This window comes from Pleionea sp. CnH1-48, from assembly GCF_024124665.1.
GTDB lineage: Bacteria > Pseudomonadota > Gammaproteobacteria > Enterobacterales > Kangiellaceae > JAMXSB01.
In genome coordinates, this window is sequence record NZ_JAMXSB010000007.1 from 115343 (window position 1) to 173013 (window position 57671).

General features: G+C 43.0%; 53 protein-coding genes and 1 riboswitch (2 of these 54 running past the window's edge). Of the genes, 23 read left to right on the forward strand and 30 right to left on the reverse strand.

The annotated features are described in order from the left end of the window. The 3 genes in view from NH399_RS12490 to NH399_RS12500 are tightly spaced (at most 14 nt apart) and all read right to left on the reverse strand, a layout consistent with a single transcriptional unit that may run on beyond the window. Positions 1-77 carry the 5' end (the start) of a PDZ domain-containing protein gene (locus NH399_RS12490; RefSeq protein WP_253040566.1) on the reverse strand. 829 nt of this gene lie to the left of the window's left edge, so the window shows 77 of its 906 coding nt (coding positions 1-77); its start codon is at positions 75-77; its stop codon lies beyond the left edge, outside the window. A gap of 14 nt (positions 78-91) precedes the next feature. After that, positions 92-643: a hypothetical protein gene (locus NH399_RS12495; protein WP_253040850.1), complete on the reverse strand. Its 552-nt coding sequence runs from the start codon at positions 641-643 to the stop codon at positions 92-94. After that, positions 627-1214 carry an RNA polymerase sigma factor gene (locus NH399_RS12500; RefSeq protein WP_253040567.1) on the reverse strand — a complete coding sequence of 196 codons (588 nt, stop codon included), beginning with the start codon at positions 1212-1214 and terminating at the stop codon, positions 627-629. Before NH399_RS12500 ends, NH399_RS12495 begins: the two co-directional genes overlap by 17 nt. Before the next feature lie 393 nt (positions 1215-1607). Between NH399_RS12500 and NH399_RS12505 the strand changes: the two genes are divergently transcribed. Next, positions 1608-2465 (forward strand): carboxylate/amino acid/amine transporter, encoded by an 858-nt coding sequence (locus NH399_RS12505; protein WP_253040568.1) that lies wholly within the window; start codon positions 1608-1610, stop codon positions 2463-2465. On the opposite strand, the gene NH399_RS12510 is transcribed toward NH399_RS12505, so the two are convergent. Next, entirely contained in the window at positions 2462-2824 is a 363-nt protein-coding gene (locus NH399_RS12510) for an acyl-CoA thioesterase (protein WP_253040569.1), read from the reverse strand. The genes NH399_RS12505 and NH399_RS12510 overlap by 4 nt on opposite strands. Before the next feature lie 180 nt (positions 2825-3004). On the opposite strand from NH399_RS12510, the gene NH399_RS12515 reads away from it, so the two are divergent. Beyond that, the gene (locus NH399_RS12515) at positions 3005-4357 is read left to right on the forward strand and encodes an NAD(P)-binding domain-containing protein (protein ID WP_253040570.1); all 1353 of its coding nucleotides are present in this window, start codon (positions 3005-3007) and stop codon (positions 4355-4357) included. A gap of 38 nt (positions 4358-4395) precedes the next feature. Here NH399_RS12515 and sigZ read toward each other — a convergent pair whose 3' ends face one another. Continuing rightward, positions 4396-4938: an RNA polymerase sigma factor SigZ gene (gene sigZ, locus NH399_RS12520; protein ID WP_253040571.1), complete on the reverse strand. Its 543-nt coding sequence runs from the start codon at positions 4936-4938 to the stop codon at positions 4396-4398. 149 nt (positions 4939-5087) lie between these two features. Here sigZ and NH399_RS12525 point away from each other — a divergent pair, with 149 nt between their 5' ends. The 3 genes from NH399_RS12525 (at position 5088) to NH399_RS12535 (ending at position 8414) form a co-directional block, all read left to right on the forward strand. Beyond that, positions 5088-6326 (forward strand): MFS transporter, encoded by a 1239-nt coding sequence (locus tag NH399_RS12525; RefSeq protein WP_253040572.1) that lies wholly within the window; start codon positions 5088-5090, stop codon positions 6324-6326. A 20-nt stretch (positions 6327-6346) separates the two neighbouring features. After that, entirely contained in the window at positions 6347-7060 is a 714-nt protein-coding gene (gene arsH, locus NH399_RS12530) for an arsenical resistance protein ArsH (protein WP_253040573.1), read from the forward strand. Positions 7061-7319: 259 nt separating this feature from the next. After that, complete coding sequence (locus NH399_RS12535) at positions 7320-8414, forward strand: serine hydrolase (protein WP_253040574.1); 1095 nt, start codon at positions 7320-7322, stop codon at positions 8412-8414. 382 nt (positions 8415-8796) lie between these two features. On the opposite strand, the gene NH399_RS12540 is transcribed toward NH399_RS12535, so the two are convergent. Then, complete coding sequence (locus tag NH399_RS12540) at positions 8797-9369, reverse strand: helix-turn-helix domain-containing protein (protein ID WP_253040575.1); 573 nt, start codon at positions 9367-9369, stop codon at positions 8797-8799. Positions 9370-9861: 492 nt separating this feature from the next. Here NH399_RS12540 and NH399_RS12545 point away from each other — a divergent pair, with 492 nt between their 5' ends. Further along, positions 9862-11298 (forward strand): alpha/beta hydrolase-fold protein, encoded by a 1437-nt coding sequence (locus tag NH399_RS12545; protein ID WP_253040576.1) that lies wholly within the window; start codon positions 9862-9864, stop codon positions 11296-11298. A 212-nt stretch (positions 11299-11510) separates the two neighbouring features. Here the strand turns inward: NH399_RS12545 and NH399_RS12550 are convergent, their stop codons facing one another. Both NH399_RS12550 and NH399_RS12555 read right to left on the reverse strand, forming a co-directional pair. Beyond that, the gene (locus tag NH399_RS12550; protein ID WP_253040577.1) at positions 11511-12635 is read right to left on the reverse strand and encodes a ribonucleotide-diphosphate reductase subunit beta; all 1125 of its coding nucleotides are present in this window, start codon (positions 12633-12635) and stop codon (positions 11511-11513) included. 23 nt (positions 12636-12658) lie between these two features. Next, positions 12659-15475 carry a ribonucleoside-diphosphate reductase subunit alpha gene (locus NH399_RS12555; RefSeq protein WP_253040578.1) on the reverse strand — a complete coding sequence of 939 codons (2817 nt, stop codon included), beginning with the start codon at positions 15473-15475 and terminating at the stop codon, positions 12659-12661. A 134-nt stretch (positions 15476-15609) separates the two neighbouring features. Next, positions 15610-15858: riboswitch (cobalamin riboswitch) on the reverse strand. 135 nt (positions 15859-15993) lie between these two features. Here NH399_RS12555 and NH399_RS12560 point away from each other — a divergent pair. From NH399_RS12560 to NH399_RS12570, 3 genes are read left to right on the forward strand one after another with little or no spacing between them, the layout of a single operon-like run. Further along, positions 15994-17781, forward strand: a complete 1788-nt coding sequence (locus NH399_RS12560) for an ABC transporter ATP-binding protein/permease (protein WP_253040579.1) — start codon at positions 15994-15996, stop codon at positions 17779-17781. A gap of 34 nt (positions 17782-17815) precedes the next feature. Beyond that, positions 17816-18442: an ABC transporter ATP-binding protein gene (locus NH399_RS12565; protein WP_253040580.1), complete on the forward strand. Its 627-nt coding sequence runs from the start codon at positions 17816-17818 to the stop codon at positions 18440-18442. 7 nt (positions 18443-18449) lie between these two features. Further along, positions 18450-19526, forward strand: a complete 1077-nt coding sequence (locus tag NH399_RS12570; RefSeq protein ID WP_253040581.1) for a hypothetical protein — start codon at positions 18450-18452, stop codon at positions 19524-19526. A 112-nt stretch (positions 19527-19638) separates the two neighbouring features. Here the strand turns inward: NH399_RS12570 and NH399_RS12575 are convergent, their stop codons facing one another. Then, positions 19639-20913 (reverse strand): DUF4785 domain-containing protein, encoded by a 1275-nt coding sequence (locus tag NH399_RS12575; RefSeq protein WP_253040582.1) that lies wholly within the window; start codon positions 20911-20913, stop codon positions 19639-19641. A gap of 12 nt (positions 20914-20925) precedes the next feature. After that, positions 20926-21786, reverse strand: coding sequence for a hypothetical protein (locus NH399_RS12580; RefSeq protein ID WP_253040583.1), 861 nt, complete (start codon positions 21784-21786; stop codon positions 20926-20928). A gap of 486 nt (positions 21787-22272) precedes the next feature. On the opposite strand from NH399_RS12580, the gene NH399_RS12585 reads away from it, so the two are divergent. Continuing rightward, positions 22273-22698 (forward strand): hotdog fold thioesterase, encoded by a 426-nt coding sequence (locus tag NH399_RS12585; RefSeq protein ID WP_253040584.1) that lies wholly within the window; start codon positions 22273-22275, stop codon positions 22696-22698. Positions 22699-22742: 44 nt separating this feature from the next. Here NH399_RS12585 and NH399_RS12590 read toward each other — a convergent pair whose 3' ends face one another. From NH399_RS12590 to NH399_RS12600, 3 genes are all read right to left on the reverse strand, one after another. Further along, positions 22743-23594 (reverse strand): thymidylate synthase, encoded by an 852-nt coding sequence (locus tag NH399_RS12590; protein ID WP_253040585.1) that lies wholly within the window; start codon positions 23592-23594, stop codon positions 22743-22745. Between the two features lie 57 nt (positions 23595-23651). Then, positions 23652-24548, reverse strand: a complete 897-nt coding sequence (gene lgt, locus NH399_RS12595) for a prolipoprotein diacylglyceryl transferase (RefSeq protein ID WP_253040586.1) — start codon at positions 24546-24548, stop codon at positions 23652-23654. Between the two features lie 105 nt (positions 24549-24653). Then, the gene (locus NH399_RS12600; protein WP_253040587.1) at positions 24654-25445 is read right to left on the reverse strand and encodes a sulfite exporter TauE/SafE family protein; all 792 of its coding nucleotides are present in this window, start codon (positions 25443-25445) and stop codon (positions 24654-24656) included. 21 nt (positions 25446-25466) lie between these two features. On the opposite strand from NH399_RS12600, the gene NH399_RS12605 reads away from it, so the two are divergent. The 3 genes from NH399_RS12605 (at position 25467) to NH399_RS12615 (ending at position 29347) form a co-directional block, all read left to right on the forward strand. After that, positions 25467-26252: an NRDE family protein gene (locus NH399_RS12605; RefSeq protein ID WP_253040588.1), complete on the forward strand. Its 786-nt coding sequence runs from the start codon at positions 25467-25469 to the stop codon at positions 26250-26252. Continuing rightward, complete coding sequence (locus tag NH399_RS12610; RefSeq protein WP_253040589.1) at positions 26252-26848, forward strand: DUF938 domain-containing protein; 597 nt, start codon at positions 26252-26254, stop codon at positions 26846-26848. The genes NH399_RS12605 and NH399_RS12610 overlap by 1 nt, the downstream gene beginning before the upstream one ends. A gap of 117 nt (positions 26849-26965) precedes the next feature. Beyond that, positions 26966-29347: a tetratricopeptide repeat protein gene (locus NH399_RS12615; RefSeq protein ID WP_253040590.1), complete on the forward strand. Its 2382-nt coding sequence runs from the start codon at positions 26966-26968 to the stop codon at positions 29345-29347. 9 nt (positions 29348-29356) lie between these two features. Here the strand turns inward: NH399_RS12615 and NH399_RS12620 are convergent, their stop codons facing one another. From NH399_RS12620 to NH399_RS12635, 4 genes are all read right to left on the reverse strand, one after another. Beyond that, positions 29357-31357, reverse strand: coding sequence for a TonB-dependent siderophore receptor (locus NH399_RS12620; protein WP_253040591.1), 2001 nt, complete (start codon positions 31355-31357; stop codon positions 29357-29359). Between the two features lie 302 nt (positions 31358-31659). Further along, the gene (locus NH399_RS12625; RefSeq protein WP_253040592.1) at positions 31660-32109 is read right to left on the reverse strand and encodes a hypothetical protein; all 450 of its coding nucleotides are present in this window, start codon (positions 32107-32109) and stop codon (positions 31660-31662) included. Then, entirely contained in the window at positions 32106-33275 is a 1170-nt protein-coding gene (locus NH399_RS12630) for a sialidase family protein (RefSeq protein ID WP_253040593.1), read from the reverse strand. The genes NH399_RS12625 and NH399_RS12630 overlap by 4 nt, the downstream gene beginning before the upstream one ends. An 8-nt stretch (positions 33276-33283) precedes the next feature. Beyond that, positions 33284-35392 carry a TonB-dependent receptor gene (locus NH399_RS12635; RefSeq protein ID WP_253040594.1) on the reverse strand — a complete coding sequence of 703 codons (2109 nt, stop codon included), beginning with the start codon at positions 35390-35392 and terminating at the stop codon, positions 33284-33286. A 454-nt stretch (positions 35393-35846) separates the two neighbouring features. On the opposite strand from NH399_RS12635, the gene NH399_RS12640 reads away from it, so the two are divergent. Continuing rightward, complete coding sequence (locus NH399_RS12640) at positions 35847-37025, forward strand: Vps62-related protein (protein WP_253040595.1); 1179 nt, start codon at positions 35847-35849, stop codon at positions 37023-37025. A gap of 64 nt (positions 37026-37089) precedes the next feature. Here NH399_RS12640 and ptsP read toward each other — a convergent pair whose 3' ends face one another. Both ptsP and rppH read right to left on the reverse strand, forming a co-directional pair. After that, positions 37090-39360, reverse strand: coding sequence for a phosphoenolpyruvate--protein phosphotransferase (gene ptsP, locus NH399_RS12645; protein ID WP_253040596.1), 2271 nt, complete (start codon positions 39358-39360; stop codon positions 37090-37092). 3 nt (positions 39361-39363) lie between these two features. Further along, entirely contained in the window at positions 39364-39894 is a 531-nt protein-coding gene (gene rppH / locus NH399_RS12650) for an RNA pyrophosphohydrolase (RefSeq protein WP_253040597.1), read from the reverse strand. Between the two features lie 309 nt (positions 39895-40203). Between rppH and NH399_RS12655 the strand changes: the two genes are divergently transcribed. The 4 genes from NH399_RS12655 (at position 40204) to mutH (ending at position 42357) form a co-directional block, all read left to right on the forward strand. Then, entirely contained in the window at positions 40204-40593 is a 390-nt protein-coding gene (locus NH399_RS12655; RefSeq protein ID WP_253040598.1) for a hypothetical protein, read from the forward strand. 16 nt (positions 40594-40609) lie between these two features. Then, complete coding sequence (locus NH399_RS12660) at positions 40610-41014, forward strand: hypothetical protein (protein ID WP_253040599.1); 405 nt, start codon at positions 40610-40612, stop codon at positions 41012-41014. Continuing rightward, positions 41011-41619 carry a DUF1287 domain-containing protein gene (locus NH399_RS12665; protein WP_253040600.1) on the forward strand — a complete coding sequence of 203 codons (609 nt, stop codon included), beginning with the start codon at positions 41011-41013 and terminating at the stop codon, positions 41617-41619. The genes NH399_RS12660 and NH399_RS12665 overlap by 4 nt, the downstream gene beginning before the upstream one ends. A 63-nt stretch (positions 41620-41682) precedes the next feature. Continuing rightward, positions 41683-42357, forward strand: a complete 675-nt coding sequence (gene mutH / locus NH399_RS12670) for a DNA mismatch repair endonuclease MutH (protein ID WP_253040601.1) — start codon at positions 41683-41685, stop codon at positions 42355-42357. Here the strand turns inward: mutH and NH399_RS12675 are convergent. Then, positions 42348-43166: an ion transporter gene (locus NH399_RS12675; RefSeq protein WP_253040602.1), complete on the reverse strand. Its 819-nt coding sequence runs from the start codon at positions 43164-43166 to the stop codon at positions 42348-42350. The genes mutH and NH399_RS12675 overlap by 10 nt on opposite strands. Positions 43167-43255: 89 nt before the next feature. Beyond that, positions 43256-44587, reverse strand: a complete 1332-nt coding sequence (locus NH399_RS12680) for an MATE family efflux transporter (RefSeq protein WP_253040603.1) — start codon at positions 44585-44587, stop codon at positions 43256-43258. Between NH399_RS12680 and NH399_RS12685 the strand changes: the two genes are divergently transcribed. The 3 genes from NH399_RS12685 to NH399_RS12695 all read left to right on the forward strand — a co-directional run bounded on the left by NH399_RS12685 (position 44586) and on the right by NH399_RS12695 (position 46570). After that, a complete protein-coding gene (locus tag NH399_RS12685; protein ID WP_253040604.1) occupies positions 44586-44786 on the forward strand; it encodes a hypothetical protein in 201 nt (66 codons plus the stop codon). The genes NH399_RS12680 and NH399_RS12685 overlap by 2 nt on opposite strands. A gap of 207 nt (positions 44787-44993) precedes the next feature. Continuing rightward, positions 44994-45839 (forward strand): MotA/TolQ/ExbB proton channel family protein, encoded by an 846-nt coding sequence (locus tag NH399_RS12690; RefSeq protein WP_253040605.1) that lies wholly within the window; start codon positions 44994-44996, stop codon positions 45837-45839. Further along, on the forward strand, positions 45839-46570 hold the full coding sequence (locus tag NH399_RS12695; protein ID WP_253040606.1) for an OmpA family protein: 732 nt from the start codon (positions 45839-45841) through the stop codon (positions 46568-46570). The genes NH399_RS12690 and NH399_RS12695 overlap by 1 nt, the downstream gene beginning before the upstream one ends. A 16-nt stretch (positions 46571-46586) precedes the next feature. On the opposite strand, the gene NH399_RS12700 is transcribed toward NH399_RS12695, so the two are convergent. The 3 genes from NH399_RS12700 to NH399_RS12710 form a co-directional block, all read right to left on the reverse strand. Beyond that, entirely contained in the window at positions 46587-47237 is a 651-nt protein-coding gene (locus tag NH399_RS12700) for a hypothetical protein (RefSeq protein ID WP_253040607.1), read from the reverse strand. Positions 47238-47470: 233 nt separating this feature from the next. Further along, positions 47471-48091, reverse strand: coding sequence for a DUF502 domain-containing protein (locus NH399_RS12705; RefSeq protein ID WP_253040608.1), 621 nt, complete (start codon positions 48089-48091; stop codon positions 47471-47473). Positions 48092-48391: 300 nt separating this feature from the next. Continuing rightward, complete coding sequence (locus tag NH399_RS12710; protein WP_253040609.1) at positions 48392-48898, reverse strand: glycine cleavage system protein R; 507 nt, start codon at positions 48896-48898, stop codon at positions 48392-48394. A 260-nt stretch (positions 48899-49158) separates the two neighbouring features. Between NH399_RS12710 and NH399_RS12715 the strand changes: the two genes are divergently transcribed. Continuing rightward, positions 49159-50355 carry a class I SAM-dependent rRNA methyltransferase gene (locus tag NH399_RS12715; protein ID WP_253040610.1) on the forward strand — a complete coding sequence of 399 codons (1197 nt, stop codon included), beginning with the start codon at positions 49159-49161 and terminating at the stop codon, positions 50353-50355. Between the two features lie 73 nt (positions 50356-50428). Here NH399_RS12715 and NH399_RS12720 read toward each other — a convergent pair whose 3' ends face one another. The 5 genes from NH399_RS12720 to NH399_RS12740 all read right to left on the reverse strand — a co-directional run bounded on the left by NH399_RS12720 (position 50429) and on the right by NH399_RS12740 (position 53987). Continuing rightward, a complete protein-coding gene (locus NH399_RS12720) occupies positions 50429-51448 on the reverse strand; it encodes an NAD(P)H-dependent glycerol-3-phosphate dehydrogenase (protein ID WP_253040611.1) in 1020 nt (339 codons plus the stop codon). Positions 51449-51454: 6 nt separating this feature from the next. Further along, the gene (gene secB / locus NH399_RS12725; protein ID WP_253040612.1) at positions 51455-51955 is read right to left on the reverse strand and encodes a protein-export chaperone SecB; all 501 of its coding nucleotides are present in this window, start codon (positions 51953-51955) and stop codon (positions 51455-51457) included. 104 nt (positions 51956-52059) lie between these two features. Beyond that, a complete protein-coding gene (locus tag NH399_RS12730) occupies positions 52060-52482 on the reverse strand; it encodes a rhodanese-like domain-containing protein (RefSeq protein ID WP_253040613.1) in 423 nt (140 codons plus the stop codon). A gap of 123 nt (positions 52483-52605) precedes the next feature. After that, on the reverse strand, positions 52606-53058 hold the full coding sequence (locus tag NH399_RS12735; RefSeq protein WP_253040614.1) for an NfeD family protein: 453 nt from the start codon (positions 53056-53058) through the stop codon (positions 52606-52608). Between the two features lie 14 nt (positions 53059-53072). Continuing rightward, the gene (locus NH399_RS12740; protein ID WP_253040615.1) at positions 53073-53987 is read right to left on the reverse strand and encodes an SPFH domain-containing protein; all 915 of its coding nucleotides are present in this window, start codon (positions 53985-53987) and stop codon (positions 53073-53075) included. Positions 53988-54414: 427 nt separating this feature from the next. On the opposite strand from NH399_RS12740, the gene NH399_RS12745 reads away from it, so the two are divergent. Further along, positions 54415-55320, forward strand: a complete 906-nt coding sequence (locus tag NH399_RS12745; RefSeq protein ID WP_253040616.1) for an MBL fold metallo-hydrolase — start codon at positions 54415-54417, stop codon at positions 55318-55320. A gap of 149 nt (positions 55321-55469) precedes the next feature. On the opposite strand, the gene NH399_RS12750 is transcribed toward NH399_RS12745, so the two are convergent. Further along, positions 55470-57671 carry the 3' portion of an Ig-like domain-containing protein gene (locus NH399_RS12750; protein ID WP_253040617.1) on the reverse strand. Its footprint extends 516 nt past the window's final position, so only the last 2202 of its 2718 coding nucleotides appear in the window; the start codon falls outside the window, past its right edge — the gene reads right to left on this strand; its stop codon occupies positions 55470-55472.

Below are 57671 nucleotides of genomic sequence, written 5' to 3' on the forward strand. Positions count from 1 at the left end.
TCTTTTTCATTAACTTGAGAAAAGACAAGAGGTGACAACACACACAAACAGGCACCAATTATTGTTTTAATATTCATTTAATAAGTGCCTACTAGATACTTAATGATTTTTTTTCTAAGTGTTGGCTTAACATATTTTGTAGAATCAACTTTCTCTCTTTCCATAGCTCGGTTTTTACTTTATCAGATTTAGAGTCCAGATAAGCCTTTTGTATCTTAAGGTCAATTTCATCTAATTGAATCTGACTTAGCTTTACGCTCACCTTATATTCAAATTGCTCGCTACTTCTTAATCTTTCGATCAACGCATACATTTGTTGGTTTTCGCTTACCAGCGAATCCAGCTCAGAATGGCTATCTTTAAATTCGTTAATCACTAAGAAGGAAACCAAGGCTAAGATTGAAGCAGCTAGTGCAGAAGTTAAGTGTCGCCATACGCGCACTTCTTTTACACTGGATTGCATTTGATGCTCAACTTGCACATTGCGCCACACAGAGCGTTCCATTTTTAACTCTGGCAGTCGACTCAAGGACTTTCTCATAGACAAGAGATTGCCTTGCCGATAGCGGCATTCCTCACACGATTTAAGATGATCTAATTGCTCTGCGTCCGGCTCTAAAAGTTGCTCATCGCTTAAATGCATTAGACGGCTCTCTCTTTTGTTGTGATGCATACTTCCTGAGTTGAGCAAAAGCTCGACTCAAAGTCACCTTAGAAAAACTCTCAGACTTATCAAACATCCGAGCGATTTCTTTATGGTTAAACCCTTCAACCTCATGCAGCAGCAATACAGCTCTGGAATTCATTGGCAATTTAGCTAACAACTTATCCAGATCCTGACAGCTTTCTAGCCAGTTATTATTAAAAAGGTCACCATCTGACTCATAGAAGTACTCGTCTTCACCAACCAGGTGCAGACGTTGTGTACTGCGAATGCGGTTAATGGTTTCATTCGACACAATGCGACGAACCCAACCACCTAACTCCTCGTAGCCACGAAAATTACGGATCCCCGTCATTACTTTAATAAACACATCCTGAGTAATGTCTTGAGCAAGATCGTAATTATCCGATATGCGATAGGCCAAACTGAAACAGGCATTGGCGTAGGTGTCATAGATCACTTCCAGAGCACGCAAATCACCCTTACGAGCGCGATCAATTAAAGTATGAGCAACCTTTTCACCAAATCCCAAAACAGCTTTCCCAAACATTTCGTTTTATTGTAACTACCTGATGTAAGACACGCGAGCGCGCCAATGGGTTACATCAGAACCGAAGAGTTTTCTACACAGTTTTACACAGCTCACAAACTCGAGCGTCTATATCTTTGATCCTAATAAAGATTTTTTCAAGAGTTCTGGTTGATTAAAAACCAGAACTCTTGAAAATGTATAAAAAACATCCATACCCACATTGAAGCAGGCAGCCCCCCACTAGACAAGCTCACGAAAGTAACAAAGCATGACAAAAGACACTTCGTAGTCTCTATATTAGTACTTATTAACCTCAAAAAGATGATATATTCCAACCAGATAGCAAACACCCGCTAACTTGATACATAACATCCTGGTCACTTATATATTCTCTTTTTAGGTAATAAAAACATGCTGTATTTATGGATTGTCACTTTTTTATGGGCTTTTAGCTTTTCATTAATCGGCGTATATCTGGCAGGAGAAGTTGACGGCTATATTGCGGTGTTTATACGTATGGCTCTGGCATTAGTGCTGTTTTTGCCTTTTTTGCGCAAACCTCCCCATCAAGTAACAATGTTCAAGCTAATGATGATAGGAGCCGTTCAAATCGGCTTAATGTATCTCTTTTTCTATCATAGCTTCCTGTACCTGAGCGTTGCAGAGGTGCTGCTATTTACTATTTTGACACCGGTTTATGTATCGCTTTTCGATCGTTTAATTGCCCGCAACAAGGTAGGCTTATTCTGGCTAGTGCCCGCCGTGCTGGCAGTCATAGGCGCTGCAGTGATTCGCTATCAACCACTGACCTCAGACTTCGCCATAGGGCTGTTACTGGTTCAAGCAGCTAATATTTGCTTTGCCTTAGGCCAGGTATGCTATAAGCGCCTCTCTCTTCCAGCTCAGCAGCCTATCCACCAACACTTTGCCTATTTCTTTCTAGGTGCGACTTTAATTGCTCTGCCTTCAGCATTGTGGCTTGGAGATTGGCAAAAGCTCCCCACGACAACTCTCCAATGGTCAGTCTTGATATGGCTGGGACTTGGAGCTTCAGGACTGGGCTATGCTCTATGGAATGCAGGCGCCAAAAAGGTGAACACTGAGCAACTGGCTACCATGAATAATATGCTTATCCCAGCAGGTCTGCTGGTTAACTTCTTGATATGGGATAGAGAAGCCGACTGGGTACGTTTGTTAATTGGTGGCAGCATCATCGTGCTTTCGGTCATGCTGGCACAAAGCACCCTCTTTGCTCGTCAAAAAAACTAATCTTCCTGTGGTAAGGGTAATTTGTTGCCCTTTTCATCAAGATTAACAAAAGTGATAGAGGTTTCGAACAACACGCCCTTCCCTTGCGAATGACCTCTGGCACCATACACTGATACATCGTAGTTTAACGACGTAGTACCTTTCTTTTTCAAGTTCACCGAAAAACAAAGGATCTGCCCGCATTCAATGCGATGTCTGAATACGACATTCTCTAGCGCAATGGTCACCAACTGATGACCAGGGAACTGTGTATTTGCGGTGATATAAGCAAACTCATCGATCCACTTTAATAAATTGCCACCAAACAAATACCCCTGATGATTCATGTGCTCAGGTAGCACCAATTTAAAATGTTCCATGATGATTCCAGCTCAACTTAAGTAACTAGGTAACTTATTAATATGCTTAGTATTTTATCACTCTAATATATCAATGTATGCTAAATCGGCCTATTTTATTTCGTCTTTCTGCACTCACCCGCGTCTTTAATAACAGAACGTAATGAATCCTTGCTCAAGGCAGCATCTAAGGTGAAATGAATGACAGCAGTAAAAGACGTAATAGTGATCGGCGCGGGGCCAGTTGGGATCGCCGCTGCCGCCCATTTAATTCAACGAGGGTTAACACCTCTGATATTAGAGAAAGGAAACTCTGTCGGCAGTTCCATACTCGATTGGGGGCACGTGAGTGTATTTACGCCCTGGAAATATGTCTATGACTCCGTAGTTAAAACCATGCTAGAAAAACAGGGCTGGGTGACCGCTAATAACGATGAGCTGCCTACCGGAAAAGACATTGTCGAAAAATATCTGCAACCAGCAGCCAATCTTCCAGAATTAAAACAATCGATCTGGCTTAATAGCGAAGTCCTCGCTGTGACCAAAGAAAACTTAAGCAAGATGGGATCACAACAAAGAGATAATGCTCTCTTTGAGGTTCAGGTAAAAACTCCGAGTGGCATCCAACAGTTAAAGGCTTCGGCCGTCATTGACGCTTCTGGTTCCTGGAGCAGCCCAAACCCGATGGGCTTGAACGGGTTGCCAGTGTTCGGCGAAGTCGAAAACCAACAAAGTATCTCTTACGGTATTCCAGATCTGCTCGGCAAAGACAAAGCAACTTATGCCAACAAAAGAATTCTGGTTGTCGGCGGAGGGCATTCAGCTATCAATGTTGTGATTGATTTAATGAAACTTCAGCAACAACACTCTAAAACCACTATCAACTGGGGACTACGACGCAACAATATCGACAAGCTACTCGGTGGTGGCATTAATGATGAGTTACCAGCGCGCGGTGAGCTGGGAACGGCAGCGATAAAAGCCATTCAAAGTGGTCATCTTGATGTCTTGGCCCCGATGAAAGTTGAAGCGATAGAAAAAACGTCAACGAGTTTAAAAGTATTCTTATCTGTTGATGGGGTTGCGCAAGAGATTGAAGTTGATCGTATTATCGTTGCTGCTGGTTTTAGGCCCGAGCTCAACATGCTACGGGAACTCAGACTTGATTTGGATAACATCGTCGAAGCCCCGAGTGCTCTTGCTCCATTGATCGATCCTAACTTACACTCCTGTGGTTCGGTTAAACCCCATGGTGTAGATGTCTTATCCCATCCAGACAAAGGCTTTTATATTGTAGGAATGAAATCTTACGGACGTGCGCCAACGTTTTTAATGTTAACGGGATACGAGCAAGTACGCTCCATCGCTGCTGAGCTTGCAGGAGATCACAAAGGTGCTAGAGAACTCCAGCTATCTCTTCCACAAACGGGCGTCTGCAACACAGGAAATCGAGTAGGAAAAAGCTTAGATAAGTCTTCCGTAGAACAAAGAACAACAAGAACCTCTTGTTGTGGTACTTCAAAAACGAGTCAAGCTCAAAGTTGTTGTGGTTGATCGCTAACTTAATAAGCACTCAATGATATATTGAGTGCTTAGTCACACCTTTTACGTTGTTTCGCTCTTCTTTCGTAATCCATTAGATTGCCTTGAGCGTCATGACTAAAATGACAGCAGTCATCAAAGGCTTGTTTGAGCATACTGCGGCTTTTTTGCACTCTAGACTTTAATGTTGAATAACTAACACCAATCTCTTCGGCATATTCCTTTTGTGACAAGTGATTGATATCAATAGCCATCAACAGCTTGGCATTTTCTTCTGGCAATGAGTTAATAAAAGGAACGATACAATCCGAAAGCTCTGCTTTTATGTCTTCAATGTCTTCGTCAAATAAATTATCAACATCGCTTTCATATACAGGCTTATCTTTTCGATAAAAATCAATAAGTGTATTGCTGGCAATCTTAAACAGCCAAGGCTTTAAGCTTTTTTCTGAATCCAGTGTCTCGAGTTTAGAATAAGACTTAATTAAGATATCTTGAAAAATATCATCCACATCCGTTGGATTTGATACACGTCTGGCGATAAATGACTTTAAAGCGACACGATAATTGTTCCAAATATGTTCGATGCTCATATTACCCAACACTCCAAAACGACTTAAATAAGATACCTCAATTTACGGTTAATAAGAATTGTCTCATAAATAGCAAAAAAAATTTCGTCTTTTTTATTCCCTCTTCGTCTTAAATAGTAAAGCAGTTATTACCCAACCAAGGCTTATACATGTCATCAACACTAACCTCTCAGAACATGGCACAAGAATATCCTCAAAAGGTATCTGTGACGTTGCTTGGGATAGCACAAATTATTTCTTGGGGAACTCTTTATTATAGCTTTCCTCAGATCGCAGAAGCTGTACAAGAAGAATTTGGCTGGATAAAGTCCGATGTTTATGGTGCTCTGACTCTAGGCCTACTGCTGTCTGCCACTGCGGCCATCCCTACCGGAATGTTGATAGATAAAGGATATGGACGTAGGGTAATGACAATAGGATCAATTGCGGCAGGAGCCATTTTTATCTTAGGCTCAATGATCGAGTCACTTATTGGCTTCTATCTCGTATTTGCCAGCATTGGTTTGCTACAGGCAGCGACTCTTTATGACGCTGCCTTCGCCGTCGTAGCCAGAGCCGTTGATACATCCCAAACAAAAAAAACCATCACCACACTGACGCTGTGGGGTGGTTTCGCTTCCACGGTATTTATTCCCTTTATCGAGTTTCTGTTGACGACCTTAAACTGGCGAGAGGTACTTGTTGTTATCGGTCTTATCAATGTGTTCCTTTGTGCAGGAATCTATTCCAGATTACCTCAAAAAGCCGCTCAGTCTACTCAAACAGTATCGATGGCGAGTAAACCGAAATCCAGACAAGGTGTACGATGGGCCATACAGCAACCTATGTTTTGGGCGCTTTTTTTATGCTTTTTATTCTTCTATGGCACAACAACGGCCTTTAGCTTTCATCTTTATCCACTGCTTATCGAAAAAGGATTATCGATAGTCGAGGTTGTTGCCTTCTTAGCCATATTGGGCCCGTCTCAAGTCGCAGGAAGATTAATACTTTTTGCCTTTTCGCATCGTATTTCCATGGCAAAACTAGGCATATCAATAGCTGCACTACTACCCCTTGTATTTGCAAGCTTAGCTTACTTGCCTGGAAACTTCTGGGCCTTGGTTCCTCTGGCCATTTTGTTTGGCGCGATTAATGGCACTATGACCATCGTAAAAGGCACCGCAGTACCAGAGTTTCTCACACCGTCTTCTTATGGTGCGATCAATGCCGCCATGGGTGTTCCAGTCAAAGTGATAAAAGCATTGTCCCCTTCATTAGCCGCGATGCTTTGGGTAATGACCAATAGTTATGACAGCCTTCTGAACATACTGATGTTTTTAGGCGCTGGTTCTGCAATCTTTTTTTATTGGGCAAGCCGATTACATAGCTCGTCCACCAACAATATTTAAATGAGTTTAGGAGTAGAAACATGACTGATGTCCCTAATATTGTGCAAGATGTTGTAGATATACCGACAAATGAAAAGTTGGCAGTCACCGCACCATCAACTCACGCACCGAGAATTTTGTTGCTGTATGGCTCTTTAAGAAAAAATTCTTTTAGTCGTGCAGTCGTTGAAGAGAGCACTCGTATTTTGGAAATGCTGGGTGCCGAAGTGAAAGTATTTGACCCTCGAGGATTGCCTTTTCCAGATGATGCCGATGAATTGCATCCAAAAGTTCAGGAATTGCGTGAATTAGTGACCTGGTCCGAAGGTCAGGTTTGGAGTTCGCCAGAACGCCACGGCTCGATTACAGGGATCATGAAAACTCAAATTGACTGGATACCACTATCTATCGGCGCGGTTCGACCAACACAAGGGAAAACCCTGGCAATTATGCAGGTCGAAGGTGGTTCTCAGTCATTTAATACAGTCAATCAATTGCGCGTATTGGGCCGATGGATGCGTATGTTAACGATCCCTAATCAATCTTCTGTGGCAAAAGCTTGGTCAGAGTTTGATGAAAACCAACGCATGAAAGACTCGCCATTTTATGACCGCATTGTTGATGTACTCGAAGAGTTGGTGAAGTTCACTCTACTCACTCGGGATAGAAAAGACTATTTGGTGAGTAGATACTCAGAACGAAAATCAGATTTTAAAAGCTCTCAAAATGTCGGTAAGATCCAGGCAAAAATGTAGTTTAAATACCTATAGGTAAGTTCTACATAAGATTAAACATAAACTTTGAGTTACTGCTATCACACTTAAATAGGGTTCTGGTAGCAGTATCTTCGTCCCTATTATCGCTCATCATTTCTGCTTGGCTCATCCAACATTCCACTCAACGCGAACTTCACAAATTTACGACAGTTGTTTTGATAGTCTCTCATCCTAAAAATTACTCCCGATTGATTAAGCATTACAAGAACCCTATGAGAATTAACTTCACGGAGAGGCAATGAGCTACTTAATACGATCAACACTGCTTTTTTCACTGTTCATACTTTCAAGTATTCCTTTGACCGCAAAAGATGATCTTGCCAGTAAAAACACTAGTACCGACGAACTGCATAGATTCATACAACAGAGAGCCGATAATGACCAGTTTTCTGGAGCAGTTCTTTTAGCAAACAAAGAGGAGGTCTTGTATCAGTCGGCTTTTGGTTTAGCAAGCAAACGTTATTTAATACCTAATAATGTTCAAACTAAATTCAATCTAGCATCAATGAATAAAATGTTCACAGCAGTCGCAATAATGCAGCTTATTGAAAAAGGAAAACTCACTCTCACAAGTTCGTTAGTTGAGTTTATCGATGAAAGCTGGCTCCCTAAAGAAGTGTCTGAAAAAATAGAAATCCAGCACCTATTATCTCATACCTCTGGCCTTGGCAGTTATTTTAACAAGAGTTTTATTCACTCTGCCAGAGAGCGTTACCGCACTCTCAATGACTATAGAAATCTGGTTCAAAATGAAACACTGAGGTTCAAGCCTGGAACAGATTATCACTACAGTAACACAGGCATGTTAATGCTAGGTATCGTCATAGAGAAAATCAGCAACAAAGACTACGACACTTATATTAAAGAAAATATTTATGATCGCGCTGGAATGCTTAACACTGGCAGCTATGACATGGATCAGCCCGTACCTAATTTAGCCATGGGTTACCTACCTGCAAATAATCATACAGGATGGAAAAACAATCTGTTCATGCATGTCATTAAAGGTGGGCCTGCTGGCGGCGGTTTCTCTACCATAGAAGATCTGCATCGATTTGCTGTAGCACTCACTACTTATAAACTTTTAGGTAAAGAGGCAACCGAACAGCTGTATTCTGCAAAGCCCAAACTGAACTCAAAAAAATATGGCTATGGATTTCGAATAAAAAACAATGATGAAAACCGAATTGTAGGTCACGACGGAGCTTTTCCAGGAATTGACTCGAATTTGGATATTCATCTGGATAACGGATATATCTCGGTCGTACTTTCTAATTATGGCAGAACTTCCAAACCCATAATCGAAAAAATAAACGAGCTGATTTATCTCTGAGACTCAGAACACCACTGCTAATTTTACTGATTCACAAGGTAAGTGAATTTGCGTTACAGTCAATGCGGAAGCACGCAGTTTATAAATATAAGTGAGCACTTCCAACGCTGGATATAACGCAAATTCCGTGGCACGACACATAAACCCAGATTTTCTGATATTATAACCGTCAAGAAAAGACAAGCCAACAAATGCCAATATGCCAAGTATTCCCTGAAGTCATGTACCTTTGTGTACTCTGAGTTAACTCCAAAAGTAGAAAAAATCGACTTTCAGTTTTGGTGGTTATAATAGTTTGGTTTGAGGTTGTATCTATGTTTTCTACAATAAAGACTATCTTAGTCGCTTTTGTATTTTCTAAATTTGTAATCAGCTACAAACTTTAAGAGGGCCCATTCAAATAAGTTAACGGTGTTGTGGAAAACTGCTTCTTAAAATACTGAGTCATATGGCTTTGATGACTAAATCCCGTTTTTATGGCTATATCAGAAAGAGAGTAACTCTCAGACTTTAGAAGCCTTTTTACTTCTTCTAGTCTCAGGCGCAAGATAAATTGAGCAGGAGAAATCAAAAAAGTTTTTTTGAATTGTCGAGCAAAGTGAAAATCACTGAGGCCAATTTCTTTGGCAAGGCTTCCGACAGTGATCTTTTTATCTAAATGCTCATGAATAAAGGAGCGAATTTTTTTGCGCTGGAGTGGCGATAAGTAAGTGTCTATATTTCTGCGATCGATGCGAGTCTGGCTATATCTTTGAATCAGGTGATGAGATAACTTAATTCCTAATTCTTCATGATACATTTGAGGTTTGTTGGACTGAAGGCTGGAACGCATGATTTGTGCGAGCTTAGAATCATGAATATATGTTTCTTCGGAAAGGCCAAATCCTAGTAGGTCACGATCAAAATATAGAGAGGTTATTTCTTTTAAATACTCTGAATCTATATAAAAAAACACAAACTCAATAGAGTCGCTAATATTCCAGAGAGATTCATGCTGCTGAGGCATAAGGCAGATACTGTTAGCACCAGCATGTTTTTTTCTGTGATCACTACGAAAGCTTTTTTCTCCACCTCGGAGCGAAATGCTTACGGTATGTAACTGGTTGTCTATATACCGTACATTGCCTTGAGAATAACTAAGGTGATCAATATGTATGCCAGAAGTCAGGCGTCTTTGAGCCAACACTTTAACATTACTTCTGTGAAATGACACAATCTCCATAGTGAAAATGACTAATTAGTAAAAAACATAGAGCAGTAGTTAGATTCTATCATACCGACATATTATTGAAATTGAGGTAAATGCAGAAAATGTAACAAAAAATAAAGCAAGATTTCGATATATAAATAAATCACTCCTCATTAAGATCAATTTTTAATTTCCCAATAACGTAAATGACTAAGTTTGATCATTGCAACTAAAACTTGATTTTCGAAAGGAACAACTATGCATAGACTTCTTATTTTAAGCATAAAAATCTTATTTATAATTACTTTATCAGCTATACCGATTAAGAGATCTTTAGCTAAAGATTTCAGCATAGCCAAAAGAGTGACGATCAACTCGAAAATTCTAGATGAAAAAAGGTCCATCATTATTTCTTTACCTGAAGAATATGGAAATTCTGATGTTGATTACCCTGTACTTTACCTTCTGGATGGAGGAGCGAACTTAAAACATGTAGTTGGTAGTGCAGAGCTTTTAACCAACACAGGTTCTATCCCGCCAATGATTATAGTAGGTGTTGAAAGCGCTAACAGAACAAAAGACATGACTATATCAAGAGACGAAACTCAATCACCGGAAAGTGGAGAGGCTAAGTCTTTTATGAAGTTTATAGAAGAAGAGCTCTTTCCGTATATCGACAATAAATATCGAACGCACAGTTACCGAGTTCTTGAAGGGCACTCTTTTGGAGGGCTTTTTTCTGCTTATGCTATGATAAAAAAGCCTTCATTATTTAATGCATATATAATTATTAGTCCAGCACTTTGGTGGAATCAAAGAGAAATTTTTTCACATGTTCAGTCATATGCTAGAAGCTCCAGTTCATTGGAACATAATTTATATTTCGCTATCGGAGAACAAGACGGAATGGGAATGCGAAAAGAGCTAGAGTCTTTTGTAAAACTTTTACAAGAATCAAACCTTGCCAATAACCGTCTGAAGTATGAAGAATTTAAAGGCGAAGGACATATGTCTGCGACATTACTGTCAAACTACTATGGGCTGAAGTTCATTTTTTCAGATATTCAGTACCCCAGAAGTAAATGGGATAATTTCAGTTCAGATGAATTTCGCAAGCATGAATTGGACATCAAAAATAAGTATGGGAAAGTAGTAAAACAGTCGGGAGAAACTTATGCAGACTTAGGCTTTCACTTATTAGAAAACAAAAATTATGATGGTGCTACAACTGTGTTTCAAAGCTATGTCAAACACTATAGCGAACACGCACAGGGCTTTTCTTGGTTAGCCAATGCTTTAGAAATGTCAGGAAAAACTAGAGAAGCAATCGAGGCCTATAAAAAGGCATATGATATTGCACATAAAAGCAAAGTTGGTGATGGCAACGCTCAAGATTACCTTAAAAAAATCAGCTTATTAGAGAATCCCATTGTAGTAGATGACAGCCAACTTCAGTCATATGTTGGAATCTACAAATCGCCACAATTTTCATTTCAAATTATTAAAGAAGAAAGTCGACTTAAGGGAAAAATGGATGGTAGGCCTGATTTTTACTTATACCCAGAGTCATCGTCATTATTCTATTTGAAGGTTGCAGAGGCAAAGTTTGAGTTTGTTACGAACTCAGAAGGTAAGACCGAGGCGATAAACTTCTACGCAAACGGTAAAGTATTTGAAGTCAATAAAGTAGATTAACATGAATCTTTATGAAAATTATTTTTTGGTGGGGGGGGACACTCTTTTTTTATTACACTCTATCTTATTTATTTAACCCTTCTAGTTTGGTTATTGGGTTATTCCTTCGATAGTATATAACTCCAATAAAGTGTGATTTGCTTCACTTAAATCTCTCTTTATATGTCGCAAATCTCACTTTATATGTCGTTCATAAATTTACCAACAGTAGGCTACCATTGTAATGATGATCCCGTCTGATATTCCGTCACTCGCGTCTCGAAGAAATTTTTCTCTTTACGCATATTGGCTTGTTCATCTAGCCAGGGCAGCGTACTCTCGGCACCTTCAAAGGGCAGCTCAAACTTCAGCTGCTGCGCACGACGATTCGCAAGAAAACGAAATTGCTCTATATGATCGTTTGCGGAATAACCCAAAATAGGATCTTTCAAAATGTAATTTGCGTATCCCTGCTCCGCAGCCTCAGCTTGCTCCCACATTTCTTTTAATGCTTTTGGATCAAGTTTCACATTCTCTTCTTTCATTATTTGGCGAACCACGCGCAAGCCAAATGCACAGTGCATCACTTCATCGCGCATAATGTACTGCAACTGCTCTCCAGTCCCTTTCATTAACCCTCTTCGCTGGAGGGCAAAGATAGGACTGAATCCGTTATAGAACCAGCAGCCTTCAAAAATAGCCGAAAAGAAAATGTAAGACATAACAAACAGTTCCAGATCGTCACGGTTTCTGAGGTCGATATCTGAGCTCATCACCGCATTGAGACGTTCGTTGGCTATTTTAATTTTTCCATAAATAGCAGGAACGACACGGTAACGATTATAGATTTCACTTTGATCCAAACCAATGGTTTCGATGCAGTGTTGATAAGTCCAGGTATGCAGAGCTTCTTCATAAACCTGACGAGCCTGATAGATTTGCAATTCAGGAGCACTCATTTTTTCCATCACTGCCAGACCAATATTTCTCATGGCGAGAATATCGGACGTGGTCAGGTAAGCCAGCACGTTTTCATAAACGTGGCGCTCTTCAATAGTCAGTTTATGATTATAATCATGGACATCTTGCGACATATTAATATCGAGTGGTGTCCAGTGGTTTTTATTAGCGTTTAAGAAAAACTCCCAGGCCCATGGATATTTAAAAGGTGCTAGCTGGTTAACATCCGTTAGGCCATTAATGACTCGCTTATCTTCTGGACGTACTGGAGGCAAGTTCTCCAGCGACAACTCGTCTTCTGGCTGAGGTTGCTTAATTTTTTCTTCTTCCAAACATTCAGCGACTGAAGCGACTGGTGGAATGGCAACGGCTAATGGATCATCCCAATTAGGATTCATAATACTTTCTCCTGTTCTTATTGTTATTGGCAAGCTTCACATTCGGGATCGAGAATCGAACAAAACTTGGGAGCTTCATTTTCGGTGGCTGCAAATGCTTCTGTTTCTTTCTCTTCAGCATGATTGCTTTGGATGGAGATTTTCTCCTGCTGTGTTGCCCCTAATGAACGCAAGTAGTAAGTGGTTTTTAAGCCACGAGACCACGCTGTTTTATACAGATTATCGAGCTTTTTCCCTGAAGGCTCTGCCATATACAAATTCAAACTTTGTGCCTGGTCGATCCATTTTTGACGACGAGCACCGGCCTCAACCAACCAACGAGGATCAATCTCAAAAGCCGTTGCAAAGAGTTGCTTTACATCCTCTGGAATTCTTTCGATATTAGCGACCGAACCATCATAATACTTAAGATCATTAACCATGACAGAATCCCATAAGTTAAGCTCTTTTAACTTGGTTACAAGCCAAGGATTAATTACCAGAAACTCACCAGAAAGGTTCGATTTTACAAACAGATTTTGATACGTCGGTTCAATAGACTGTGATACACCAACAATGTTAGAGATAGTCGCCGTCGGCGCAATCGCGAGTACATTAGAATTACGCATACCATGTTGACTGATCAGATCACGAACGGGCTGCCAGTCTAGCTGTCGGGTAGTATCCAAAGTACTGTATTCCGTACCACGATGACGAACCATGTTTTCTAATGAGTCGATAGGCAAGATACCTTGATCCCACAGTGATCCCTGATAGGTTTCGTAAGTACCTCGCTCTTTTGCTAATAAAGCCGATGCCGTTAACGCATAGTAGCTGATCAACTCCATGGATTTATCGGCAAAGTGCACAGCTTCGGTGCTGGCATAAGGTAGCCCCAGTTTATATAAAGTGTCCTGGAAACCCATCATTCCCATACCAATGGGGCGATGTTGGAGGTTAGAGTTTTTAGCCTGTGGCACAGGATAAAAATTGATGTCGATAACATTGTCCAACATACGAACAGCAGTTTTGATGGTTTCTGCCAAATGCTCCCGATCGATTTCACCGTCTTTGATATGGTTAACCAGATTAACCGATCCCAGGTTACACACTGCGATTTCATCGTTGCTGGTATTTAATGTAATTTCGGTACATAAATTAGAAGAATGCACCACGCCTCGATGTTGTTGCGGTGAACGTAAATTACAAGGATCTTTAAATGTGATCCAAGGATGGCCTGTTTCAAATAACATGGACAACATTTTGCGCCAAAGAGCTGCTGCACTCACTGTTTTGAATAGCTTAATTTTGCCGTCTTCTGCCAGCGCTTCGTAATGTTCATAACGTTGCTCAAACTCAACGCCATAAAGATCGTGCAGATCGGGAACATCGCTCGGCGTGAATAACGTCCAGTCTTTATCTTCGAATACCCGCTTCATAAACAAGTCAGGAATCCAATTGGCCGTGTTCATATCGTGAGTACGGCGTCGATCGTCTCCGGTGTTTTTACGCAACTCCAAAAACTCTTCGATATCTAGATGCCAACATTCAAGATAAGCACAGACTGCACCTTTGCGTTTACCGCCTTGATTAACTGCAACAGCGGTATCGTTAACGACTTTAAGAAAAGGCACCACACCTTGAGACTGTCCATTTGTACCTTTGATATGAGAGCCCAGTGCACGCACAGGTGTCCAGTCGTTACCCAGACCACCAGCCCATTTAGATAACAGAGCATTATCTCCTAGAGAGCCATAAATACCCGCCAAATCATCAGGCACAGTGGTTAAATAACAAGAAGATAATTGTGAACGTTGGGTTCCTGAATTAAACAGTGTTGGTGTCGAGCTCATATAGTCAAACGATGACAGCAAACGATAAAACTCGATAGCGCGTTGCTCAGGTTTGTCTTCATTCAGTGCCAGCCCCATGGCAACACGCATAAAGAATACCTGCGGTAATTCCAGGCGACGATTATCGGAGTGAATAAAATAGCGGTCATACAGAGTCTGTAAGCCCAGGTAAGTAAACTGGTAATCTCGTTCTGCATCTAACGCCTGACCTAGCTTTTCAAGGTCAAACTTGAGTAACTCTTCTGACATCAATTCAAGTTCAACACCACGTTGAATCGCTGATACAAATGCAGACGGATACAAGGACTTCATCTGCTCACAAGATACGTCCTCTGCCAACTCCAAAAAGCTCAACACTTCGGTTCGTAAGCTGTCTAACAATACTCTTGCACAGACGCCCGAATAAGCAGGATCTTCTTCGATCAATGGACGCACCGCCATAATAAGCGCTGTGTTCACTTCTTTTTTGGGAATACCGTTGTACAGATTATTTAGCGCATCTTTTAATATCTTATCTTGATCGGCCATGGCCAAATCAGCACAAGACTCTGCGACCAACTGCTTAAGCTTGCCCACATTCAGTGGCGCCTGGGTCCCGTCATCTAAGGTAACGGCAATACCAGAATCCTCTTGAACTACAGGAGTCGGTTCGTTTTGCTGCCTTAATTTATTATGTTCTTCTCGATACAAAACATAAGCACGGGCAACTTTCTGCAATCCATTTCGCATTAATCCCAGTTCAACCTGGTCCTGGATATCCTCAATATGCAAGGTGCCGCCTTCTGGAAACAAGCGCTGAAATCGAGAAGATACATCACGGGTAATATCGGTGACTAAAGTTCTGACTCGAGATGATCCCGATGCTTGCTGTCCTTCAACAGCTAAAATTGCTTTGGTGATGGCGACTTCGATCTTGTGATCATCGTAGCTGACCGCTTTACCATTGCGTTTGATAACTCGTAATGATGGCTCATCAGAAGGGGTAGGCTCATAGACCGAGCTTTGCATAATGTGTTCCTTTAACCGCGTTGAACTGATTACCTTCTCGACGGATTTCAAAACACATCAAAATGCATACAACACAGATAAAAATCTGCGGTATGAAAAAGAGAGAATGTGTCATTTAACCTCATGTCGCGAAGGCGTTGACTGTTGCCTTTGGCAGGTTTTCGGACTTAAAAGCTCGCGACTCCTAATGGAGTCAGCACCTTGAACGACGGCTTCCCACTTAATACCAAGCAGTGCCTGTAGCTATCTACTCATCGTTCTCGTTCTTTAATACCGCTGCGCGTCAGTACTGGATTCTCACCAGATTCCCTCTAGCACCTTGATTACTGAATGTACAATTATTCAGCATATCTAGTGTGCGCACCAAAGTGGCTATACTATATATGGTGAGACTATCCCAGATCAAGCAGGACTTTGGCAGTGCTCAAAATTAATTTTTGTCAAGCAGAATTGCTTGATCATTATCGATAGAGCAGCAAGAATAGCCTCTTCTATCTGCACTGGAACCCTATCAATTTATGCGCAAAGGTCACTTCCCGGACGATGCCGATGCCCAGATCAGCTGGTCTACCCTCAAAGATCTCTGGCCCTATCTCACCGAATTTAAAACTCGCGTTTTCTTTGCTGTCATCTGCCTGTTAGCGGCCAAATTAGCCAGTGTCGGGCTACCCTATCTGTTGAAGTTTATTGTCGATGATTTGGATACGATAAACACTTTATCAACAGCCGCAGCCATTCCCCTTGGCTTACTGCTGGCCTATGGTATTGCGCGATTTTCCAGTGTGATATTTGGTGAAATACGCGATGCCTTGTTTGGCCGAGTCACCGAACGCGCCATGCGTCGCCTGGGCCTCAGAGTATTTCAACATTTGCACGCCCTTGATCTCGACTTTCATCTGTCACGTCAAACAGGCGGACTGTCTCGAGATATAGAACGCGGCACCTCCGGTATCAGCTTCTTATTGCGCTTTATGGTGTTTAATATTGTTCCTACCTTGCTCGAAGTGCTTTTGATCAGCGCCATCTTCTTCGTTGCATTCAATATCTGGTTTATGTTGATCGTTTTGATTGCCGTCACCCTGTATGTCGCCTTCTCGGTAAAAGCCACAGAATGGCGAACGGGGTATGTACGCGAAGCCAATGAAGCAGACTCCAAAAGCAATACTCAAGCCATCGATAGTTTACTGAACTACGAAACCGTTAAGTATTTTAACAATGAATCCTTTGAAGCCTCTCGCTACGATAAAGAGCTAAAAGTCTGGGAGCAGGCACGACGAAAAAACCGATTATCCTTGTTTGTCCTCAATGGTGGACAGGCACTGATTATCGCACTGGCCTTAACTTCGATGATGGTGCTAGCCTCCAACGAAGTATTAAAAGGAAATCTGACCATTGGTGATTTCGTAATGGTTAATGCCTATATGATGCAGTTATTCTTGCCGCTTAATTTTTTAGGATTCGTTTATCGAGAGATAAAAGGCTCCATGGCAAACATTGAGCGCATGTTTAACTTGTTAAAAAAACATCCCAAGATTGTTGATCGTGACGACGCCAAACCTTTGCAAGTGCATCAAGGCATCATTGAATTTCAGGATGTAGAATTTGGTTATGATGAAAAACGAAATATATTAAAAGGGATCAGCTTTAAAGTTGAGCCAGGGCAAAAGCTTGCAGTGGTAGGTAGCAGTGGTGCAGGCAAATCAACCCTCGTCAAGTTGCTGTTTCGATTTTATGATATTCAGGCGGGTAATATCTTCATCGATGGACAAGCGATTAACGGAGTAACACAATCTTCCTTACGCCAAGCCATTGGCATAGTACCGCAAGATACAGTGCTCTTTAATACCAGCATCTGGAACAACATAAAGTATGGCAATCAGGATGCATCTGATGACGATATTCGCGAAGCAATACGGCTGGCACACTTAGAAGATTTTATTCAGGCTCTTCCAGAAGGAGGAGAAACCATTGTTGGCGAGCGTGGTCTAAAACTGTCAGGAGGCGAAAAACAAAGAGTTGCTATTGCCAGAACCATTCTTAAAAGACCACCTATATTACTGTTCGATGAAGCCACCTCTTCTCTCGACAGCAAATCTGAACAGTATATTATGCAGGCAATTAATGAAGTATCCAAAGGCCATACCAGCCTGGTGATAGCACACCGCCTCTCAACCGTCGTGGATGCTGATCAGATTGTCGTATTGCATGAAGGCGAGGTAGCCGAACAAGGAACCCACGGAGAGTTGCTAGAAAAGGCCGGACTCTATGCGCGACTCTGGGAATTACAACAACAGGATAACGGATAGGCAGTTACTGTCGACCAAAGAGCACCAAGCACTGATGACTAATCAACTTATTATTACTGACTTAGAGAAATGGTTCGGCAGTCGGCGCGTATTTGCGCAACTGAATTTAACCTTGTCTAATGGCACTTATCTTCTGCATGGACATAATGGCTGTGGTAAGTCGACACTATTGTCGATTATCGCGGGCTCTCTTGATGAATACACGGGCTCGGTGCAATTGAATCAGATCGAGCTAAGAGCAAAGCATAAGTCGTTTGTTGATCTGGTTAGCTACTGCCCCGATAGCCTTGAGTTTTTTCCACAAGTTCAGGTGCGTGAGTTTATGGCCTTTGTCAGCCGCCACCGACGCTTGCGTCAAGACACCAGTATTCAAGCCATTGCAGATGACTTTCATTTTGACTGCAATACAAAAAAAACACTGGGTGAGCTTTCGTTAGGTAATGCCAAAAAAGCCATGCTCGTTGCAGCTTTGGCATTGGACTGTCAACTATGGTTGTTTGACGAGCCGCTCAATGGACTCGATGTAGAAGGTAAGCAAGCCTTTGTGGAACACCTACAAAAACTTTCTGAAAAAATATTAATCATTGCCTCACACCGCAGTGCCGACTATCAACAGGTCAACCCAACGACTATGGCTTTTAGCAGCCTAATGGAACAATAAATAGTTTATGGAGTTATTAAGAATACAACTGATTCGGGATGTGCAACAAGTTCTGAAAGCTCAAATGAACTTACTGATTTATCTTCTGCTGCCGTTGCCCGTTATGATCATGATCATTCCTGGTCTTATGGCTAATATGGCCGATACTAACGTGATATTTGAACAACGCATTGCCCTGTTCCTTATCACGCTCTACGGTTTGTTCTGGCTAGTGGATTTGTCTTTTAAACATTTGCATACTCAACAGAACTATCAATTCCTTCGCTCTCATGGCTTTAATAAGCATTCAATTCATTGGTCGCTTATTTCGCTTGCCAGCATTATTGTTTCGCCTATTTACTTTTTTATTCTACTTGCAGGTATCGGTGTTGTCTTTAATGATGAAAAAGAGCTGAGTTTACTGCTTTATACCTGTTACTTACTTTCAAGCCTGCTCATTATTCCAGTCATTGTTTATACCAAACCCAAAGCCTGGCCAGCCATATTTTTATTATCTGCTGGTTATTCTTTTTTATCGACAAACATAGCCTGGTCCATTGGGTTGTCCGCAACAGCGCTAGCTATCATTCTGTTGCAGAAGCTAGAACAACAGTCAGCTAGCTTTTCTTTGCAGTCCAGTCGACTTTTGCTCGTTAAGCCTTTTTTGCGCCACTATATTCAGCTAGTGACTCTGTCTTTAACGGCCTTAATATTGGCTAGCCTGATAGAAACTTCCGTTGATATTCAACAAGGCATTGAGCTGTTACTGCTAACGGTTTTACTCAATATACATACCTCCCGATTGCGTTATGTTTGCCTGTCAAACCAAAGCCTTGGGCATTACTTTGATCATATTTGCCTCTATCGAGACAGTATCTTAAAAGTAAACCTTTCTATTTTTGTTTCACTGTGGATGATGACTTTGATACTTTTTTTATTATTGTCGTCACAAAGCTGGGTGCTTAAAATTTGCGTCTTAACGAATGGATTAATCAGCTATGGAATCATGGTGCAACTGAATAGAAAACTGAGCGATAACGTTTATGTGATTTCAACCACCTGGGCTTTATTGGCAACTTTCTTAAGTTATAAATTGTTTATGTGATTTTATACCTGTGGCCTTTCAAGGTGCAGCGGTGTCGGCTGTACCTTGAAATACTTTGGGTAGATACAAAAAAGGCAGCTATTAAAGCTGCCTTTATTATCTTGCGAAGAGCTTATTTGCTACGCGAAATCTCTTTGCGCTTCTTGCCCATTAATGTCCAGTCATTCACTTCGGTTTGCAATGCTGCCAAACGCGTCTGATCCATTAACTTAACCTGTCGGATTTGGTAAGGAGGCAATAGACCGGTTCTTGCCAATCGCTGTTTATCAATAACGATGGGTAAGCTCACCTGTCCTGGCTCAAACCAGCTAGCGGAGTGTGCCAATACGGCTGGAACCATTTTGCCACTGCTATCGCGACCATATACCCAGGCACGCACTTCATAGCGGCCAGATTTGGCAATGCTTAATTGAGCATTAGCTTTGCCGTTCATCGCTTGGATACCATCAAGCTTGGCTGTCTGCTCATTAAGATCAATAGCAACCTCAGCCACTCGCTCTAATCCGTTGGCGGCTTTCATGGTTACAGCCAGCGTCCATAGCTCACCAGGAGCAGACTGAACATTGACATTTATTGGCCATTGCGTGGTTAGTTTTTGCTGTTGCATTTTGGCAGGCACATCCCAACGGCGTCCATCAGGAGCACGCAATTCAACGGCGTAATCACTGATCTCAGATGTTTTCGACAACAAAGCATTCAAGTTGATGGATTCGCCTTGTTTAAAGTGGCTTCGAGACACTTCAGCATTCAATGTCACCTGGCTGTTCTTATCAAACACATGCACCATGTATTGAGCATTGTCGGCTACTTTTTGGTGAGTTTTTAGTGAGAAAGCACCTCGGCCCATATCCGCACTCAGCTTAAACGCAGCCGTGTTTTTAAATAGCTCTGGATAGGCATCGTTCATCTGCTGGCTGTCAGCTTTTAGCGACATGGTGGCAGATTTTGCATTAACAGCACCGACTTTACTGATCACATCAAAGTCTGAAGGCTCAAGCGCTGGCGCCATTTGCTGAGACTTTTGAACGCCATCAGAAGAAGCCACAGGCGTTACTCGAACAATGGCTTCTGAACCATCAGCCCAAAGTTCTACACCCTTACTTAACTGTGCGCCAGAAACTCTTTTGTAGTAACTCTTGCTGGAAGTTTTTTGATTGCTTTCACCAAAAACGAGTTTCTCATCCGGTTGCAATATCTGAGTAAAGTTAACCGTCTCGCGTTCAAGTTTTAGGCTGGTGTTGTCTGTCGTCGGCTGAGCTGATGCTGCCATCACAGGGGCAGACATCTTTGTCGCTTTCGTTGCTTTGTCTTGGTCACCTTTCGCCAACACAGGTGTCGTTAGGGCGACAGCAACAGTCATAGAAATAATGGTTGGTATAAATTTCATTGGCTGGCTCCCTTAAAGATCATTTCTTAATAAAACATCGTAACCAAAACACTTGCGACGGCTTTGATTGTGACTAAGAGGCTCGCGACCATGAGTTTTGTCTTTGTCATAAAACCATAGTGAACCCGCACCGTTTTGTGAGGAACAATTTAGGAAGCCATCAGAACAGTTATCCAGCCAGTTCTGGGTGATTTCCAAACCGACATTTAAGGTGTAACCACCACAATAACTATCAGAATCCCAGATAGCCGACTCAACATCGGTACCAACAACATTCCAGAAGCCTTTAGGTAAGCTAGGACGACCAGACGTCCCTAACAACCAGTTAGCGTTATAATTCGCCATCCAGGCAACTTGCTGTTGACGAACCGCATCAGATTTGTAACCTAATATCCATCCTACCGAGCGCTCAAAAACATTGCCCTGCATTGACGCATCTGCCAGTGGTGTACCCAGACTTGAAGCCGCTAAGGCATTAACCCAGCGAATGCTGTTGATGATAGCGGGGTAACGACTGTCAAAGGTTGGATTCGACATAATCCAACGCATAACGTTGCCGCCGTTAGAATGAGTAATCACAACCAGATCATCGATATTTTTTGATGTGATAAAATTATGTAGCTGGCCCGCCAGACACCCCGCTGCAGCAGAATCCCACATGTATTGATCGAAATCACAGTTAACAACCAGCAAATTAGAGGAATTGCCTAATCCCTGACGCACGGACTCAATGATTCCTGATTGCCAATAATCGTTATAGGCGTTGGTCTGTTTTCCGGTACCATGAACGAAGGCAACCCCAGTATTAGCTGCTGCCACGATTAAAGAGGAGCTGGCCAGTAAAGCCAGTACAAACAAGCGTAGTCTTCTCATAAATCACCCTTATATTGATCTACAAGCGACTCACACGAAAAAGGAGTTTCAGTCTTAACACAAAATAAACACATGAACGGCCAAATTCCTGTAAGGCTCTTGATTTTTTATACCTAAAATTTCACGACTTCAGTTCATCTCTAGAAACATAATTCGTGAGAGACAAAGTTTTTGAATTCGCAGGAATAATTAGCACAGGGTCTCATTATTTCAGTATTGTTAAAATTTCCAGACAAGTGGCCGAAAGCCAAATTCAAACACGCGAGACACTCTGGTTAGACCTCTTATCTCATCAAATATATTTAATTAACAACAACTTATCACAAGAGCAAAAATCAAACATTCAAACAACATGAGACCTTTTGCACCATACTGGTACGACCAGAATATCCTTTTGCATCGCACAAAGCCATAACTTACCTAAGGTTTAAAACATCTGTTTAGGTTTACAATAAGCTATACATAAAATCTCAAGAGAGAAGAACTGTGTCATTGTGGAAAAAAGAAACAAACTTAGCCCATGTGAATGCACGCCAGCAGAAAACTCTGGGCAGCCATCTGGATATGAAAGTAGAAGCCATCGAAGACGATTTCTTGCAGGTATCGATGCCAGTTGATGAAACCACACACCAACCAATGGGTATCCTGCACGGTGGCGCATCGGTAGCGTTAGCCGAAACGGCGGGAAGTATTGCGGCTAATCTCGCCGTAGACAATGATCACTACTGCGTTGGCATGGAAATCAATGCCAATCATGTAAAGCCAGTGACAAAGGGACGTGTCACCGCCACGGCAAAACCCTTGCACATCGGCAGAAGTACTCAAGTCTGGGACATACGCATTCAAAACGAACAGCAGCAACTTACCTGCGTATCCAGGATCACCATGTCTGTACAAAAGAAACCATCATGACTCCCTCCCATTAAGGGAGTCATTCTGTGTTAAATCAAGATATGTTAAACCGAGAAAGGATATTGAATGGGCTCATGGTGTTGATAACCATGAACTTCAAAGTCATCCATAGTGACCCAGGTTTCCAGATCTTCTAAGGATTTGATATCAGGATTGATGGACAAAGTAGGAGAAGGGAAAGGATCGCGCTTAAGCTGCACATCACGCATTAACTCGAGCTGATCTTCATAAATATGCGCGTTCACAATCTTGTGATAAGCGATGCCTGGTTTTTTGCCAGTGATCTGCGCCATCAACGCCAGAAAAGTAAACACCTGGATTTGGTTAAAGTTCAATCCCAGAGGAACATCACAAGAGCGCTGAAAACTGGTGAGGTATAAGGTATCGCCCAGCAATGAAAAATTGTGCGTGTGCATACAGGGACGCAAACATCCCATGTGGAACTCGCCGGGATTGTAGAACGAAATAATCTCTCCGCGGTCATCGGTTCCACGAGTTAAATTCTCGACTACCTTTTTTAGCTGGTCCACAGTGCCACCATCAGGCTTCGACCAGGCGCGTCCCTGTATTCCGTAAACGCGGCCCATATCGTCTTCTCCACGACGATGAGGATTGTTCAACCAGGCTTCATTTAAATTAGCATTGGCATCCCAGGTTTTGGTGCCAAGCTTTCTAAAATCCGCGGCACTGTCGTAGCCGCGAATATAGCCAATAAACTCAGCGATAGCGGCTTTCCAATAGCTTTTACGGGTGGTGATCAGAGGAAACTCATTGCGGTCTACACGATACTCAAGATCGGCATTAATCAAAGTCAGGCAGCGTTTTCCTGTTCTTTCGTTTTCGACCCAGACACCGTCATCAACAATGCGTTGGCATAAAGCTAAATACTGTTTCATTATTCTTTTACCTAGTTTTTCTGTAGCTGCTTTAAGCAGCCGTCAGATTCAATGCGTTTAAGATTGTTTCGCAGACTTCTTCTTTTTGTTAGAAGAGGATTTTTTTGTCTTTTCTTCTGCAACATCAAATACGGGGTTACGATAAGCCATAACCATCAACATGATGCCAACTACAATCATCGGCAACGACAGCACCTGCCCCATACTTAAAAATTCAGCCATTTCTCTTAAGTGTTCATCCGGTTCACGGAAGTACTCAACGATAAAACGGAAGCTTCCATAACCAATTAAGAACAAACCAGATACCGCCATGCGTGGTCGTGTTTTTGAACTGAACCAGAACAACAGAGCAAATAAGGCGACGCCTTCTAATAAGAACTGATAAATTTGTGAGGGGTGGCGCAACAGGGCTTCGGGGTCACACACTTTGTTGTACCAGGGAGCGTTGACTGGATCACAACGAAAACGCATTGCCCAGGGCAAACTTTCATCCACTACCGGGCGGCCATAAAGTTCACCGTTTATAAAATTACCTAATCGACCCAGTCCTAATCCGATGGGCACGAGTGGCGCAATAAAGTCGCCAATCAAAAAGAAAGGTTTGTTGGTTCGACGACCAAAAATGTAAAAAGCCACCAATACGCCTAACAATCCACCATGGAACGACATGCCGCCTTCCCAGATTTTTAGCAAGTAAAGAGGGTTGTTTAAAAACATATCAAACTGATAGAAGAGTACATAACCAAAGCGGCCGCCTAACACGATGCCAGCAAAACCGTAAAAGATAAAATCAGAGACTTCATCTTCTGTCCACATACTGCCTGGCTGACGCGCACGGCGAACACCTAACCACCAGGCACCCAGCAAACCAAATAAATAGGTAAGAGCATACCAGCGTATTGCAATAGGCCCCCAGATAGGGAGTAGTACCGGATCTATATGAGGAAAATCCATCCGTTCAGCAACCTCTATTGTTGTTCGTTTCTAACCTGTATCCCATCAAATGTTATGCACAACTCGTTGCGTCACGAGAGCAATAATTATCATAGGTTGTGTGAGTTAAATACTTTGATAAATGATTCGGGCTCCCACCACTGCCAAAAAGACGGCGAAGACGCGCTTTAATTGTTTTGCTGGCAGATAATGCGCCAATCGAGCACCCAGTGGAGCCGTTAAACTGGATGCGACAATAATACCCGAAAAGGCCGGTACATAGATATAGCCCAACGACCATTGCGGCAAATTCTCATTCCAACCTACCACCATGTAACTTAACGCTCCGGCCAGAGCAATGGGCAAGCCACAGGCCGCAGCAGTACCGACGCAATGGGTTATTTTTTCACCAAGATAATTGAGGTAAGGTACCACTAATGAGCCACCGCCAATACCGACCAACCCGGATAAACAGCCAAAGCCAGTAGCCACCAAGGAGGTTTGCCACTTTGATGGCTGACCATGACCTTTGGCACTTTGTTTATCGCGCCAGATCTGGATACTCATAGCTATACCACCCAAACCAAACAGAATCGCCAGCACCCGACTGGGAAGTTGATCGGCAATCACTCCCGCCAAGGCCGCTCCAACGACAATGCCGGGAGTCAGTTGGCGCACCCAATGCCAGGCCACAGAGCCGCGACGATGGTGAGCCGTTAACGAAGAAATAGAGGTAATACAGATGGTCGCTAAAGAAGTGCCAACAGCTACATGCATAACCATTTCGGCAGGCACACCTGATTGTGGCAGCATGAATAAAAGAACAGGCACAATAATGAATCCACCGCCTATTCCAAGCAATCCGGCTGAGATTCCGGCGACAGCGCCAGCAATCAAGTATAGAATCCACTCAAACAAACTATTTCTCTCTATATTGTTATGTGTTTAATCAGCCTGGCTATCGAGCAACACCCGCAGTACCCTTTCATACTGGTCGCCAATCGCGATGAGTTTTTTCAGCGTCCTACTGCTCCACTGCATTTTTGGGAAGATAATCCCGACATTCTTGCAGGGCGCGATATGGAAGCCGGCGGTACCTGGCTGGGGATTCACCGTAGTGGTCGCTGGGCGGCAGTGACTAACTATCGCGATCCCACCCAACCGATAGGCGAACTCTCCCGTGGCGCTCTGGTCGTCGACTATCTGACCAGTCATCAAAGTGCCAACGAATGGTGCCACACTTTACGTGATCGAGCGGCAAAATACAGCGGTTTTAATTTAATCGTCGGACATTTTTTAACGAAAGAAATTTGTTATTTTTCGAACCGCGAAAACCAGATAAGAGAAATTCCGACAGGGATGATGACATTTAGCAATGGCCAGTTAGAAGACCAATGGCCCAAGATGCGTCGCTTGCAGGAGACATTTAAACAACAACTGACTCTAGACAACCTCTCTGATACCAAAACGCTCATATCGCTGCTCCACAACACCGCACATGCAGAACAACATGAGTTGCCTCAAACAGGTATTCCACTGGATTTGGAACAGCAACTTTCCAGTTTGTTTATCAAGCCTTTTAAAACCCCAAAAAACATCATGTATGGGACACGTTCTTCTGCTATGGTTGCATTAAATCGAAATGGTCAGGTGTCCTTTATCGAACAGACTTTTGACGAAAACGGACAACTTGCTTTAGAAACTCATCACGCTTTGGAGGTTTAATGTCTACTGATAAGCCTTTTTCACAAGCCTGCGAAAACAACAAGCAGCCGATTTTAGACGTCATCAAGAACTACTTTGGCAACACACCAGATGTGTTGGAAGTTGGCAGTGGTACTGGCCAACACGCCGTATTTTTTGCCCAGCACCTGCCTCATCTTTTTTGGCAGACCAGTGATCAGGCAGAAAACCACAGTGGTATTAAGCAATGGCTGGCCGACTACCCTGGCGATAACATCGGTGCGCCTCTGACTCTTGATGTAACAGCGCACTGGCCTATAGAAAGCGCCAGCTCGGTATTTAGCGCCAATACAGCTCATATCATGTCGTGGGAAATGGTATTAGAGTTCTTCGCTGGTGTTGGTAATATACTCAAATCCGGAGGCTACTTTTGCCTATATGGTCCGTTCAATTTCGACGGCCAGTTTACCAGCGAAAGTAACCAGCGGTTTGATGACTATTTAAAATCACAAAACCCAGCCATGGGTATTCGAGACTTTGAAGCTTTGCAAGAGTTGGCAGGGAAAGCTGGCTTACATTTTGTTAAAAAGCACTCAATGCCTGCGAATAACTTTATTTTGGTTTGGCAAAAGCCATAGAGTCAGGTACGATTTTTGCTGTAGTCTGATAATTAACAAATCTTAGTAATAATACCTTACAACCAGCTTACTACTGTGGTGTTATTAGTAAAAAATTGGTGAGATTAAACATTTTCAATGGATGCATCACAAGAACAAAAAAGCACATTGTTTAAAGAGCTTGTGCGCCGACGCATATTTTACATTTTGGGTCTTTACCTAGGCGCGCTGGTTGCCGCTCTTGAATTCACCGAAATAGCCATCCAGCGCTACAAGATCCCTGATTACTCGCTGGATCTGGTGTTAATGGGTATGCTCACCATGATCCCTGCGCTATTGCTTTTTGCCTGGGGACATGGCGCACCTGGTCGCGACAAGTGGAATCGCTCCGAGAAAATCGGTATTCCTGCCAATGTATTAATCACCTTTACCATCATGGTCTCGCTTATCCCAGCCGATAAAGACGCTAAGACCAATCAGCAAAATACCGTCACTATTGCCGCGACTGACGAATCTGGTAGTCAGGTATTCCGTGAAGTTCCGAAGCAAGAGTTGATTCAACGCCTGCATATTTTGTTTTTTGATCCCAAAGATCTATCAGCTGACAATGAATGGCTAAGTTATGGCTTACCTTATCTGTTAAGCAGCTTCCTGCAACAAGACAGCTTTATCAACACAGGTAATTTTTATAATGGCTATACCTCCGATAGCTTTTGGCAAGTTCAACGAGCAGGCTTTCAAGATGGCTTAAACTTACCCACTTCTTTGGTTCGCGCACTTGCTCGAGACAACAACACAGACTTCTATACTCAAGCATCCATTGGCGAAACCGATGCCGGCTTTAAGCTAACCATGCGTGTATTTGATGCCAAAACGGGTAAACAAAATACAACCTTTGAAATAGAAAACAGTGACATCTTCTTGTTGCTAGAAGAAGCAGCCAGCCAAATCAAAAACAGCATCAATACCTCGAGTATGCAGGGACAAACCATCAATGAGATCCCCATCAGAGATCTGGCAACAGATAATATTGAAGCCTTAAAGCTATATATCAATGCCAAAAACGCCGTGCTGCTCAACAATGATTACGAACAAGGCGCTGAGTTAATGAAGCAGGCCATTGATCTTGATCCCAGTTTTGCCATAGCCATGTTGAATTACGCCCGACTGATATCACGCCAGGGTAAAATGCAAGAAGCCGAAGGTTATTTGCAACAGGCACTACGCTACAGCTACAAGTTACCAGAGCAGATTCGATTTAATGCTAAAGCCAACAGTTATGCTTATCGTCGCGAAATCGACAAGGCTCACGCGGTCTACAAAATGTGGATAGAGCTTTATCCTAATGACACTTCCCCGAAAAACATGCTGGCTAATAGCTACCTGTGGAACGGCAATAAAATAGCAGAAGCCATAGAGCTATTTGAGCAATCACTAAAAGTAAACTCCACTCAAGATGGCTTAATCAGTCGATTAGCTTCGCTGTATACCGTTACCGGAGAGCTCGATAAAGCCAAGTCCTATTATCGAGAATACGCCAAGCGTCAGCCAACTTCTTACACTCCATTTGTTGATCTCGGCGATATTGAAAGACGAGAAGGTAACCTTAAAGAAGCACGAAGTAATTATCAGCGCGCCAGTGTTATTAGAACTGATATGGTCACTCCCGTCTTAAGACTGGCAGAACTTAATCTACGTGAAGGCAAACTGGCTGAAGCTCAAGTGCGTTTCGATGAAGCTTTGACTATTTCTCAGGCACCTAATCAACAGAGTGCCATCTATATGCAGCTGATGTCTTATTACTACACACTTGGTCAGCCGAAAAAAGCTTTTGAATATCTGGTCGCACTGCAAGACTCCATGCGCCAACATAAAGATCCCATTAACGTAATGTTCGAAACTCAGATCACTTTAATGCATCTGTATGTACAAGCCGGACAAGCAGAGAGAGCATACAAAGAGCTAAACGAGCTTAAAGATCAAATTCAACCACCTTTCGATAAGATGATTAGCTTTGGCTTTTTGTACTATCACCTTGCTCAACTAGAAGCTAAAGAAGCAGAAGAACACCTGCTTATCGTCGATAAAGCTGTACAAGAGGTCAAGATGGATCACTTATTCTACATCATGGAAATGAGCCGCGGCTTATTGGAAATGGTAAAGAAAGACTACAAGAAAGCGATTGGCCACTTTGAGAAATCCGTTGAGTTGTATTATGAGTCTGTAAGCAGCACCAACAACGAAAACACCATGCCGCTAATTTACTCATCACTCGTTGAAGCCAAGCATAAGTCTGGGCAACTGGATGAAGCGCTAGAAGTCGCAGAAATTTTCTTGAAGCAATGGCCCATGAATCCAAATATGAACTTGGAAGTTGCAGAAACCTACTTCAAAGACGGCGATAAAGAAAAGGCACGGCTAGCATTGAATAAAGCATTAGCCATGTGGAAAGATGCCGATCCTGAGTACTATGATTACCAGCGCGCATTGGAATTAGAAGATAAACTGAAGGCTCCTTGATTATCTGCTCTATTGAAAGTGTAAGCTAAAGTGGAGTCTTATATTTCTAGGGGCTTGAATATATTGAATAGGCGAAGTGCCACGAGCATTAGAATGGTAATAGGTTTCATCAAATAAGTTTTCAATGTAGATTCCGTAAGAGAAATCCTGTCCTCTTTTGAGGAAGTTATTCGAAGAAAGAATATTTAGATTGAGTGTTGTCCACGAAGGTACTTCGTAGATAGTTCTATCTAGCCCATCGAGAGTATTGGCTTCAGTATAGGTACTTGACCAATGATCCATAAACATTCCAACTCGCCAGTTAGTGTTTAAATAATAGTGAATACCTAGCTTTACTTTATTAGTTGGAACATCTAATGCTTCAGTGGCTCCATTAATGTTAACCTCATCAGGCATAGCATGCCTGAAACCTACCTGCCCTCCCCAGTTTTGTCCCTGCCACTTTAATAAGCTTTCAAACCCTTTTACTCGATGCTGTCCCGAAACTTGAGTCAGCCAAATTTGTGCGACATTATCAAAAACTTTCTGGTAAAAGTTCTTAGCTTCCATATCATATAGAGTACTGATATTAGCAAGTTTCAAGTCATTCCATATCCATTGTCTGCTGTAATTTATTTCAAACATATCCATTGTTTGTGAATCAATCTCATCATTTTCTACACCTTCAAACTCAAATATTGTGGGTGGGCGAAAGGCTTTTCCGTAGGTAAACTTCCAGGCCGATGTTTCATCTGGCTGATACACAACACTCAGTCTTGGAAGCCATTTTGAGTCAGTAAAATCTTGCTGATTATAACGAATGCCAAAAGTCGTAGTGAGTGATGCATCCTTGCTGAGTTGATGTTTTTCAACATACTGAGCATAGATAGCATGCTTATAAGACTTCTCTTTATCACTGGGCCACTCTGGAGGGGTAAAAGGAACCACTCCTGAGGGCGTATCAACATAACGAGTTTTTCTTCCGATTTGAGTACGCCATCCGTCATACCCCAAAATCCAGCTTAAATTTTCCTGGTTATATTCAAACTGAGTTCGAAAACGATATCGAGTGGATGGTTTAATCGTCTCCTGTTCGTTGAAAAGGTCGAGTTCATCATAGCTATTCGCAGTATCCGCGTTTCTCGCATTTAACCGATCTTTTTCTTTGTATTCCCGAAAGTAGCTGATTTCAGAAAAGCCATTCCACTCTTCACTTATCTCAAAAGAACTGCCCAGATAATAATGTCCATAACCACGCCGAGAATCATCTCCACTGATAAAATCATAATTAGGACGTTCAATACCACTGACATTCTCTGCACGAGTAATGTTAGTGCCGAGATAGCTAGATTTATAGTTTACCTGGCTATCCAACGTAAAATTTCTTTCTTTATTTCGAAAGAGATCAGGATCATGTGAGCGCAAATTGTTAATGATTGAGTTTCGACTGTAGTTTTCATCATCAACGACAAACTCTCTAATCTCAGAATAATCTTGGTCGCTGACAAAGTGACTTCCGCTGATAGAGAAACCCCAATCTCCTTTTGTGTGATTCGATAAAACATGAATATGCTGAGTATTGGCTTCCCCCACCAATCCACTTATCTCACTTTCGGAAAAATCATTCTGCAAACGAGTGACAACATTTATTACACCTTGAGATGCATTGCCGCCATACAAAGTTGAGTTTGGCCCCTGCAAAACCTCAATTCTCTCAATTCGACTAGCAGGAAAGTTATTCATAATAAATGCTTCATTCGCTAATAAATTCTGAACTTCTCTCCCATCGATAAGTAGCAAGGTACCCGCCATATTGCCTGTGAACCCTCGTTGCCCGCCAGGCAGCCAACTCCACTGGTAAAACAAATCCATATTAGGCACTGATGCGAGAATTTCTTTGAGGTCACGCCATCCATAATTTAAAATATCGTCTCTCGTTATAAGATAGACAGTACCGGAAGAACTTAACCAAGATTCGGATTTTCTAGCTGCAATAGAGACTTTTATCTGCATAAGTTGTTCCAACGACATGTCGAAAAGCTCTTTCGCAGAGTAAGCTGGTGCAATACTTTTCAATACTAAAAGAAAAAATATCGTAATTAGATATCGTCTTTTCATTGGAGCAGCTATCAAGAATTATTATCCAATGATTATAGACAGAATCAGTATGCTTTCCAACGATACAAATAGTTAGTGAATTAATACCAATAGGTTAATCTTGAATGGCTATTTTCTTTGATATGGTGTTTCCTATTTTGTCAGAGTAATAGAATATCTGTTATAAGTTTTGGACATTGCTAACTATTAAAGAGTATTTAAAGCAGTGCTCATCATTATTTTATCCAGGCTTTTAAGTGCTTCTCTTTAATCATGCCACTTTTGGCAAGCATGTTGCCATCTTCGTCAACAAAATAACTTCTTGGCAGTTCTCCAGACCAATCAGGATCAAGCAGATATTTAAGTTTCTTTCCTTTACCTGGCGTAAAGAAGAAGTTGGTTGTCGAAGAAAGCTTCAACTGTTCGATTATCTGTTTTCCTTCATCAATCAACACCGAGGCGTCATTGGTATTGAGCAATACAACTTGGCCTAACATATTCGATTTAAGCTTCGAAAGCATATCCAGTTCGTCAAGACAAGGCTCACAATCTTGTGACCAAAGCAATAGCACCCAGCGCTTGTCTTTATTGGATGCTTTAAGCTCAAAAAGAGTATTTTTATCGAATACTTCAGCCATTGAGGTAGTGCAAAAAGCAAAGAGTAAAATCGCGATAAATTTGTTCATAATGCAATTAGCCGATAACCAGCGCCTTTTTTATGCCAAGAGACAAACGTTCTTTTGTTATCCGAAATCAAAAAGGGACGATCAGCTTCGTCACTTGATGAATCAAGAATTTCTGGCGACTTAAAAGATTTTCCAGAATCTACCGATGCTCTTCTCATTAAATCCCAGTACTCCCCATTAAACGTTAACCACACGATGTCAACTCTGTTGTTTGATGCCAGTACATGAGGATGATGGTTTTGTTTATCAGAGATGCTGAAGTCAAATATGTCACTGCTCTTAAAATTCTCTGCGCTTTGACTTCTATAGAAAACGCCCTTTCTATTATTACCCTGTGTGTACCAAACCATGTGGCGCTTGCCATCGTTATCAATCGATAGCCCAGGCCCCTGATGGGGACAACCATTAATTTTCCAGTTATCATCACTAACCCGTTGTAACTTGTTGTCCACTTCACTTAACAACGCATGGTCTCGAATGTTATCACCAAAAATATGACGCCACATGACCACCAGGTTTTCATCTGAGTCCGTAGTTAACGCGATGCGACAGCAAACACAGGTATTATCAGCCAGCTTCTGGTTACTAAACTGCTTACCTTCCGGCTTCCATTGACCTTTATAGAGTGCAGAGCCAAGATAGGGCTGATTTTTCTTCTTTGCCCAAAAAGCTTCTCTTTTATCCAGCCATATCAGCGACACATGATTATTCTGTAGCTGCATCTCGTTAAAACTATGACCAATTTCTAATTGGTCATTATTAACAGTAATAGGATCAATAAAGGTTTTACCTTTATCATAAGAAGCGCTAAATCGTACATCGCCAGTAAATCGCTTTTTTCCTGGACGAGCCCATGACAGATAAATATTATCTTTATCTACAATGATTTTAGGTCGGTTTTCACCACGAGAAGAAATAGGCTCATTAATCTTTTCGATAACCTTTGGCTTCGAGTAGCTTTTTCCGTAGTCTGTTGATGTTTGCAACACCAGGCTCTGGTTTTGACTCCACAATAACCAGAGCGTTGAGTTTTCATCAAATGTAGCAGTAACTGTGCTAGCACATTTGATATCAATGTCTTTGCAATCAACTTTCTTCTTATTAACAGAGTGAGCATTGCTGCTCACTGTTATAAGGGCCAATAGTAATATTGATAATATTCTCATAATATTTCCTAGTGCCATTGATACTCTAAACCAACATAGATCTGCCTTGGCGTTCCAGGCTGTAATCGAGTACGACCATATCGTATTTCAGCTTGTTGCTCATATTGTTTGTCAAAGGCGTTAACAAGATTAATTTTAAAGTGCCATTGCTGCCCAATGGCTTTTCTCAGCTTTAAATGATGCACTTGGTAGCCTTGATATTCTTCACTGTTGATATCATCCATCCAATAGTCATCAATCATTTGGAGTTCCCATTGCATCGATAAATCGTCACTCCAGTCAGGCTCGTAGCTCACTCGAATATTAGTTATGGAATCTGGAGCAAGAGGCAAGCTATTACCGGATACATTGACAGCACGACTGTTTCCGGAACCATCAACTCTGCCTTCATCCAAAATATAATCATCAAACTGATGTTTAGAGCGACTATGAGCAAGTACAAACTTTGTTGATGATGTTACTTGCCAACGTAGTCCTAACTCAAAACCTTTGTGAATGACTCGGCCCGCATTACGCTGATAAGATTGTCCAAAGTCATCGTAAGCACGAACAATGGCATCATCAACATCCATATAATAAGCCGCAACATCAAAAGAAATATCATCGCGTTCAAGCTTGTATCCCATTTCAAGTGACTGAGAAGTTTCTTCATTTACCTGATCAATAAAGTTGCTAGTATCTGCAGATTTAAGATGGTAAAGCTCACCCGCCGTTGGCATACGAAAACCATCGGCATAGCGCCAGTAAACTATACTGCTATCATCTACCGTATAAAGAAGACTTGCTTTGGGAGAAAAGTGCGATAGCTTATTTTTTCTGTCAGCTAGTCGGCGATTACCGAAGCCATCATTATCTAAAGGCGCCAGATGATTATCGAAGTCATATTGAATATCATCGTATCGTCCACCTATAGAATAACGCCAATGATCCGATAAATTTGAGTCCAATTGAATATAAGGTGATATCCCTACAAACCGCGTCGAATCATCATAGAAAATATGGCCTGCAGGATAGGTTGCACCACCCCACCCTGTCGTAGTGATCGTAATTGGCTGATAGGATTTCATATCGCCTTCGCTGACTTCGATATCAGTCCCCATTGTTAGGTCACTGTCCTTAGAAAGCATCCAGCTTGATTGCAATAACAAGCCAAAGGTATCCACTTCAGATTCAACTTTCGGTAAGTTGTTTCTCCAGGTCGCTGTATAGTTATTGGATCTATGTCTTACATAGAGAATGATTGAGTAAGAGAAATCACCCTGGGTGCGATCATATTGTGTACTTAATCGAACGTACTGGCTAGTACGTTCAGGGTCCGTTGCCAGTACATCTGAGCTAAGACCAGACTGATAAGGATCGATAGCTATTTGTTCAGCACTTAAGCTGGCCGCCATTTCTTGGCGCAAGTCAGACAGTGTGATCAAGGTTGTCCAGTGACTTTCTGATGATGAGGAATACTCATGACGAAACGTCATACCCGCTCGCTCTGATGCAGTATGCTCTCGCCATCCCTCATTACGCAGATAGGATAAAGAAGTTCTTACACCTTGTTTATCAGAGCCCGTCCCATAATTGGCAGAAATTTTTCGATAGCTGTTTTCACCAAGGCTGACAGCCATGGCAGCTTCAGGGCTATCAGGAACAGGACGAGAAAGCACATTTACCACACCCGCTACCGCACCCGAACCATATATCGCAGTGCCATTACCCTTTTGCACCTCCAGGCGATTCGCACTCGAGTTAAAGCTGCTCCACCACAATGCATTGTGATTAAAGAATGCTGATGACTGAATAGGGATGCTATCTTGCAGAAATAAGTAGTAGCCCTGGTAATTAATAGGCATCCTAATGGCAGTATTGTGCCCTTGAGACCCTTGTAACTGATTGAGTAGTACACCTGAAATACCATTCAATGACTCAGCTATATGTTGTTGTGAGTCTTTTTTTAATTGTTCAAAATCAATCGCTTCAACAGATAGAGCTTGTTCAAGATCCAAAGCTTCTTTACGGCTACCTGTAACAGTAACGTATCCATCCTCTTTACTTTCGGTTAGTTGTTCTACGTCGGCTATAACCAATGAAGAAAAGCTCATCAGAGCCAGAGACAATTTATACATAAGGGATATTATTGTGATTCTTATTAGAGGCTGGCTATCTTATACCAGAGATATCGCAAACGTTAGAGATGCGACAATTTGTCGCACCTCTCTTGTTTTAACTTTAATGAATAAGTAGTCACTGCTTTGAGCTAACTTTCATTTTCTGGATCAATACCCTAATAGCAGTAATGATAGGACGATATACTTATAAGAATCATTTTATTAATTCGAATAAATATTAGCTCTCTGGTAGGAGTTCTCGTTGTGTGAACATTCTTTAAATATCGCTTTTTATCTATGGATTAATAGCAACATTGCACTAATCTTTTTCGCGAGTATGTGATGCTTGCATTGAGTTAAATAATAATTCTTTTAAAAAAATTCATCCAACTGAAACATATCTCGATTCATTGATTAGTGTTTTTTAAATCACATTACAGGCGATAACTTTCGTTTTGAAAGGAACAGAAACATGACTATCGAAAAAAGATTTGGAGATTTAATTTTAACCTTTACTGATCAGTATGAGTTGCGTTGGAATGACAAAGGCAGTGGCGCTCATTCAGATGGCGCTTACTGGCATCCAGTTCCTCCTAAAGGCTTTCATGCGCTAGGTAGCGTTGGTGTCAACAACTATAATGATATTAACAACAAGCAAGCCAGCATTTGTGTTAAAGCAGCAACGGATGATGCACTTAAGCCTCCGGTAAGCTACGACTTAATTTGGGCTGACCATGGCTCGGGTGCTGATCGTGACGGTTCTTGCTGGCGCCCCGTTCCGCCAGAAGGCTATGTAGCTTTGGGAGATGTTTTTGTTAATGGATACGATAATCCATCACAGCTAGATATTATGTGTGTTCGAAAAGATCTGACTCAACGAGCCGTTATTGGCAGCGAAATTTGGGCTGATCATGGCTCGGGTGCCGATAAAGATATTGATACTTTTGAAGTCATTGCACCCGCTCTGGATGTTGACACTAAAAAAGGTTTCTTCAGCGTCAATTCTATCGTGGCTAACAATCACTACTCCAAGCCAACGGATGCGCCAGAAATCAATTGTTTAAACCTTCCTTTCCCTGTTGAGGAGTTAAACGATCCTAATGCGCCAACGTTAAACAGTTATAACATGCCACCTACTTATTCGGGCAAAACAATTGATCGAATTGTGGCAGTGCCATTTACAGCGATTTGCGACGAAGCCTATTCTTTAGAATGGAAAGTTCAAAACTCACCATTTTATTACGTAGAAAGGCAGATCGCTTATCATCGTGAATTGTTTAACCACAATCAAACCAGTGTTCCACAAACAGTGAGCAAAACAGTGACTACAGGTGTCACAGAAACCAACTCAGAAACCTTCTCTCGCACAACCGGGATCTCGGTGACAGCAGAAAGTGGCGTTAGCTTTTTAGGAACCGGCGGCAAAGTATCAGCGACTGTTTCTGTTGAGCTTGGTTGGGAAACTTCACGCAGTGTGGCGGAATTTAAACAAGACAGTGTACTCAAACAATTAGTCACACCGGTTGATAAAGCCTCTGCTTTATGGGCTATATCCTATACCTTAATGGTGGCACGAGAAAATAACACTTATCTTGCAGATCAAATGGTATTCGATGTGGACTCGTTTGTTGAGAGTGAGTATCCAAGCTAGTCGGCAATATAGTTATCCGTGTTTCCTGTCTTATTGATGGGAGACACGGTTATTATAACCTTGTTTACTTACCTGCTCGAATCAGTCCACCTAATCCTTTAGATTCGATTTTCTCAAATAGATAAGCGTGAATATCTTTTGCCCGTTCCATTTTTAATACTTCTTCAAGGCACTCTTTGGCTTCTTTCTGGCTGATGTTATTAATAATCTTTTTGACCTTAGGCAAGCTGCGAGCATTCATGCTGAGTCCTTTAAAACCTAAACCAACCAGTAAAATAGTTGCAATGGGATCGCCAGCCATCTCTCCACAAATATAGTTGGGCGTATTGTTTTCGTCACAAGCATCGCATATTTGTTTAAGCGCCATAATAAGAGCCGGTTGAAAATTACTAAATAGCGAAGAGACTTGCGCATTGTTTCTATCAACGGCCATCAAGTATTGAGTCAGATCGTTGCTACCCACCGAAATAAAATCCACGCGACTGGTAATATTGTGTATTTGATAAATAGCAGAAGGGACTTCTAAAACGATTCCAACCTGCGGTGGTTGCAATAGTTCTTTTGCTTCTGGATTTTCTTCTTGAACCTCATAGTAGGCTTGACGAATTAACCGTTGAGCAGCATCAATTTCTTCTATAGTAGAAATCATAGGTAACGCAATTCTTACCCCTTGAATACCAAAAGAAGCTTTTAAGATAGCTCTAACCTGAACCAACATAATTTCGGGATGATCTAAAGTGACACGAATACCTCGCCACCCTAAAAAGGGATTATCCTCATCAATAGGAAAATAAGGCAGCTGTTTATCACCGCCAATATCTAGCGTTCGAATAGTCACTGACTTGCCACGAAATGCTTCTAAGGCTGAACGATAAATTTGAATTTGCTCTGCTTCACTCGGAAAACGCTCTCGCAACAGAAAAGGAATTTCGGTTCGGTAAAGTCCTACGCCATCTGCCCGCGCCTGAACGCTTTTCTCAAAATCAGCCATTAGGCCAATGTTAACAAACAATGGGTAATGAACATCGTCTGTTGTAATGGATGGCTGATGAAGTTGCTGCTCTAATTCTTGAGTCAGCTTCATTTCTTCTCTGATAAGTCTTTGATATTGCTTTTCCAGAGCTTCTGAAGGCGAAAGATAAACATGGCCATTATAGCCATCAATAATTAAATGCTTGCCTTCAAAACGATGAATTGGAATATCATGAAAACCAATGACAGCAGGAATTCCTAAAGCTTTCGCAATAATTGCAGCATGTGAAGAAGGCGAGCCATGTAAAGAGACAATCCCGAGTAGATGCTCAGAGGGTATTTCCGCAAGCATGGAAGCGGTAATTTCATCTGCAACTATCACCGACTCAGAGTCGAGTGTTGGCCGTTCAGCTCTATTGTCTTCTAAATGGAGCAATACATTGCGCGCAAGATCTTTTAAATCAGATGCTCGCTCACGTAAGTAAGGATCATCCATCGACTCAAAAACGCCCACATGTTTTTCTACAACTCTTCGCAGGGCACCGGGAGCCCATTGGCCTTTAGCAATCTCACCGACTACTTCATTACCTAAACTGTTATCGCTAAGCAACTTATAATAAGCATCGAATAACGCCAGTTCTTCCTGAGACACCAGATCGGTCATTCGCTCTTTCATAGTCACGACTTCATTTTGCGCAGCTCTTAAGGCCTGTTGAAATCGCTCTACCTCAAACTCAATATCCGTTATCTGTTTGTCAGGAACACTGCTTAGGTCAGCAGATGCATAGACGACAGTCGCAGCGCCAATAGCAATACCCGTTGATACTGGTAACCCCTCAAGTCGGCGCACTTCCAACCCTTGAGCTGGGCCCGAAAACAAACTCACGCTTTCGGCACTGGCAATTGCACCTGCGATCTGAGCAGATAAAGTAATCAGAAAAGTTTCTTCGTTATTAGAAAACTTACGAGAGGCTTTTTGCTGAATGACCAAAACCCCCAATACTTTGCGCTGGTGGATCACCGGAACGCCAAGAAACGAGGCAAATTGCTCTTCTCCAGCTTGAGGAAAATACAGATAGTTAGGATGCCTTGATACATCCTGCAGATTGATCGGTTCTTCTCGCTGAGCCACCAGACCAACCAACCCCTCAGTAAAACCAAGACGCACCACGCCAATGGCTTTGGGGTTTAGACCTTCAGTAGCAACCAGAGTGAATTGATGAGAATTGTAATCGGCCAGATAGACTGAGCAAACTTCAACTTTAAGAACGGAGCACACCTGCTGCACCATGATACGCAATGACTCCTGCATATCACTGGCCAAGTTGACTTCTTGGGTAATATGCCGCAGGTGTTCAAGCAAAAATTAGTTCCTCCGCTGATGATGCCTTCGTCGAGCCCGCCGTTGACGACGATACTTCTGTTGTTCATGTACGATAGGAAGCAACTCTAGCAGAGCACTTCGATAAACATCGCGCTTAAAGGCAACCACCTGCCGCAGCGGATACCAATACCCCACCCACATGAAATCATCAAACTCAGGGTGGTTTGTCACATCAAAGTCGATATGACCATCGTCTGTTACTAATTTTAGCAGAAACCACTTCTGCTTCTGTCCAATGCATAAGGGCACGCTATCGTGCCGGACATAACGACTAGGAAGGCGATACTTCAACCAGCTTTTTGTCGATCCCAGTATCTTGACGTCCTGACGTCGTAAACCTGTCTCTTCCCTCAACTCTCGAAATAACGCATCTTCAGGAGTCTCTCCTGCATCAACGCCACCTTGTGGAAACTGCCAAGAATTTTGTCCGGCTCTGCGAGTCCAAAGCAACTGACCAGAATCATTACAGATGATTATGCCTACATTGGCACGAAATCCTTCTGAATCAATCACTTATAAACACCAATTAAATTTTATTTGAATCCATTCAACCACACTTACCGAGATTCGGCAACGCTATTGCGCACTTTTCTTAATAAAAGTGCAGGATTCATGACATATCTATTAAGTGTAGCCTTATTTTTATCTTACTGTTTGATAATTCAACAAACCTTTGCGGTAACCGGGAATATCAGATAACATCTCGTTAAGGTATTGTTGTCATGTTCACTTGGATGGTCAGTAAAACATCCGGTATGATTGAGATACCCATTCTTCTTAATGACCTGAATAAGGAATGCAGTACAGGAGAGGAAAATTTTGATGGATAAATACTTTTCTTATTTTTGTATCAGTTTGCTACTTGGCGGTTGGCTAACCAGTGCGCGTGCCGCAGATGATGTTATGCAGCAAAAAGCCGCGGCTTATAGTATGTCGATACTGTTTAAACCCTTAGTTGAGAAATGTGACACCCGACTAAAAGACAGTCAAAAACGCTACACCAAAGCCTTCCAGCAATGGCAGCTAGAAAGCAGAGGGCTATTGCTCGATGCAGAACAAATTGCTTTCGCCATGCTGCGCCAGACTCAACAAGAGCCCATCTCTTTTTATCAGCAACAAAAAAAATTACTGCTGGACTGGTTTGATGGACAGGATGATGCTGCCATCAAACAACGATGTGATCAAATGCTCAACTCGATGCAGGTGAAATAAGAAAGGAATACGCCGAATGATGTCTAATCGCCTTGCTCTCCTTCCTATGCGACATCAGTTGCCCATCCAGGCGCACATATTACCGCTGTGGATTCTTGGAGCAGGGTTGTTATTAATTCTGATCGAACAGTTATCAGCTTCTCACAGCTACAGCGGTTACAGCGGCAACTCGCTTTACGCATTATTGGCAATTACCAGTTATTATCTTTTGAGCATTATGGGTGAACGCCAAAAATGGTTTCGCTACCTACTCCTGCTGGCGATTAATATCTCAATATACGCCACTACCTACAGTCTCTATAGCTATCACTTTGATCCCTTTTTTAATCCATTTCCTTATTACTTACTGCAAGCCTTCAACTTTATTTGCTTAATACTGTCTTACTGGGAAATAAGACAAGGTATTCGCTTTAAAAAATGAACCGTATTTTCCTTCTATTGCTGGCACTGACTCTGAGTGTTGTATCTTATGCTCAGTACCCGCCCTCTTCACAATCTTTGGTAAAAGCAGCACTCGCACGAACCCATCAGCAGGTCACCTACGATGGGCGCTATCTTTCTATCCCTTATCCTAATGGTGATGTTCCCGCTAATATTGGCGTGTGTACCGATGTGGTGATCCGCAGTTATCGGCAACTGGGTATCGATCTGCAACAAAAAGTGCATGAAGATATGAAAGCGAACTTTAAGCACTATCCTTCAAAGAGAATATGGGGACTTACACGTCCCGACAGTAATATCGATCATCGACGCGTTCCTAATTTGCGCACTTTCTTCTCTCGTCACGGACAAAGCCTGGCTGTCAGCCAGCAAGCCGCTAGTTATCAGCCGGGCGATCTCGTTACCTGGATGTTGCCAGGCAATCTGCCTCATATAGGCATAGTCACTAACCAGCGCTCAAGTGATGGATTGCGTCCTCTTATTGTTCATAATATTGGTGCAGGCCCAAAGCTGGATGACATGTTATTTGACTATAAGATCACTGGGCACTATCGCTATTTGCCAGCCTCCCAAACGCATCCTTAAGTTTTTCATTCACTCATTTCCTGACATAATGATGTCTCGACTTGTTCTTAACACAACCACAATATGCCGTTAGTTACGCCGCCACAATCCATTGATGAGCTGATGAAGCGAGCTGAGTCTCTTGCAGGATTTAGCTTGGGGCAACTGGCACAAAGATATCAGTCATCCATGCCTGATAATCTGTTGCTCGAAAAAGGCTGGGTAGGACAATTTATTGAGTTTCTTCTTGGTGCTTATTCTGGCTCTTTGCCCGAACCTGATTTTCCCAACCTTGGAATAGAGCTAAAGACACTCCCTGTTGATCAACATGGACGCCCCTGGGAATCTACCTACGTGAGTGTTCTCCCTTTGCACGATACCTTAAATGAGCAATGGGATACTTCCGTCGTTAAAAAGAAATTATCGTGTGTGTTGTGGTTTCCTATTGTGACCGACAAAGGTACACCACCCGAACAGCGTATCGCTGGAATGCCTTTGCTATGGCGCCCCGATCAGGAACAGTGGAATATCTTGCGCCAAGACTGGGAAGAAGCCATGGAAAAAGTCACCTTAGGAAAACTGGGAGAGCTGAATGCTCGATTCGGACAAGCTTTGCAAATCCGCCCCAAGGCTGCCAACTCAAGAGTCTTAACCGATGCCATTGGGCCAGAAGGAAGCGTTGTGAAAACGCTTCCTCGAGGTTTTTATTTAAGACGTAATTTTACCGAAGAGATTTTGCAAAAGTTCTATCAACTTTGACGAGACGATTGTTCTAACTTTTGGCTCATCAGCTGAATATCTTTACGTAATGCGATGACCTCATCGTGCAACGCTTGACGCTCATCATGCGCATCTTTAATGGCTTTTTTATCTGTTTTGCCCTGCTCCTGCTCATGTCGCGTTTGCATGGCATTAACCACCACAGCAATAAATAAATTGAGCATGGTGAAAGTAGCAATCAAAATAAAGGGCACAAAAAACATCCAGGCCATTGGCTGCTTTTCCATGACCGGACGCACAATACCCATCGACCAACTTTCAAGCGTCATGATCTGGAATAACGAATAAAAACTTTTCCCTAAAGTGCCAAACCATTCTGGAAAATCAGACCCGAATAGATTAGTGGCCATCACCGCAGAAACATAAAAAATCAACGACAGTAAAGCAACAATAGCTCCCATACCCGGCAATGACTGTAATAACGCAGACACAACAGAACGCATACTGGGTGCGACCGAAATGAGCCTTAATACTCGAAGCACACGTAGTGCTCGAACAACAGCAAAAGGCCCAGTTGCAGGGATCAGTGCAATAACCACAATAGTCAGATCGAAAATCCCCCAGGGGTCCTTAAAAAACTTCAATCGATAAACGAAGAGTCGAAGCACAATTTCAACAACAAAAACGGCCAAAATAATGCCATCGATCCAGCCGAGCCATGTCCCTATCGCCTGCTGAACAGTAGGCGATGTCTCTAATCCCAAAATAATCGCGTTAACAATGATCAACGCCATAATAAAGTTCTGAAAGCCCGTGGACTCAACCAAGGCTTCTAACTTTGCTTTCATAGTGCGAACTCTCTTTCTACTCAATCAATATTTAACCATTTTCGAATCTTGACTATGTTATCAACGGATTCGAATTTTTAAGCAACCTGTTAGCAAAATGCTTTTTGCTTATCCAGTTTTACAAAATAAACCCACAGCCCTAATGCCCGTGCAAACATAAAGCAGTAAAACGCAATCCAAATCCCATGATTACCCAGAGGTTGCAACAACCATAAAACAGGCACATAAACCGTTATAACAGCGATCAACATGCTATTGCGCATTTCTTTTGCCCGCGTAGCGCCAACAAAAATCCCATCTAGCCAATAGCTCCATACAGCAATAATGGGCAAGCCGATCAGATAAATCAGATACTCCTGAGCGATCTGATTCACGCTTTCTATACTTGTTAGAATGTCGATTATAGTTGTGCCGAATACTGCATAAATCAAGGCAAATAATAAACTGCATATCAATGACCAGATCCCGGCAACAACAATAGCCCCCATAAACTGGTAACGATCTTTAGCGCCAATATACTTACCCACCAGAGCCTCAACAGCATGGGCAAAACCATCCAGTCCATAAGATAACAACAATACAAAATTCATCAGTACAGCATTAGCAGCCAGTACGTCATCGCCTAATTTTGCACCGTTAGCGGTCATTAGATAAAACACCAACTCCAATGCCAGAGTTCGTATAAATATGTCTCGATTAAGATTCAACAATGCTTGCAAAGCACTCTTGCGAATCAGATCCAACCATCGCTCAACGACAGGATGACGGCGCAATAATCGCGCAATATAAAAGCCGCCGATTAACAGTCCAAGATAGTCGGCAATTAAGCTGGCCCAGGCGACTCCGGCAACGCCCATATCCAATCCAATAACAAAAACCAGATCAAGAGCAATATTGGTGATGTTAGTAACCAATAAGATATATAAAGGAACGCGGGCATTTTGCATTCCCAACAACCAGCCAATAAAGACATAGCGCAACAGCATAGCCGGAATGGCCCAGATGCGAATATCAAAATACACCTGCCCCAATTCTTTAACTGCCTGACTGCCATCGATAAAGTAAATCGCTACCAGCCAGATCAAGGTGTGACAGGCCAACACCACTGCACTAATGCCTAATGCCAGCAGACAGGCATTTAGCAATACTCGACGAATATCCTGATTATCTTGCGCGCCAAACGCCTGCGCAGCAAACCCTGTGGTTCCCATACGCAAGAAACCCATAGCCCATAGAATCATGGTCACAATGAGCGAACCGACTGCCGTTGCGCCAAGATAATGTGACTCATCAAGATGACCGATCACCGCTGTATCCACCAATCCCGTTAACGGAACAGTAAGATTCGACAAGATCATCGGAATCGCCAGGCGAAAAGTTTGCTGATGCAATGCAGGGTTACGCCAATAGGGTGTCATCATGTACCAAGATCTGTTGTTCTACCGACAGGGCAAGAAAGTCGCCATTGTAATCATCCACAACCGATACGTCAGCTCTCTTTTTTTATCTATATCCGTCGCCTTTCAAGGTGCAGCGGAGTTGGCTGCACGCACTCACCCCAATCACTTGGTCTATCTAAGTTCAGGGGATTCACTTGCTGGCCACCTAGCTGCACCTTGAAATTCTTTGGGTATAACTGGCGGCAACTCCCAATATTGATGGGGATTTGGACTAACCTTATTGATAAGTACTGACATTTCAAAACGGAGATATGGCTGCCAATAAAGTTGCTCATTTATTCGCCGATAACATAACAAAGGCCAATAACTCTCAAGCGAGAAAAACCACGGCTATCGAAACGAGGCCGATACCATCAAAGGAAGTTCAGTGAACTATTCGACCATTATTGGAGTATTAGCCGGCATTCTTGTTGTTAGCCTGGTTATCGCAGCAAGCTCAACGAATGCAGCTGCTTTTATTAACTTACCGGGACTGGGCATTGTTGTTGGGGGAACCTTTGCTGCCACCATGGTCAGTTATCCCATGCCCGAGTTTAAACGTCTCTTTAAATTGATTGGCATTGTGGTACGAGAACCTAAAGTAGATGCAAAGCATCAGGTTGAAGAAATCGAAACCTTGGCAAGGATGTGGTTCCGAGACGATTTTCGCGGCGTAGAGTCGCACATGACCCGTCTTAACAATACCTTTCTAAAAACGGGCCTTCAGCTCATTGTTGATAAAACCCCTTTGCCTGACATCCTTGATCTCATGCATTGGCGTATCACCCGGTTAAGAGCGCAAGAACACTCAGAGGCCAATATGTTTCGGGCTATGGCCTCATTTGCTCCCGCCTTTGGCATGTTGGGCACGCTTATTGGTCTGATCAATATGTTACCGCAAATGGGCAGCGGTAATCTGAGTGAAATGGGCATTCAGCTTGCTATTGCGCTGGTTACCACTTTTTACGGCTTACTGTTGTCTAATCTGGTGTTCAAACCCATCGCTATCAAACTTGAGAGACGCACGGAACGCAGAATTATGCTGATGACCATGGTACTGGAAGGTATCAGCCTGATGAGCCAGAAGCGAACTCCAGGGTTTATCCGCGCGACTCTGGATTCATTTATCGCCCAGCACGACAACGAGCTTTATGATGCCAAGAGCAATGCCAATAACCTTGATCTACACCAAGATCCGCGGATGTCTGGCTTTGGCGCACGAGAAGAAAATTAATGATAACCCCACCCGATTCTAGACAAGGCCCATTGCAGCAAAGCCTACTGCCAGCCCAGAATCATCTAGGAGATGAAAACTGGATGATGTCTTACCTTGATGTCTTTATTTTGCTCTCGATGATGTTTATCGTCCTGTTGGCACTATCCGATGATACCCCAACCCCCGCACAGGCTGAGCTAACCCAATCAGACATAATACAAGAAGAACAGCAATCGGCTCTCCAGGAAGCACCAGCGACAGCGCGCCCAACCCCTAAACAAACACCTCAATCAACGACGTTGGAGCATTGGCAAGAACAGGTCCATCAGGTATTAGACAGTCTCAAATTAAAAGACGATATTGCCCTCTCGTTAGAAGACGAGTTTGTAAAATTGCAAATTCAAGATCGCATGCTATTCGATTCGGCCAAAGCAGAAATAAAGCCAGAGGGACGTGGTGTCCTGCTAAAACTGGTGCCGCTGTTTGAAATGGCAGAAGGTGTTATTCTGGTAGAAGGACACACGGACAATATTCCCATTGGAACCAGCACCTATCCTTCTAACTGGGAACTAGGGGCAGCTCGCGCCAGCAGCGTGGTAAATTATCTGGCCAGCCAGGGAATGGAACAATCTCGCTTTCGCGCCATCAGCTATGCCGATACTAAACCTTTGGCTTTAAACAACACCGAAGAGAATCGTCAGAAAAACAGACGGGTTGCGTTACTACTGCGAATGCCAGATCAGGAATAAGGAAAGGGAAACAGCCCTAATGAGCAAACTGCTTCATAATGCGGCTTTTGGCTTTCTCATAGTCTTCACGAGAAATCCACCCCTGCTCCATCAAATTACGATGCAGGCGGGTTTCTTCAGCAAAGAAGGGTGAAGAAGCTGGAAGCGTGTTTTTTTCGATGCTTTCTTTTAAGCGCCCGACAAAATCATTTAACCCATCAGAGCATTGGCAACGATGTGACAACGACAACAAGGGCGCTTTGCCAGAACGAGAATAAAAGAAAGAGACTTCTCGACACGACACATAATAGTTAATAAACAACAGCAGCCCTAAAATCCCCGTACCAGCGGCAAGCCAATAGTCGCCTAGCATCACTCCAATACCAATAGCCGCAAAACCCGTTAACAATGAACCGAGGAAGGTCACCCAGGAAGAACGGCGAATTTTTTTGGGCTTAGATTCTAACAAACCAACATGAAAAGCCGTCGTACAAGGGTCTTCTTTCTCCTGTTTATCACAGCGCTCAATTTCCAGAAAACACTCGTTAAACAGGCGATAGTGATATTCATGGCGAGAAAATTTGGGATTTAGTGTGTATTCCACAGAAACATGACGTTCCTCTCCTTCGGGAGGAGTGAGTTGACGTTCAGCCTGAACGGGACTTTCAAGAACGATATCTTCGACCATGTTGGAGACACACTTTAATTACGTAAACTAACTGACAGTCGACTGCTTTTTTGTACAATTATTATACACAACAATTGCATAAAGTAAGCAAACTCCAAGAAGACTTTGCTATCAAAACAGCCGACTATAGACTGCTAACAGTAACCCATTTCTAAGTATTTTACTGTGATCAATCTCATACTTCGCTTACCACCAAAGTATGCAAGCACTCACACACAGCAAAGAGATTGCTATTACTGCTTCTTATTCTTAGCGAATAACTCATCACTACCCGCACCACAAGCAATGATGCTCTTCATCATTCTTTCGACACTGGCATCTGGGTAGAGTTCCACTTGCTCAGGGGGAACATGATAAATGTTACCAGATGTTGGATTGGGGCCTGTGGGCATAAACACGGTATAAGTGCCGTCTTCATGGCGCGAGGTAACAATAACGGTCACCGTCGTATTACATTCAAGCCCAAAGAGTTTTACACGAGCCACTTCACCACGAGCAAAAGGAGAGCTATCGGAATCGCCAAAGAACTGTCCAACAATCTCTTTGATTATCCGATATCCTGGAGCCAGTCTTGTAAGATAGTGGTCAAAATGACTATGCACCCAGCGACCAACGCTTGTTGAGATAATGGTTCCAACCAGAAAACAAAATACAACAATGACGCTTATTACTAACATATCCGCAATGACTTCGGGCACCGAATACTGAGTAAGAAGATAATCAGTTAGCGGCTGAATTAAGTCTGTAACGAAATAAAATGCCCAGCGTAATACAAAGCCCAGAATCACTAATGGCAACAACACCAAGATGCCACCCAGTAGTGATTTACGAGTAAAATTGCGTAACTTTTCCATCGATACCTCAAATAGTTTCCCAACAAAAAAGCGCCTCTTGTCCCAATACAGGATCACAAGGCGTTATTGTAAAAGTCAGGATTGGTGTGATTTTCTTACGGAGAATAAAACCTTCGCTCGCGATTACTACTCCAGCGAAGGCTTCGATACACAACAAAGAAATAGAACTGGGACCTGTTACTCTTTCATTGATGATCTCTGCCAAAACTCTTTTTTTGATCGGCAAGGCTGAATGAGCGCCATGTAATTATTCTACTTAGGCGAAGCTCTAATGTAGCCGAGTGAAAAATGGGATTGGCCTTAGTTCACTTCGATATCGACCATCAAATCATTGGCAATGCCTTCCAATGCCTGCTGTAAATCGCTCAACTCGACAGCTTCTGGCAAATGCACTTCGAGACTGGCTTTAAATAAACTACCACCAGACATAGGCGCTGCTTCTACCGCAGACTCCAACTTTTCTACATTTGCGTTCAGGGATTTCAGACACTGCGATATCTCATGGATAATACCGGGTTTGTCGTTACCCACCAAAGTCACCTGAGCATTGGCAGTCAAAGGCTCGATGTCACAAGCTTCTGCTTTCAACTCCAGTCCGGCGAGTTTAAACTCATTAAAAGCAGTGATGGCATCGTTCAGCTGGGCTTTTTCAAATTCGCATAAGACCAGGCCAACGAATCGGCCTCCCAAATGACTCAATCGACTCTCTAGCCAGTTTCCTTGATTAGCTTTCACCAATTCTGCAATAGACTCGACCAGCCCGGGCTCGTCATTGCCAAATACATGAACTAATACTTTCGCCTTCATAAAACGGTATTCCTCATTTTTGTCATCACAGGCTTTAACCCAATATACCCAAAGTACTTCAAAATGCAGGTAGGCGGCCAGCATCCTCTGAGCTTGGATGCTCCAAGTGAACGGCGCACAGCCAACACCGCTGCACCTTGAAAGGCGACGGGTATAGATCTTTTTATTAAGCCTACACTATCAATGATACAATATAAAAATATTACTTTTAGTCGGCAGCTTAATGCCGAGTCTTACTCTTTATATCACTGGAATTGCCGATGAGCTTAGCGCGATTAGTCTTAAAAAAGAACGAAGAAAAACGCATAAAAGGCGGACATTTATGGATTTTTAGTAACGAGGTTGATACACAAAAATCACCGCTAAAATCTTTTCAGACAGGCCAACAAGTATTGATAGAAAGCGCCAGTGGTCAAAAACTCGGGACTGGCTATATCAATCCGCAAACCTTATTGTGCGCTCGTATTGTCAGTCGTGATCCTAAACTGCAACTGGATCGTTCACTACTGGTCCACAAACTCAATATTGCTCAATCACTGCGCGAACGTTGCTTCGATAAGCCCTTTTATCGACTTTGTTATGGAGAAAGCGACGGCTTGCCAGGACTGATCGTTGACCGCTACAACGAACATCTGGTCGTTCAAATTACAACGGCAGGTATGGAGCAACACAAAGAAGCCATCGTCGATGCCTTGTGTAAAGTCGTCAAACCCACATCCATTTTGTTGCGCAACGACTCCTCAGCCCGCAAACAGGAAGGGTTAGATAGCTACGTTGAACAGGCGTTTGGCGAAACACCTGAGCAAATTGTTATCGAAGAAAACCAAACCCAATTCGCCATCCACCCTCATAGTGGCCAAAAGACCGGATGGTTTTATGATCATCGAATCAGTCGCAAACAAATTGCGCAGTACGCCAAAGGCAAAAAAGTCTTGGATGTGTTCAGTTACATAGGCGCTTTTGGATTACAAATGGCCACCGCTGGAGCTGAAGAAGTCTGGTGTCTTGATGCATCATCAAAAGCACTGGACGAACTGCAGTACAACGCCGAACTTAATGGCGTTGCTGATCGTTTAACAACCGTAGAGGGTGATGCTTTTACTGCGTTAGCGGCGCTAAAAGAGCAAGGAGAACGATTTGACGTGATTGTGGTGGATCCACCCGCTTTTATCAAAAAGAAGAAAGATCACAAGGCAGGATTACAGGGCTATCGAAAAATTAATGAACTCGCCATGCGTTTATTGAGCAAAGACGGTATTTTGCTTTCTGCCTCCTGCTCCATGCACTTAAAAGCTGAAGAGCTACAGGATATATTGCGCACTTCATCTCGTCATCTGGACAAACAGCTGCAAATCATTGAGCAGAATCATCAGGGGCCTGATCACCCAATCCATCCAGCTATCCCAGAAACGCGCTACATTAAAGGATTTATATCAAGAGTATTATCGGCTAGTTAAGCCAGAGCAAAGGTGGTGGCGCTCATTTGAATTAGCCGCCACCTTGCAAAGATACAGAGCAAAAAACAGGAGGCTATTCGCCCTCTGATTTAATATCCCTACCAAGCAGTTCGTAAGCCTGCTGAACTGGATCAGCCTGCTCGTGAACAATACGATAGATAGCGCGAGAAATAGGCATATCAACACCATATCGTTCAGACAATAACACGGCCTGATGCGCATTCTTTGCGCCTTCCACTACCTGGCCAATGTTTTTAATCGCTTCTTCAACTTTTTCGCCGCCACCTAATGCCAGACCAAAACGTCGATTACGCGATTGATTATCGGTACAGGTAAGAATCAGATCTCCCAATCCCGCCAAACCAATAAAGGTTTCTGACTTGCCGCCCAGCTTTAGCCCTAAACGCTGAATTTCAGCTAATCCACGAGTGATTAGCGCTGTGCGCGCATTAGCACCAAAACCTAATCCGTCGGCAATACCAGCACCAACGGCAATAACGTTCTTAAGGGCTCCACCCAGTTGAACACCCACCAAATCATCGCTGGTGTAAACGCGGAACGCATTGTTTACCAAACGTTCTACCATTTGCTGAGCAAACTCATCGCTATTGGAAGCCAGCGTGATAGCCGTTGGCATCGCTTTAGCTAGCTCGGTAGCAAAGGTAGGGCCAGACAAAACGGCCAGTGGAACCTGAGCACCCAGGGTTTCTGCTACCAGCTGATGCAAAAAGCGTCCTGTTCCTGGCTCCAGACCTTTACAGGCCCAGGCAATTCTGACGGACTCAGGAACATAAGGCTTGATAGCTTTGAGCGTTTCTGCAAAAGCACTACTAGGTACCGCTAATAGCACATCCGAAACGCCTTCAAGTGCCGCAGGCAAATCGCTATACACTTCGAGAGTCGATGGAAAGCCGGCGTCGCCAAGATAGCGCTGATTACAACGTTCTTGTTGCATCGATGCTGCTTGCTCAGAATCGCGCGCCCATAAACGTGTGGGATTGCCATTACCAGAAAGCAAAATGGCTAATGCAGTACCGAAAGAACCCGCTCCCAGTACCGCAATAGGAGAGAACTGCGTTTCTGCAGTTGTCATTAAAGATTACTCAGCGTTCTGTTGCTCAGCAGCTGCTTGAGCCATTTGAGCTTGGAATAACTCGTGGAAATTCACTGGAGCCAAGTAAATTGGAGGGAAGCCACCTTTGTTGATCAAGCTAGAGATGGTTTCACGTGCATAAGGATAAAGAACTTCTGGGCAGAAAGTGCTTAACAAATGACGTAACTGTGCATCGTCAAGGCCACGGATGCCAAATAGGCCCGCTTGCTGAACTTCTACCAAGAATGCTGTTTTTTCGCCTTGCGCAGCAGTTAATGTGATAGACAGTACCACTTCGTAGAAATCATCAGCAACTTTACGAGACTTGCTGTTCATTTCCATTTTGATTTCTGGCTTGAAGTTTTGGTCTTGGAAAACTTCAGGAACGTTAGGCGCTTCAAAAGAAACGTCTTTAGTGTATACACGCTGGATAGCAACCTGAACGCCATCTGGTGTTTCAGCTGTTGTTGCAGCGCCTTCTGGTTTAACCTCAACTTGATCTGTCATAATTCTTCTCTCTTCCTCAATTCATTAATGTCCTACATGGGACGTCATATTTTTTATTGATAAAGGCCACTGTAGCATTACCACAGCTTAACCATCGGCAGTCGCTATTTTTTCACCACTGGCAGGTTTTCACCCAACCAAGATTGAAATCCGCCCGATAGTTTGTGTGCTGTATAGTCTGCTTTTTTAAGCTGCTCACAAACTGAACCAGCTTGCATACCGTTGGCGCAGACAATGATTATGGGTTTGCTTTTGTGCTTTTCAAGTTCTTTTGAGCTAGATGTTACTTTTGACTGTGGAATATTAACGGATCCGACAATATGCCCCTTATTAAAATCGGCAATTGGACGAATATCGACCACTAAAGCATCTTCGCGATTGATCAAATGAGTAACTTCTTGAGGAACCAATGAGCGAACGCCATTGGTTAAATGCTTAATATGAGCCATAAGAAGTAATGCACAGACTACAACCCAGGCACTACTGAGTATCCAATGGTTGGATACAAATTCGATAAACTGTTCCATGACAACCTGCTGACTATTCAAATAATGGAATATCTAAGGCGCAGCATTATACACAGTAAAGATGGCCAGCGCAGTACCTTGACCATCTTCACATAGGTGCTTCCATTTTAGAGCATGGGCAGGTTAACTCACCGCCTCGACCTTTAAAGTGGCGCCATCCACATCAATCACACAAATAGCGGTGCCAGTAGGCATATCAGCCCCTTCTACCCGCCAAAAGGTGTCGTCGATCTGAATACGCCCGAAACCATTCACAATGGGCTCAGATAATGTCGCTCGTCGCCCTACTAAAGCCGCCGAACGCTGATTGAGTTTAACAGGAACTTCTGCTTCGTCCTTAGTAGGAGCAAAATAGCGCCAGGCAATAACACTGGCCAGAGACAACAACGAAAATAGAATCCATTGAAACTGCCAACTGATATCAGGAACCAGCCATTGCACCACGCCAACAACCAGTGCCGAAAAACCCGCCCACATAAAAATTGCACCAGGAGCAAACATTTCGAGCACAAAGAGCAGTAGCCCCAAGGTCATCCAATGCCAGAATTCCATCTGAGTTAACCATTCAACGATCATAAGCTGCCTCCAAATTATGACTTATTGGCCTTCATTGCGCCTTTTGCCAACTCCCCTATACCACCAATTGCTCCGATAACCGAGCTGGCTTCAAGCGGCATAAAGACAAGTTTTTCATTAGGTGCTGACGCAATGTCTTTTAGAGCATCAACATACTTTTGCGCTACGAAGTAGTTAATGGCCTGAACATCCCCCTGAGCAATCGCCTGAGAGACCATCTGAGTTGCTTTTGCTTCGGCTTGTGCCAAACGCTCTCGTGCTTCTGCCTCCAGAAAAGCCGCCTGTTTTTCACCTTCAGCTTCTCGAATAGCCGCTTCTTTTTCACCCTCAGCTTTAAGGATCTGTGAACGCTTTTCACCTTCTGCTTCAAGAATTTGCGCTCGCTTAATTCGCTCTGCTTTCATCTGCTGAGCCATTGCGTCAACCAAATCTTTCGGTGGCAGAATGTCTTTAATTTCGATACGAGTTACCTTAACCCCCCAAGGATTGGTTGCCTCATCAACAATGGTTAAGATGCGGGCATTGATTTGATCACGTTTCGACAAAGTCTCATCAAGATCCATGCTGCCTAGCACAGTACGGATATTGGTCATAACCAAGTTTTGCATGGCACGTGTCAAATCGTTTACTTCATAAACGGCTTTTGCCGCATCAATGACCTGATAAAAACAAACGGCATCAATAGTTACCGTCGCATTATCTTGAGAAATCACCTGCTGCTCAGGAATATCCAGCACCTGCTCCATCATATTGACTTTACTACCAACCGCCTCAATAACAGGCACGATAAAACGCAATCCAGGCACTAAATTACGATCAAATTTACCAAACCGGGTAATTGTATATTCATATCCCTGTGGGACCGTTTTCACTCCCAAAAAGACTAATAACAGTGCAAAACCGACTATGACATAAACTAAAATATCCACTCACTTCCCCTTAATTCAAATCGATTCAGGACAACTCTGCAGCTATCCATAACTAAACATGTCCACTTACCCTTGTCCTTTAGTTATAAATGGAACATCAATAATTTACTAACTCTGAGTACTGCAGATAGGTTTTCAATCCCGCTTTACGACTCAACAAAACCATTTCCACTCAGCACCTTAAGACAAAAACACCTAGAAATCAAAAACTTAAAAATCCTTATTCTTCCGGCAATATCGATATCCAAAGCATTTCGAAGTGCAGGTAGACGGCCAGCAAACGAATCCCCTGAGCTTAGATACACTAAGTGATTGGGGTGAGCGCGCGCAGCCAACACCGCTGCATCTTGAAAGGCGACGGGTATATTTCACATCCTCAAAATTGGGCCTAAAATGAAGCTATAAAAACATCATAATGAGACCTATCATGACTACCCAACTAATTACTAAGTCAGCGTTGGCACTGTTTTCTTACATTTTAATCATTACACTAAGCTTACCAACGTGGGCAGCAGACTCATCGCCTAAAACCCTCAACGTGCGTGGCCATATCTATATGATTACGGGACAAGGCGGTAATATCGGTGTGTCTTCAGGCGAAGACGGTCTGTTCTTAATCGACGACCAGTACGCTCCAGCAACGCCAACGATATTGCGCAGTCTTAAGAAGCTCCATCCCAACAAACCACGATACGTCATCAATACCCATTGGCATGGCGATCACACCGGAGGTAACGAAAACTTTGCTCGTGAGGGCAGTGTTGTTGTAGCTCACAAAAATGTTCGTACTCGTATGAGTCAGGAGCAACTGATTAAATTATTTCGACGTAAGGTTCCTGCCTCACCCGAAGCCGCATTGCCCATCATCACCTTTACTCAAAGCTTATCCTTATTCTTAAACGGAGAAGAAGCCGAAGTCGTGCACATGCCTCACGCGCATACTGATGGCGATGCCATTGTGTTCTTCAAAAAGTCGAACGTGGTCCATATGGGTGATATCTATTTTGCAGGCACTTTCCCCTTTATCGACACTTCTTCTGGAGGCCATATTGACGGCATGATCAGTGCTGTTTCGATGGTATTACAGCGCTCAAACCCACAAACACTCATTATTCCAGGTCACGGAAAGTTGAGTGACACAAAAACACTAGAAGACTACCTCAACATGCTTAAAGCGGCTCGCCAGGCTGTTGCCAACTCAATGACGCAAAATCAAACATTAGAGCAAGTTCAACAGCAACGACCACTCGCCGAGTTGGCCAAAGTGTGGGGCAAAGGTTTTATAAAAGAGGCCGCGTTTACCCAAATCATTTATGACAGTCTAAGCCAGTAAAAATCCACCTCCGCTAAAAATAGGACTATGCACAACCATAAAAAAATCCGATGACTTGTGATCATCGGATTTTGCTGAAAAATCAAGCTCTAATTGGCTTAACTGATCGGCATTACAGTATAAACTGAGCTTTTTTATCTATCGCTATGCTACTTAGAACGACGGCGACCTAAGAGCAATAAAGCTAATAAGCCAGCTCCGAAGGCACCACCGCCTCCGCCACCACCGTTTCCAGTAGATTGATTAGTCACAGTCACGTTAACACTCGCAGTATCAGTCGCACCACTGGTATCCGTTACCGTTACCTGGAACGCCATAGAGGTATTCGCTGTTACTGTTGGTGCAGTAAAGCTTGCTTGCGCTGATGACGCATTGCTAAGAGTCACTGAAGGGCCTGAAGTTTGAGTCCAGGCATAAGTCAGAGTGTCATTGTCTGGATCAGAACTGCTTGACGCATCGAGAGAAACAGAACCACCTTCAACCACCGAAATACTCGCACTGGCAACTCGCGCAACCGGTGCACTGTTACCGCCGTTGTCTGTAATATTTACATTAACTATCGCTGTGTCTGTTTTTCCGCTTGTATCCGTAACTGTCACTGAAAACTCCATCGAAACATTAGCAGCTACAGATGGTGAGGTAAAACTCGCTTGCGCTGAGGAAGCATTGCTTAACGTCACAGATGGCCCTGATGTTTGAGTCCAAGCATAAGTCAAAGCATCATTGTCAGGATCAGAACTATTAGATGCATCCAGAGAAACAGAGTCACCTTCAACTACTTCAATATTTGAATTCACAACTCGCGCAATTGGAGCATTATTGGTATCAATAACCATTACATTCACATCCGCAGACCCCGTCGCACCAAGCTCGTCGGTAACTGTAACCTGAAATGATAGTGAAGCATCATTCGTTAACATTGGCGCTGTAAAAGTAGCTTGTGCCGAAGAAGCGTTGTTTAGTGCTATAGAAGGCCCTGATGTTTGAACCCAAGCATACGTTATTGTGTCATTATCAGGGTCTGAGCTACCTGTCGCATCCAAAAGAACAGAGGTACCCTCATCTACAGAAAAATTAGAATTATCCACTTGTGCAATAGGTGCATTATTTATTATTCCAACCTGGTGAAACTTCTCCGTATATTTAGCTGCATGAGGGCCGTTAGGAAACAGAGTTTGAGCCGCTTGGACTGTAGCATTAGCCAAATCAGGCATTCTTAATCCAGCACCTAAACCAAACTGTGCCTCAAGAATGATTTGGTCCATTTCGGTACGAGCCTGGCCTGCAGCCATCAGTTCAACTAACGCCTGGAAGATTGGCGTTGACCACAGTTCATCACCTAACTGTCCATTAACGGTTTGGTGGGCACCGTAAGTTTGACTGGAATCATAGCGGAAGTTAGTACGGTTCATAACACGACCGCCCCAACAATTATTGTGCCCATCCCACGAGAAAACCCAATTAGGATTAAAGGTTTGACCATTTGGCGTACTGTAGCTATAAGAACCCGCCCAATAATCACCGAAACCTTCACCCATAGAGCCTGTGTCGCCACCAGACCAGTTAGAGTTAATGCTGTAATTTATCGCATGGCCATATTCGTGCAAGATAACATCAGAATCTTCATTGTCATCAACACAGCCATGACCAAAAGTCAAGCGATTAGTACCTGGATAATAAGCTGAGTTGTCGGCACCGTCTGCACCGTTGGCATCTATTTCCATAGAGCCTGCTTGGATGCCTTTGTTGCCAGTAAAACCTAATGACTGCATATAGCGCTGGTTTTGATCGATGTGGAAATAGGTGTTGGCATCATTAAAGGCAGGATTACCACGCTTGGCAGTCCAGTTACCATCAGACGTTGTACTAGGAGCTGCGGTAGGCGCATCCCAATCGATGATTTGAACCCAAGGTCCAACTAATGAGTAAGTACCTGAATTTAAGGTAATGTCCTGAAGGTTACGAGTCAGGTACGCTGGGTCAAAAGTTGCCGCAGGCGTATTGTCTTCAAGACTGGCATCGTTAAGCGTAGCACGAGGATCAGGATCAAACGTTAATGCTGTACCGGCTGCTTTCATTGCATAAGCTTTCATTGCTTGTGCTTTTGCCGCTTTTTCTGCTGATTTTTTCTCCCAGGCAGCTAATGCATCAGCAAAAGGAACAAAAGAATCAGACTTAGCAAACTGGCTCCAGGTCTTTTTGCCATCAGCGCCATTCGCATTGGTTTTCAAAGGCAAATCGATACGACGTGTTTTAAGCACTTCACCACTCGTTGCATCAACAAGAAGCTCCCAATCGCCACGAGGTAGGGAAGGTAGCAGGCTAGCTTTATAAACCAATCGAAACTCACC

Bases quoted from the DNA above. Each gene is read 5' to 3' on its own strand.
- NH399_RS12660 (WP_253040599.1), top strand. From the start codon at position 40,610: ATGATGTCTAATCGCCTTGCTCTCCTTCCTATGCGACATCAGTTGCCC.
- secB (WP_253040612.1), bottom strand. From the start codon at position 51,955: ATGACAGATCAAGTTGAGGTTAAACCAGAAGGCGCTGCAACAACAGCT.
- NH399_RS12705 (WP_253040608.1), bottom strand. From the start codon at position 48,091: ATGGAAAAGTTACGCAATTTTACTCGTAAATCACTACTGGGTGGCATC.
- NH399_RS12685 (WP_253040604.1), top strand. From the start codon at position 44,586: ATGTACCAAGATCTGTTGTTCTACCGACAGGGCAAGAAAGTCGCCATT.
- NH399_RS12610 (WP_253040589.1), top strand. From the start codon at position 26,252: ATGTCTACTGATAAGCCTTTTTCACAAGCCTGCGAAAACAACAAGCAG.
- NH399_RS12590 (WP_253040585.1), bottom strand. From the start codon at position 23,594: ATGAAACAGTATTTAGCTTTATGCCAACGCATTGTTGATGACGGTGTC.
- NH399_RS12730 (WP_253040613.1), bottom strand. From the start codon at position 52,482: ATGGAACAGTTTATCGAATTTGTATCCAACCATTGGATACTCAGTAGT.
- NH399_RS12630 (WP_253040593.1), bottom strand. From the start codon at position 33,275: ATGAGAATATTATCAATATTACTATTGGCCCTTATAACAGTGAGCAGC.
- NH399_RS12675 (WP_253040602.1), bottom strand. From the start codon at position 43,166: ATGAAAGCAAAGTTAGAAGCCTTGGTTGAGTCCACGGGCTTTCAGAAC.
- NH399_RS12560 (WP_253040579.1), top strand. From the start codon at position 15,994: ATGCGCAAAGGTCACTTCCCGGACGATGCCGATGCCCAGATCAGCTGG.
- NH399_RS12500 (WP_253040567.1), bottom strand. From the start codon at position 1,214: ATGTTTGGGAAAGCTGTTTTGGGATTTGGTGAAAAGGTTGCTCATACT.
- NH399_RS12635 (WP_253040594.1), bottom strand. From the start codon at position 35,392: ATGTATAAATTGTCTCTGGCTCTGATGAGCTTTTCTTCATTGGTTATA.
- sigZ (WP_253040571.1), bottom strand. From the start codon at position 4,938: ATGAGCATCGAACATATTTGGAACAATTATCGTGTCGCTTTAAAGTCA.
- NH399_RS12710 (WP_253040609.1), bottom strand. From the start codon at position 48,898: ATGAAGGCGAAAGTATTAGTTCATGTATTTGGCAATGACGAGCCCGGG.
- mutH (WP_253040601.1), top strand. From the start codon at position 41,683: ATGCCGTTAGTTACGCCGCCACAATCCATTGATGAGCTGATGAAGCGA.
- NH399_RS12505 (WP_253040568.1), top strand. From the start codon at position 1,608: ATGCTGTATTTATGGATTGTCACTTTTTTATGGGCTTTTAGCTTTTCA.
- NH399_RS12510 (WP_253040569.1), bottom strand. From the start codon at position 2,824: ATGGAACATTTTAAATTGGTGCTACCTGAGCACATGAATCATCAGGGG.
- NH399_RS12495 (WP_253040850.1), bottom strand. From the start codon at position 643: ATGCATTTAAGCGATGAGCAACTTTTAGAGCCGGACGCAGAGCAATTA.
- NH399_RS12615 (WP_253040590.1), top strand. From the start codon at position 26,966: ATGGATGCATCACAAGAACAAAAAAGCACATTGTTTAAAGAGCTTGTG.
- NH399_RS12620 (WP_253040591.1), bottom strand. From the start codon at position 31,357: ATGTCGTTGGAACAACTTATGCAGATAAAAGTCTCTATTGCAGCTAGA.
- NH399_RS12715 (WP_253040610.1), top strand. From the start codon at position 49,159: ATGAGCTTAGCGCGATTAGTCTTAAAAAAGAACGAAGAAAAACGCATA.
- NH399_RS12640 (WP_253040595.1), top strand. From the start codon at position 35,847: ATGACTATCGAAAAAAGATTTGGAGATTTAATTTTAACCTTTACTGAT.
- NH399_RS12580 (WP_253040583.1), bottom strand. From the start codon at position 21,786: ATGAGAAGACTACGCTTGTTTGTACTGGCTTTACTGGCCAGCTCCTCT.
- NH399_RS12680 (WP_253040603.1), bottom strand. From the start codon at position 44,587: ATGATGACACCCTATTGGCGTAACCCTGCATTGCATCAGCAAACTTTT.
- NH399_RS12535 (WP_253040574.1), top strand. From the start codon at position 7,320: ATGAGCTACTTAATACGATCAACACTGCTTTTTTCACTGTTCATACTT.
- arsH (WP_253040573.1), top strand. From the start codon at position 6,347: ATGACTGATGTCCCTAATATTGTGCAAGATGTTGTAGATATACCGACA.
- NH399_RS12515 (WP_253040570.1), top strand. From the start codon at position 3,005: ATGACAGCAGTAAAAGACGTAATAGTGATCGGCGCGGGGCCAGTTGGG.
- NH399_RS12525 (WP_253040572.1), top strand. From the start codon at position 5,088: ATGTCATCAACACTAACCTCTCAGAACATGGCACAAGAATATCCTCAA.
- NH399_RS12695 (WP_253040606.1), top strand. From the start codon at position 45,839: ATGATAACCCCACCCGATTCTAGACAAGGCCCATTGCAGCAAAGCCTA.
- NH399_RS12700 (WP_253040607.1), bottom strand. From the start codon at position 47,237: ATGGTCGAAGATATCGTTCTTGAAAGTCCCGTTCAGGCTGAACGTCAA.
- NH399_RS12735 (WP_253040614.1), bottom strand. From the start codon at position 53,058: ATGATCGTTGAATGGTTAACTCAGATGGAATTCTGGCATTGGATGACC.
- NH399_RS12550 (WP_253040577.1), bottom strand. From the start codon at position 12,635: ATGAATCCTAATTGGGATGATCCATTAGCCGTTGCCATTCCACCAGTC.
- NH399_RS12655 (WP_253040598.1), top strand. From the start codon at position 40,204: ATGGATAAATACTTTTCTTATTTTTGTATCAGTTTGCTACTTGGCGGT.
- NH399_RS12545 (WP_253040576.1), top strand. From the start codon at position 9,862: ATGCATAGACTTCTTATTTTAAGCATAAAAATCTTATTTATAATTACT.
- NH399_RS12570 (WP_253040581.1), top strand. From the start codon at position 18,450: ATGGAGTTATTAAGAATACAACTGATTCGGGATGTGCAACAAGTTCTG.
- NH399_RS12575 (WP_253040582.1), bottom strand. From the start codon at position 20,913: ATGAAATTTATACCAACCATTATTTCTATGACTGTTGCTGTCGCCCTA.
- NH399_RS12605 (WP_253040588.1), top strand. From the start codon at position 25,467: ATGTGTTTAATCAGCCTGGCTATCGAGCAACACCCGCAGTACCCTTTC.
- NH399_RS12625 (WP_253040592.1), bottom strand. From the start codon at position 32,109: ATGAACAAATTTATCGCGATTTTACTCTTTGCTTTTTGCACTACCTCA.
- NH399_RS12565 (WP_253040580.1), top strand. From the start codon at position 17,816: ATGACTAATCAACTTATTATTACTGACTTAGAGAAATGGTTCGGCAGT.
- NH399_RS12555 (WP_253040578.1), bottom strand. From the start codon at position 15,475: ATGCAAAGCTCGGTCTATGAGCCTACCCCTTCTGATGAGCCATCATTA.
- NH399_RS12745 (WP_253040616.1), top strand. From the start codon at position 54,415: ATGACTACCCAACTAATTACTAAGTCAGCGTTGGCACTGTTTTCTTAC.
- NH399_RS12720 (WP_253040611.1), bottom strand. From the start codon at position 51,448: ATGACAACTGCAGAAACGCAGTTCTCTCCTATTGCGGTACTGGGAGCG.
- NH399_RS12665 (WP_253040600.1), top strand. From the start codon at position 41,011: ATGAACCGTATTTTCCTTCTATTGCTGGCACTGACTCTGAGTGTTGTA.
- lgt (WP_253040586.1), bottom strand. From the start codon at position 24,548: ATGGATTTTCCTCATATAGATCCGGTACTACTCCCTATCTGGGGGCCT.